The organism is Marixanthomonas spongiae, from assembly GCF_003095375.1.
Classification (GTDB): domain Bacteria; phylum Bacteroidota; class Bacteroidia; order Flavobacteriales; family Flavobacteriaceae; genus Marixanthomonas; species Marixanthomonas spongiae.
This window is the reverse complement of sequence record NZ_QEHR01000008.1, coordinates 1-57,671: the sequence shown is the minus strand read 5'-3', so window position 1 is coordinate 57,671 and position 57,671 is coordinate 1. Positions and strand designations below refer to the sequence as shown.

At 41.1% G+C, this 57,671-nt stretch carries 53 protein-coding genes (1 of these 53 running past the window's edge); 28 read left to right on the top strand and 25 right to left on the bottom strand.

Going from position 1 to position 57,671, the window contains the following annotated elements; genetic code table 11:
- Positions 1-128, bottom strand: the beginning of a protein-coding gene (locus tag DDV96_RS12730; RefSeq protein ID WP_240607722.1) for a DUF3810 domain-containing protein. The gene continues 916 nt to the left of window position 1, outside the view; the window shows 128 of its 1,044 coding nt (coding positions 1-128); its start codon is at positions 126-128; its stop codon lies off the left edge, out of view.
- Between the two features lie 244 nt (positions 129-372).
- Here DDV96_RS12730 and DDV96_RS12725 point away from each other — a divergent pair, with 244 nt between their 5' ends.
- Positions 373-1,830 carry an aminoacyl-histidine dipeptidase gene (locus DDV96_RS12725; RefSeq protein ID WP_116695155.1) on the top strand — a complete coding sequence of 486 codons (1,458 nt, stop codon included), beginning with the start codon at positions 373-375 and terminating at the stop codon, positions 1,828-1,830.
- A gap of 73 nt (positions 1,831-1,903) precedes the next feature.
- Here DDV96_RS12725 and DDV96_RS12720 read toward each other — a convergent pair whose 3' ends face one another.
- Genes DDV96_RS12720 through DDV96_RS12710 form a run of 3 tightly spaced genes read right to left on the bottom strand, consistent with a single transcriptional unit; the run spans position 1,904 to position 4,587 of the window.
- Positions 1,904-3,013 (bottom strand): peptidylprolyl isomerase, encoded by a 1,110-nt coding sequence (locus DDV96_RS12720; RefSeq protein ID WP_116695154.1) that lies wholly within the window; start codon positions 3,011-3,013, stop codon positions 1,904-1,906.
- 7 nt (positions 3,014-3,020) lie between these two features.
- Positions 3,021-3,575, bottom strand: a complete 555-nt coding sequence (gene gldI, locus DDV96_RS12715; RefSeq protein ID WP_116695153.1) for a gliding motility-associated peptidyl-prolyl isomerase GldI — start codon at positions 3,573-3,575, stop codon at positions 3,021-3,023.
- Positions 3,565-4,587 carry a DHH family phosphoesterase gene (locus DDV96_RS12710; protein ID WP_116695152.1) on the bottom strand — a complete coding sequence of 341 codons (1,023 nt, stop codon included), beginning with the start codon at positions 4,585-4,587 and terminating at the stop codon, positions 3,565-3,567. Before DDV96_RS12710 ends, gldI begins: the two co-directional genes overlap by 11 nt.
- A gap of 76 nt (positions 4,588-4,663) precedes the next feature.
- On the opposite strand from DDV96_RS12710, the gene DDV96_RS12705 reads away from it, so the two are divergent.
- On the top strand, positions 4,664-5,701 hold the full coding sequence (locus tag DDV96_RS12705; RefSeq protein ID WP_116695151.1) for an alkaline phosphatase D family protein: 1,038 nt from the start codon (positions 4,664-4,666) through the stop codon (positions 5,699-5,701).
- A 61-nt stretch (positions 5,702-5,762) separates the two neighbouring features.
- The gene (locus DDV96_RS12700; protein WP_116695150.1) at positions 5,763-6,182 is read left to right on the top strand and encodes a nucleoside-diphosphate kinase; all 420 of its coding nucleotides are present in this window, start codon (positions 5,763-5,765) and stop codon (positions 6,180-6,182) included.
- Positions 6,183-6,258: 76 nt separating this feature from the next.
- Here DDV96_RS12700 and DDV96_RS12695 read toward each other — a convergent pair whose 3' ends face one another.
- The 4 genes from DDV96_RS12695 to recF form a co-directional block, all read right to left on the bottom strand.
- Positions 6,259-7,527, bottom strand: a complete 1,269-nt coding sequence (locus tag DDV96_RS12695) for a YCF48-related protein (RefSeq protein WP_116695149.1) — start codon at positions 7,525-7,527, stop codon at positions 6,259-6,261.
- Between the two features lie 68 nt (positions 7,528-7,595).
- The gene (locus DDV96_RS12690) at positions 7,596-7,892 is read right to left on the bottom strand and encodes a DUF721 domain-containing protein (RefSeq protein WP_116695148.1); all 297 of its coding nucleotides are present in this window, start codon (positions 7,890-7,892) and stop codon (positions 7,596-7,598) included.
- A 19-nt stretch (positions 7,893-7,911) separates the two neighbouring features.
- The gene (locus DDV96_RS12685) at positions 7,912-8,334 is read right to left on the bottom strand and encodes a lipocalin-like domain-containing protein (RefSeq protein WP_116695210.1); all 423 of its coding nucleotides are present in this window, start codon (positions 8,332-8,334) and stop codon (positions 7,912-7,914) included.
- Between the two features lie 70 nt (positions 8,335-8,404).
- A complete protein-coding gene (gene recF / locus DDV96_RS12680; protein ID WP_116695209.1) occupies positions 8,405-9,484 on the bottom strand; it encodes a DNA replication/repair protein RecF in 1,080 nt (359 codons plus the stop codon).
- Between the two features lie 150 nt (positions 9,485-9,634).
- Between recF and DDV96_RS12675 the strand changes: the two genes are divergently transcribed.
- From DDV96_RS12675 to DDV96_RS12580, 20 genes are all read left to right on the top strand, one after another.
- Positions 9,635-10,399, top strand: a complete 765-nt coding sequence (locus DDV96_RS12675) for a tetratricopeptide repeat protein (protein ID WP_116695147.1) — start codon at positions 9,635-9,637, stop codon at positions 10,397-10,399.
- Positions 10,400-10,408: 9 nt separating this feature from the next.
- Positions 10,409-10,906: a 6,7-dimethyl-8-ribityllumazine synthase gene (gene ribH, locus DDV96_RS12670; protein WP_116695146.1), complete on the top strand. Its 498-nt coding sequence runs from the start codon at positions 10,409-10,411 to the stop codon at positions 10,904-10,906.
- A gap of 24 nt (positions 10,907-10,930) precedes the next feature.
- The gene (locus DDV96_RS12665; protein WP_116695145.1) at positions 10,931-11,692 is read left to right on the top strand and encodes a hypothetical protein; all 762 of its coding nucleotides are present in this window, start codon (positions 10,931-10,933) and stop codon (positions 11,690-11,692) included.
- Positions 11,693-11,829: 137 nt separating this feature from the next.
- Positions 11,830-12,111 (top strand): riboflavin synthase subunit beta, encoded by a 282-nt coding sequence (locus tag DDV96_RS12660; protein ID WP_116695144.1) that lies wholly within the window; start codon positions 11,830-11,832, stop codon positions 12,109-12,111.
- Positions 12,112-13,962: a DNA mismatch repair endonuclease MutL gene (gene mutL / locus DDV96_RS12655; RefSeq protein WP_116695143.1), complete on the top strand. Its 1,851-nt coding sequence runs from the start codon at positions 12,112-12,114 to the stop codon at positions 13,960-13,962.
- Positions 13,963-14,697 (top strand): rhomboid family intramembrane serine protease, encoded by a 735-nt coding sequence (locus DDV96_RS12650; RefSeq protein WP_116695142.1) that lies wholly within the window; start codon positions 13,963-13,965, stop codon positions 14,695-14,697.
- 2 nt (positions 14,698-14,699) lie between these two features.
- Positions 14,700-15,572 (top strand): rhomboid family intramembrane serine protease, encoded by an 873-nt coding sequence (locus DDV96_RS12645; protein WP_116695141.1) that lies wholly within the window; start codon positions 14,700-14,702, stop codon positions 15,570-15,572.
- Between the two features lie 2 nt (positions 15,573-15,574).
- Positions 15,575-16,600, top strand: coding sequence for an endonuclease/exonuclease/phosphatase family protein (locus DDV96_RS12640; RefSeq protein ID WP_116695140.1), 1,026 nt, complete (start codon positions 15,575-15,577; stop codon positions 16,598-16,600).
- Between the two features lie 75 nt (positions 16,601-16,675).
- Positions 16,676-18,205 (top strand): glutamine-hydrolyzing GMP synthase, encoded by a 1,530-nt coding sequence (guaA, locus tag DDV96_RS12635; protein WP_116695139.1) that lies wholly within the window; start codon positions 16,676-16,678, stop codon positions 18,203-18,205.
- 52 nt (positions 18,206-18,257) lie between these two features.
- Complete coding sequence (locus DDV96_RS12630; RefSeq protein WP_116695138.1) at positions 18,258-20,165, top strand: LysM peptidoglycan-binding domain-containing protein; 1,908 nt, start codon at positions 18,258-18,260, stop codon at positions 20,163-20,165.
- Positions 20,162-20,566 (top strand): OsmC family protein, encoded by a 405-nt coding sequence (locus tag DDV96_RS12625; RefSeq protein WP_116695137.1) that lies wholly within the window; start codon positions 20,162-20,164, stop codon positions 20,564-20,566. The genes DDV96_RS12630 and DDV96_RS12625 overlap by 4 nt, the downstream gene beginning before the upstream one ends.
- 53 nt (positions 20,567-20,619) lie before the next feature.
- Positions 20,620-21,156: a DUF922 domain-containing protein gene (locus tag DDV96_RS12620; RefSeq protein ID WP_116695136.1), complete on the top strand. Its 537-nt coding sequence runs from the start codon at positions 20,620-20,622 to the stop codon at positions 21,154-21,156.
- Positions 21,140-21,370 carry a DUF3820 family protein gene (locus tag DDV96_RS12615; protein WP_116695135.1) on the top strand — a complete coding sequence of 77 codons (231 nt, stop codon included), beginning with the start codon at positions 21,140-21,142 and terminating at the stop codon, positions 21,368-21,370. Before DDV96_RS12620 ends, DDV96_RS12615 begins: the two co-directional genes overlap by 17 nt.
- A gap of 163 nt (positions 21,371-21,533) precedes the next feature.
- Positions 21,534-21,875, top strand: coding sequence for a hypothetical protein (locus DDV96_RS12610; RefSeq protein WP_116695134.1), 342 nt, complete (start codon positions 21,534-21,536; stop codon positions 21,873-21,875).
- Positions 21,876-22,132: 257 nt separating this feature from the next.
- Positions 22,133-23,749 (top strand): CTP synthase, encoded by a 1,617-nt coding sequence (locus DDV96_RS12605; protein WP_116695133.1) that lies wholly within the window; start codon positions 22,133-22,135, stop codon positions 23,747-23,749.
- A gap of 156 nt (positions 23,750-23,905) precedes the next feature.
- On the top strand, positions 23,906-25,795 hold the full coding sequence (gene yidC, locus DDV96_RS12600) for a membrane protein insertase YidC (protein ID WP_116695132.1): 1,890 nt from the start codon (positions 23,906-23,908) through the stop codon (positions 25,793-25,795).
- Between the two features lie 194 nt (positions 25,796-25,989).
- The gene (locus DDV96_RS12595) at positions 25,990-26,688 is read left to right on the top strand and encodes a toxin-antitoxin system YwqK family antitoxin (protein ID WP_116695131.1); all 699 of its coding nucleotides are present in this window, start codon (positions 25,990-25,992) and stop codon (positions 26,686-26,688) included.
- 133 nt (positions 26,689-26,821) lie between these two features.
- Positions 26,822-28,018, top strand: coding sequence for a tRNA 2-thiouridine(34) synthase MnmA (gene mnmA / locus DDV96_RS12590; RefSeq protein ID WP_116695130.1), 1,197 nt, complete (start codon positions 26,822-26,824; stop codon positions 28,016-28,018).
- Positions 28,019-28,033: 15 nt separating this feature from the next.
- The gene (locus DDV96_RS12585; protein WP_240607721.1) at positions 28,034-29,659 is read left to right on the top strand and encodes a S8 family serine peptidase; all 1,626 of its coding nucleotides are present in this window, start codon (positions 28,034-28,036) and stop codon (positions 29,657-29,659) included.
- A 5-nt stretch (positions 29,660-29,664) separates the two neighbouring features.
- Positions 29,665-30,606: an NAD(P)H-dependent flavin oxidoreductase gene (locus DDV96_RS12580; RefSeq protein WP_116695128.1), complete on the top strand. Its 942-nt coding sequence runs from the start codon at positions 29,665-29,667 to the stop codon at positions 30,604-30,606.
- Here the strand turns inward: DDV96_RS12580 and DDV96_RS12575 are convergent.
- Entirely contained in the window at positions 30,603-31,130 is a 528-nt protein-coding gene (locus DDV96_RS12575) for a DUF421 domain-containing protein (RefSeq protein WP_116695127.1), read from the bottom strand. The genes DDV96_RS12580 and DDV96_RS12575 overlap by 4 nt on opposite strands.
- A 192-nt stretch (positions 31,131-31,322) precedes the next feature.
- Here DDV96_RS12575 and sucC point away from each other — a divergent pair, with 192 nt between their 5' ends.
- Positions 31,323-32,513, top strand: a complete 1,191-nt coding sequence (gene sucC / locus DDV96_RS12570; RefSeq protein WP_116695126.1) for an ADP-forming succinate--CoA ligase subunit beta — start codon at positions 31,323-31,325, stop codon at positions 32,511-32,513.
- A 63-nt stretch (positions 32,514-32,576) separates the two neighbouring features.
- Here sucC and DDV96_RS12565 read toward each other — a convergent pair whose 3' ends face one another.
- Positions 32,577-33,869, bottom strand: coding sequence for a DUF2254 domain-containing protein (locus tag DDV96_RS12565; protein ID WP_116695125.1), 1,293 nt, complete (start codon positions 33,867-33,869; stop codon positions 32,577-32,579).
- 208 nt (positions 33,870-34,077) lie between these two features.
- On the opposite strand from DDV96_RS12565, the gene DDV96_RS12560 reads away from it, so the two are divergent.
- On the top strand, positions 34,078-34,515 hold the full coding sequence (locus tag DDV96_RS12560; RefSeq protein ID WP_116695124.1) for an Hsp20/alpha crystallin family protein: 438 nt from the start codon (positions 34,078-34,080) through the stop codon (positions 34,513-34,515).
- Positions 34,516-34,599: 84 nt separating this feature from the next.
- Here the strand turns inward: DDV96_RS12560 and rluF are convergent, their stop codons facing one another.
- Positions 34,600-35,412: a 23S rRNA pseudouridine(2604) synthase RluF gene (rluF, locus tag DDV96_RS12555; RefSeq protein WP_116695123.1), complete on the bottom strand. Its 813-nt coding sequence runs from the start codon at positions 35,410-35,412 to the stop codon at positions 34,600-34,602.
- A gap of 94 nt (positions 35,413-35,506) precedes the next feature.
- Here rluF and DDV96_RS12550 point away from each other — a divergent pair, with 94 nt between their 5' ends.
- Positions 35,507-37,033: a GH3 family domain-containing protein gene (locus tag DDV96_RS12550; RefSeq protein ID WP_116695122.1), complete on the top strand. Its 1,527-nt coding sequence runs from the start codon at positions 35,507-35,509 to the stop codon at positions 37,031-37,033.
- Here the strand turns inward: DDV96_RS12550 and DDV96_RS12545 are convergent.
- From DDV96_RS12545 to DDV96_RS12480, 14 genes are all read right to left on the bottom strand, one after another.
- Positions 37,020-37,610, bottom strand: coding sequence for a hypothetical protein (locus DDV96_RS12545; RefSeq protein ID WP_116695208.1), 591 nt, complete (start codon positions 37,608-37,610; stop codon positions 37,020-37,022). The two genes, DDV96_RS12550 and DDV96_RS12545, sit on opposite strands and share 14 nt — an antisense overlap.
- Before the next feature lie 377 nt (positions 37,611-37,987).
- Positions 37,988-38,386: a GIY-YIG nuclease family protein gene (locus DDV96_RS12540; RefSeq protein WP_317045967.1), complete on the bottom strand. Its 399-nt coding sequence runs from the start codon at positions 38,384-38,386 to the stop codon at positions 37,988-37,990.
- A gap of 67 nt (positions 38,387-38,453) precedes the next feature.
- The gene (locus tag DDV96_RS12535; RefSeq protein ID WP_116695120.1) at positions 38,454-40,196 is read right to left on the bottom strand and encodes an efflux RND transporter periplasmic adaptor subunit; all 1,743 of its coding nucleotides are present in this window, start codon (positions 40,194-40,196) and stop codon (positions 38,454-38,456) included.
- 24 nt (positions 40,197-40,220) lie between these two features.
- A complete protein-coding gene (locus DDV96_RS12530) occupies positions 40,221-40,703 on the bottom strand; it encodes a DUF305 domain-containing protein (RefSeq protein ID WP_116695119.1) in 483 nt (160 codons plus the stop codon).
- An 18-nt stretch (positions 40,704-40,721) separates the two neighbouring features.
- The gene (locus tag DDV96_RS12525) at positions 40,722-43,478 is read right to left on the bottom strand and encodes a heavy metal translocating P-type ATPase (protein ID WP_116695118.1); all 2,757 of its coding nucleotides are present in this window, start codon (positions 43,476-43,478) and stop codon (positions 40,722-40,724) included.
- A 1-nt stretch (position 43,479) separates the two neighbouring features.
- Positions 43,480-44,706: a permease gene (locus DDV96_RS12520; RefSeq protein WP_116695117.1), complete on the bottom strand. Its 1,227-nt coding sequence runs from the start codon at positions 44,704-44,706 to the stop codon at positions 43,480-43,482.
- 39 nt (positions 44,707-44,745) lie between these two features.
- Positions 44,746-45,198, bottom strand: a complete 453-nt coding sequence (locus DDV96_RS12515) for a heme-binding domain-containing protein (RefSeq protein ID WP_116695116.1) — start codon at positions 45,196-45,198, stop codon at positions 44,746-44,748.
- Positions 45,199-45,280: 82 nt separating this feature from the next.
- A complete protein-coding gene (locus DDV96_RS12510) occupies positions 45,281-45,880 on the bottom strand; it encodes a DUF3347 domain-containing protein (RefSeq protein ID WP_116695115.1) in 600 nt (199 codons plus the stop codon).
- Positions 45,881-45,927: 47 nt separating this feature from the next.
- Positions 45,928-48,318 carry a multicopper oxidase domain-containing protein gene (locus DDV96_RS12505; protein ID WP_116695207.1) on the bottom strand — a complete coding sequence of 797 codons (2,391 nt, stop codon included), beginning with the start codon at positions 48,316-48,318 and terminating at the stop codon, positions 45,928-45,930.
- Between the two features lie 66 nt (positions 48,319-48,384).
- Entirely contained in the window at positions 48,385-48,954 is a 570-nt protein-coding gene (locus DDV96_RS12500) for a helix-turn-helix domain-containing protein (RefSeq protein ID WP_116695114.1), read from the bottom strand.
- A gap of 1 nt (position 48,955) precedes the next feature.
- A complete protein-coding gene (locus DDV96_RS12495) occupies positions 48,956-50,266 on the bottom strand; it encodes a TolC family protein (protein WP_116695113.1) in 1,311 nt (436 codons plus the stop codon).
- A gap of 69 nt (positions 50,267-50,335) precedes the next feature.
- Positions 50,336-50,701 carry a four helix bundle protein gene (locus tag DDV96_RS12490; RefSeq protein WP_116695206.1) on the bottom strand — a complete coding sequence of 122 codons (366 nt, stop codon included), beginning with the start codon at positions 50,699-50,701 and terminating at the stop codon, positions 50,336-50,338.
- A 160-nt stretch (positions 50,702-50,861) separates the two neighbouring features.
- A complete protein-coding gene (locus DDV96_RS12485; protein ID WP_116695112.1) occupies positions 50,862-54,758 on the bottom strand; it encodes an efflux RND transporter permease subunit in 3,897 nt (1,298 codons plus the stop codon).
- A gap of 105 nt (positions 54,759-54,863) precedes the next feature.
- Entirely contained in the window at positions 54,864-55,280 is a 417-nt protein-coding gene (locus tag DDV96_RS12480; RefSeq protein ID WP_116695111.1) for an HYC_CC_PP family protein, read from the bottom strand.
- A 161-nt stretch (positions 55,281-55,441) separates the two neighbouring features.
- On the opposite strand from DDV96_RS12480, the gene DDV96_RS12475 reads away from it, so the two are divergent.
- Positions 55,442-57,148: a PKD domain-containing protein gene (locus tag DDV96_RS12475; protein ID WP_116695110.1), complete on the top strand. Its 1,707-nt coding sequence runs from the start codon at positions 55,442-55,444 to the stop codon at positions 57,146-57,148.
- A 259-nt stretch (positions 57,149-57,407) separates the two neighbouring features.
- On the top strand, positions 57,408-57,671 hold a 264-nt coding region (locus DDV96_RS15925), incomplete at its 3' end, for an ISAon1 family transposase N-terminal region protein (RefSeq protein ID WP_116695109.1).

Genomic DNA, 57,671 nt, shown 5'->3' with positions numbered 1-57,671 from the left:
CCAAACAAATACCGAGATGTTTTTGAAATAATGGGATAGACCCCCAAACTGTAGTAGTTCTCAACAAATTGGGGGAAATATTTCAGCAACTGCAATGCGAAAATTTGACCCAATAATAAAAGTGTCAAAATAAGTTGCGTCCGTTTTTTTTGCATTCCGTAAACTTACAAAGTAAAATGATTACCGCATAATTTTTAATGCGGCCCTAAAACCTTAATTTTGCGGAAAATTGATTTAAAGTGGTTGGCTTTCAATACACAGATACTGTTTTCAGAGGTTCTTAGAACGATCGTTTGAACTTTTTCTGAAAAATCAATTTTGTTAAACTTTTGTCTAACTAAAAAGAGATTCCTGCATTTGCAGGGAATGCCTATGAATGAAGAAATAAGAAACTTAGAACCCAAAGAATTGTGGAACAAATTTGCCGATTTGAACGCGGTCCCGCGACCTTCAAAAAAAGAAGAGCGCGTTATCGCTTTTATGAAAGATTTCGGTAAAAAACTGAACTTGGAAACCATTGAAGATGAGGTGGGGAACGTCATTATCCGTAAGCCTGCAACGAAAGGGATGGAGGATAGAAAACCGATTGTCCTGCAGTCGCATTTGGATATGGTGCACCAAAAAAACAACGACACCGATTTCGATTTCGACACCGAAGGCATCAAGATGTACGTCGATGGCGATTGGGTTAGGGCGAAAGGAACTACGCTGGGAGCCGACAACGGATTGGGCGTTGCCACGATTATGGCCATCTTGGAAAGCGATACAATTGAACATCCTGCGATGGAAGCCTTGTTTACCATCGATGAAGAAACCGGCATGACCGGTGCCAAAGGGTTGAAAGGCGGAATTTTGCAAGGCGATATCCTTTTAAACCTTGATACTGAAGAAGACGACGAAATAGGCGTAGGCTGTGCCGGTGGTGTGGATATTAGCGCTACCAAAAAATATGCTGAAAAAGACACCCCGTCCAATACCGAAGCGGTTAAAATCACCGTAAAAGGCTTGCAAGGCGGTCATAGCGGAATGGACATCATTAAAGGTTTGGGCAATGCCAATAAATTTATGAACCGCGTGCTTTACGCTGTACGGGATTATGTTCATTTGGCTTCGCTTTCCGGTGGTGGGCTCCGCAATGCCATTCCAAGGGAGAGCGTTGCTGTAGTAACTGTCGCTTCAAATACTATGGATGCGTTTAAAGCTGAAGTTGAAACGATCACCAACAAAATAAAAGAGGAGTACAAGAACTTAGAGCCTGAATTGGATATTACTGTTGAAAAAGTTTCCGAAGCACCTAAAAAAGTAATGGAATGTGATGATTTCAAAAAGTTTGTTCAAGCGATTTATGCTGCGCACAACGGCGTGTATAGAATGAGTCCGGAGATTGAGGATTTGGTTGAAACCTCCAACAACATTGCCAAGATCACGGTTGAAAATGGTACGATTGAAGTGTTGTGTTTAACGCGTTCTTCGGTAGAATCGTCTAAAAATAACTTAGCCAACGCTTTACAGGCTGCTTTTGAACTGGCTGGTTTTACGGTTGAATTTTCTGGTGAATATCCCGGTTGGGCACCCAATATGGACAGCTCGATCGTGAAATTGTTGGATTCTTTATATGAAGAAATGAACGGCGAACGGGCTAATGTCGCTGCCTGTCACGCTGGATTGGAATGTGGTATTTTAGGCCAGAATTATCCTGAAATGGAGATGATATCATTCGGGCCAACCATTCGTGGAGCCCATTCCCCAGATGAGCGCGCAAGTATTTCTTCTGCTCAAAAATACTGGAAGTTTGTTTTGGAGGCGTTACAACGTATTCCGAAGAAATAAGCCTCAATTAAATGAATGTAAAAAGCCTCCTGAAGTATTTCAAGAGGCTTTTTTTAGTTATTGCACGTGTTGTTTACTCCACCACTTCCACTAATTCCAATTCAAAAATTAAATCGGCATTTGCAGGGATTAAGGGTGGGTACCCTCTTTGTCCATAACCTAAATGCGATGGGATAAACACAGTCGCTTTATCGCCCACGCTCAATTGCATCAAACCTTCCCTAAAGCCTGGTATTAAACGTGCTTCGGTACTGTATTGTGTTTCCACGGGTTTGTATTGCTGTGCAGCTTTACGCGCTTCGTCAACATTTTCGTATTGTTCTGCGACTTCTAAGATGTTCGTATCAAACAAACGGCCGTCATCAAAATAACCAGCGTAGTTCATCAACACCTTGCTGCCTTCTTTAGGTTTGTCGCCTTCTCCTTTATTGTTGTAATATATTTTAATGCCAGAAGGAAGTTCTTCGGCTTCATCGCGAAGCTTGTCAAACTCCAGGGCTTTATCTTTAGCCACTTTACCGATGCGTTCTTCTTTTTCTTTCTTTTTCTTTTCGATCTCTTCCATCTGTTCGGTAAAATGGGGCACGTTGACCTTTCCTTTGTTGATGATGTTCACTTCTTTCATCACTATGGAGTCTTTTGGCTTATCGCCGGGCTTGGTAGTTTCTACATTTCCGATGGAATCAACCACCTCCTGGCCTTTTACTACTTCGCCAAAAACCGTGTGGCGGCCGTCTAACCAAGGGGTTGGCTTCAATGTGATAAAAAACTGGCTGCCGTTGGTGGCGGGACCGGAATTTGCCATGGAAAGAATTCCTTTCTTGTCATGTTTCAAAGTGTCCACAATTTCATCTGGGAACCGGTATCCTGGGTTTCCCTGTCCAGTGCCTTCAGGGTCGCCACCTTGAATCATAAAATCCTTGATCACGCGGTGAAACGTCAAGCCGTTGTAAAACTTTTTGCCTTTATAAATGGAATCTACCATACCATTGGTGCCTTCTGCCAGCGAAACAAAATTCGCCACGGTCAACGGCGTGGCTTCGTTGTACAGCTTTGCTACAAAAGTTCCCTTATTGGTTACAAATTCGGCATAGACGCCATCGTTCAAATCTGGGTATTTACTTTTACAAGCCACTAACGTAAGGGCTGTGAGCAGTAAGAATAATAAAGTTGATTTTTTCATGGGTTGTTCAATTTTCTTGGTTTTGTTTGATTGTTTTTAAGGTTACGGTGCTTTTTACGGGGATGTTTGTGCCCAATTTGTTTTCTATTCCGTAGTATCCATACGCTTTGTATGAAGGGAATATAAAGGTTACGGTTTCGCCTTCCTGCATTAATTTTATGCCATCGCGCAGGCCAGAAATCAAATCTTGATTGGTTTGGTCTACTTTGTAGTGCTGCAGGCCTGTTTCTGTTGCGGAAAGGATGGTTTTTCCGTCTAACGCTTTAATGTTGTAGGTGAAAGTGACCTCGTCGCCCAACTCGGGTTTGGGTGCTGCAGTGCTGTCTTTGGTGTTGTAATAATACCAAAAACCACTTTCTGAAGTAAGGTAATCTGTTGTTGTGTCAGCTTCAATAATGGATTTGATGCGCTGTTGCTCTTCAGCATACAGGGCTTTGTTTCGCTGGGCAGATTCTTTTATGAACGTACCAGATGATTGCTGCACCGGCCGTCGTGCTTCTGGCCCTTTACAGGAAAAAGCAAGAAATAAAATTATGCACAAAGAAGCTAATTTATGAAGCATCTGTAAGTTCATTTTTATATTGAGGCAATATACTAATAAATTCACTAATGGTTTTGGACATGGATTGGGTGCTCCTCCCGCCGGCGGCATTGGTGTGTCCGCCACCTTGATAGTGTTCCCGTGCCAAGGTGTTTACCGAAAAATCCCCTTTACTCCGCAACGACATTTTTACGATGTTCTCCTGTTTGTTTTCTATGAAAATGACCGCAAATTTTATTCCTTTTACCGAAAGGGCATAATTTACAAAACCTTCGGTATCGCCTTTTTTAAAATTATGCTGGTCCAGTTCTTTTTGCGAAAGGGTTATGTATGCCGTATGGTATTCGGGCATAATGTTGAGGTTTTTTAAAGCGACGCCCAGCAACTTCATACGGTCGGGGCTATTAACATCGTAAACTTGCTCGTGTATTTTGGAGTTGTCGGCCCCCATTTCAATTAAATGGGCAATGACCCGGTGGGTTGTAGCCGTAGTGGACGGAAACCGAAACGAACCGGTGTCGGTCATAATCCCGGTGTACAAGTGTGTGGAAACTTCTACGCATAGCGCGGCCAGTTCGTCCATGGCATCGATAAAATGATAGACCATCTCGCAGGTAGAGCTCATAGAAGTGTCACTGTACGTGGCCACCGCATAATCATCAGGTTCTTGGTGGTGATCTATCATGACAAACTTCGCATCGCAATCTTCTAGAAACTGCTGCATGTTTCCTGTTCGGTTCAATGCGTTGAAGTCTAAGGTAAAAATCACGTGGGCATTGTTAATGGTGGCAATGCTTTTATCGATTTCGGCATCGTGTATTATAACGTCGTCGCAACCTGGGAGCCATTTTAAAAAATCGGGAAAATCATTGGGCATGATCACATTGGTCTTGTGGCCCAGCCTGTTCAGAAAAAAAGACAACCCCAAGCAGGCGCCCACAGCATCACCATCGGGGTTTTTATGGCCAACGACCACTATTTTTTGGGGGCTGGCAAGTAATTTTTTTACGTGTTCAATAAATTCAGTATTCATATACTGCGAAGATACAATTTAATAGCACGTTACTTTAATAGTTTCTTTATTTTTGAAACCGAAAAAAAATACACCGATGAACAAAATAGCTTTTTTACTGGCTTTTTTAACGCTTACAGCTTGTAAACAAACGCAGCAAGTTGCTTCTTCAGAAACTAAACCTGAACCTTTTACCATGGTTTTTGCGAGCTGTAACGACCAAGACCGCGAACAGCCGCTTTGGAAACCCATAATCAATACCCAGCCCGACGTGTTTATCTGGGGTGGCGATAATGTGTACAGCGATACCGATGATATGGAGAAAATGGCAGCCGATTACGATAAGGTGTGGGCCAATACCGGTTATCAAGAACTGGTCAAAAACACACCTATCATTGGCACTTGGGACGATCACGACTACGGAAAAAACGATGCCGGCAAGGAATGGCACAAAAAAGAAGAAGCCCAACAAGTGTTTCTCGATTTCCTGCAATTGCCCAAAAATGATCCGCGGCGCAAGCGGGAAGGCGTGTACCATGCACAAACTTTTACTACCGATGCTGGGAGTGTAAAAGTGATTTTGTTGGACACCCGATATTTTAGGGGGCCGTTAAAAGAAAACCCAAACCCGGAGAACAATTACGAACGTTATATTCCGTGGGAAGAAGGCAGGGGCGGAAGCATTTTGGGCGCCGAACAATGGAAGTGGCTTGCAAGGCAATTGCAAGATGACACGCCCAACTTTACCGTGATCGTGAGCAGTATTCAGTTTTTGAGCAACCAGCACGGGTTTGAAAAATGGGCGAACCACCCTTCCGAAGTGAAAAAGATGTACAAAACCTTACAAAATACCAAAGCAAACAATATTTTAATACTTAGCGGCGACCGGCACCATGCGGAGGTTTCTGTAAACAAAACTGCCGGGCTGGATGCTCCCTTAGTCGATTTTACCAGCAGCGGATTAACCCACACGTGGCCGGGAACACCCATGGACATCAACCCGTACAGAATAGGGGAAGGGACCAAACAGCTTAATTTTGGCGTGCTGTACTTCGATTTTGCCCAAGAACGGGTTACGTTTGAAATAAGGGGCAAAAACAATGAATTGTTGGAACAATACACCCAACAATATTAAACGGTAATTTGCTTGTATTTGTTTTTGAATTAGCTACTTTTGCCCAAAATTTGAAAACACCATGAGAACAGATAGAACGTTTACCATGTTAAAGCCCGATAGTGTTGAAAAAGGACACATTGGCGCTATACTTGAAAAAATTACCGCTTCGGGCTTTAAGATTGTAGCGATGAAACTAACGCAAATGACCACAGCAGATGCCAAGGAATTTTATGCCGTGCACAAAGAACGTCCGTTTTACGGCGAATTGGTAGAATATATGACGCGCGGGCCCATCGTTGCCGCTGTGTTGGAAAAAGACAATGCTGTGGAAGATTTCCGTACGTTGATAGGCGCAACAAACCCAGAGGAAGCAGCCGAAGGCACCATCCGTAAATTATACGCGGCTTCTATTGGCGAAAATGCCGTGCACGGAAGTGATAGCGACGAAAATGCCGAGATTGAAAGTCAGTTCCACTTTGCGGGAAGGGAGATTTTTTAAGTTGGTACACTTTATTTAACTGCAAGAGCCGCTTTTTTAGCGGCTTTTTTAATTTCTTCTTACACTATTTTCTCTATTATTTAACTATCTTTTTAACGGCAACCATGTTTCCTTCGTTTAAAAGTTTTACAAAATAAATTGCAGCTGAACTTTCTGAAATACGTATGGTATTTGTTTTCTTTAAATCATCTGTCTGGAAAATTTTCCTGCCGTTTATATCCATAATTTCTAAAGCAAACCCTTCGTGAATAGGAATATCGAAGGTAAGTTTAAATGTATCGTTAACAATTGGGTTGGGATATATAGTAAAAGCATCAATATTATAGAAATCTTCTATTCCAGCAACAGGATCGTACGGAGTTTTTAGAATATACTGTCCTAAAAGCACATAGCCAACTTCTTCAGAAGCAAAACTGATATCTGCGTAACCACTATTAGCATGACAGTTGGCACTGTTGGTTTCTTCGTCTAAGCTATATTCCCAACTATAGCCACCATCATTGGTTTTTTCAATCCAAACATAACAACAGTCACATAGTAAAGCAACTGAACTTATTGAAAAAGCATTGTAATCACTATAAAAGGTAATATCAGCGACTCCAGATTCTGGATTTTCAATATAAAAAGCTGTCCAGTCTATATTGTTATAGCTTCTATAACCGCTATATGCTTCATAGTGTATAGAATCATTATATCCATTACTTGATCCAGAAAGTAAACTCACATAGTTTTCGGTAACTGAAATTGCAAAGAAATCATCAGCAGAAGGTGTTGTAAGCTCCTCCCAATTAGCCCCACTATTTTCTGTATAGAACAAAGCGCCATTTTCTCCGGCTATATAGCCAATATTTTCGTCTTTAAATTGAATGCTGTTTAATTTTTCAGAAGTCAAAGAAGTGTTTATAATCCAAGAATTCCCACCATCTGTAGAATGTAAAACAACACCATTATCCCCAACCATCCATATACTGTTAGGAGCATTAATGGCAAGAGAAAAAATGGTTTCTGTGGTGCCTGAAGATAACAAAGACCAGGTTTCCCCAGCATTTGTGGTTTTTAAAACGTTACCATTGTCTCCAACCGCGTACCCATTATTGGAGCCGTCAAATTCTATATCAAGGAAAATTTCATCTACACCACTATCAAATTGTGTCCAGTTTTCACCACCATTTTCAGTTTTTAGAAAAATACCATTGTCTGTAACAACATGGACAACGTTTTCATCTATTGGGCAAATGGCACCATAATAATTATTGGATAACTCAATTGGTAGGTAATTCCAGTTTTCTTGTGAAAAAGCAAAACAACACTGCAAGGATATAACAAAAAGCAATAAGTTTTTCATAATAATATTTGTAATTCATTATTAAAACTACTGATATTCAAACAAAATAGCAAGAAAAATGATTTAGTTTACCTTAAAACCAATTTTTTTATCAGCTCTTTTCCTAATTCTTCATTGACCAGTTTTATTATTTTTTCTTTCCCATAACTCAATTCTTCCCGCAATACCGAAGAACTCAATTGCACATACAAAACTTCGCGCTCCAATTTTAAGGTCGTGGTGTACTTTGAAATGGCATTGCCCATGACATTGTGCCAAGCCTCTTTTACCGAAACTCTGTCCAGGCCTTGTTGCAGGCGGTTGGCCTCGATAAAATCTTTAATGACATCGCGCAAGGTGCTTTCTTCCCGATTTCTTTTTGCCAAAACTATGTTCTTTTATTGGTTATTCGTTAAAATTAAAGATACTGAACTTTTTGTATTTATAGATGTTCCCCTCTTTGTTTAACACGTGCAAGGTGCTGTCTTTGGCCAGTAAAACCGTTTCTTTCCAATCGTGGTATGGGGTTTTGTAATACAGCTGTAAACTGTCTTGCTCTATTTTTGCCGTAAAGCTTTCGGCGTCTTTGGTTACCTTAAACGTTCCGTCCAATCGTGGATGCACTTTTTTACGGATGCCTTGAGTGCCGTCCATTTCTATGTAATCGATGGTCGTGCTTATGCTGTATTCTTTTTTGGAACCATCTGGAAATTCCACAGACTCGATCTCCCAATACCCAGAAAGATGCTGCAATTGCTCTTCGGGCGACTGTTGTGAACAGGAAATGAGTACTGTAGCGATTACTGCTGTTATAACGTTTTTAAACATGTGTTTTTGAAATTTGAAAATTGCGGTTTGTAATTTGAACATTTGTAATTTGAAATGTATCCTATAAGCATCAAAGCGGAAACATTTTATACGTTTGGTGTACTTTTTTTATCACGGCCTCTGTTCGGTCTGCGTGGGTGTCGCTAATGAACAACTGCCCAAAATTTTCATCGTCCACCAATTGTATAATGTGCTGCACGCGCTGCTCGTCCAATTTGTCGAAAATATCGTCCAACAACAAAATGGGGTTAACCTTGCTTTGTGCTTTTATAAAATCGAATTGTGCCAGTTTCAAGGCAATCAAGTACGATTTTTGTTGTCCTTGCGATCCAAATTTTTTAATGGGATGGCCGTCAATTTCAAAAACAAGGTCGTCTTTATGGATGCCGAAATTGGTGTACTGCGTGATTTTGTCTTTTGAAATGTTCGCCTGTAATAAGCTGAGTAAGTCGTTGTTGTGCAATTGGCTTTTGTATTCCAGCCCAACGGTTTCGGTTCCGCTGCTTATCGATTGGTACCGTTTCAGGAAAATAGGAGTGAACTCTTTTAAAAATGCAGCCCGTTTCCCGAACAGAAGCGTCCCAAACTCATGAAGCTGTTCGTTATATATGGAAAGGGTGTCTTGGTTAAAGGTGTTGTTGGCGGCAAAATATTTCAGTAACGAATTTCGCTGCGCCAGGGTCTTGTTGTATTTTAATAAGGTGTCGAGGTATTGCGGGTCACCTTGCGAAATCACCCCGTCCATAAACTTTCGTCGCGTGCTGCTGCCCTCGATAATAAGGTCGCGGTCTGCAGGCGAAATAATCACCAACGGCAAAAACCCAATGTGTTCACTGAATTTTTCATAAGCCTTCCCATTGCGTTTAATCATTTTCTTCTGACCTTGCTTGGCACTGATGATAATTTTTTCAGGTCGGTCGTTTTTTGTGTAATCTCCTTCAATCACAAAAAAATCGGTACCGTGTTTTATGTTTTGGCTGGTAATGGGGTTAAAATAGCTTTTTCCGAAGGAAAGATGGTAAATTGCATCCAATACGTTGGTCTTTCCTACGCCGTTATGGCCTGTAAAACAGTTGATTTTGGGATCCATTTGAAACGTAACAGCATCAAAATTTTTATAATTCAGTAAGGAAAGCGATTCTAAGACCATAATTATAAGTAAGTTGCGTATTTTTGGTTTCCGTGGGCGATCTTCAGCAAAATTCTGAAAAAACCCGCACAAAATATTATAAAATACTAAATAAATTCCCTTTTAAATTCCATTAAAAATTTTATTTTTGCCCATCATTAAACCAAGACTATGGCAACGTACAAAAAACGCGGATATAAACCCAAGACCAAAGCCGAAAAGCAAGAAGCAATTGAAGAACAAAGCACAACAGCTGAAGTATTTGGCTCTCTGGACGAAGGTGCTTCCAGGACCGAGGCATGGGTAGAAAAAAACCAAAAATATATATTGAGCATCGTTGGGATCATCGCCATTGGCGTGTTGGGGTACCTTGCTTACGAGCAGTTTATCCAAAAACCCAAAGAGGCCGAAGCCATGAACGAAATGTTCCAAGCACAATCTTATTACGAAATGGCACTTACGGCTGGGCCCAAAGATTCGCTCTACAATTTGGCCTTGAACGGTGGACAGGGTAAATATGGTTTTATCGATATTATAGACAACTACGGAAGTACCGATGCCGGAAACCTTGCCAACTATTATGCAGGGATGGCCTATTTGAACACCAATAAGTACCAAGAGGCGATTGACCATCTGGACAATTTTAGCAGTGACGATGCCTTTTTGGCACCCATTGCAAAAGGAGCTATTGGTGATGCCTTTGTACAATTGGAACAAAACGAAGAAGCGTTAAAATATTACGAAGAAGCTGCCAAGATGCGCGATAATGAGTTGACTGCTCCGCGTTTTCTGCTAAAAGCCGGCATTACCGCCTTGCAATTGGGCAAGAAAGATGTGGCTATGAAGCATTTCAAAAAAATAAGTGAAGCCTACCCTAATGCCGCAGAAGCTAAAAAAGCAGACCTGTATATAGGTCAGGCTGAAGGAACAGAATAATGCAACAGTATGGCGACAGCAAATAAAAATTTATCGCACTACGATAAAGCAACAATCCCAAACGCGAAAGACTTTCGGTTTGGGATTGTTGTTTCAGAATGGAACAACAATATAACCGAAGGCCTGTTTCAAGGTGCTTTCGATACTATTTTAGATTGTGGCGGCGTAAAGGAAAATATTGTCCGGTGGAACGTTCCCGGAAGTTTTGAATTGATTTACGGCTGTAAAAAAATGCAGCAAAGTTACGATATGCTCGATGCAGTAATCGCTATAGGAAGCGTGATTCAAGGCGAAACCAAGCACTTCGATTTTGTGTGCGATGGCGTAACCCAAGGCATAAAGGATTTAAACGTGCAAAGCGATATTCCCGTTATTTTCTGTGTATTGACCGATAACACGATGCAACAATCTATAGACCGCAGCGGGGGCAAACACGGCAACAAAGGTAGTGAAGCAGCCATAGCGGCCATAAAAATGGCCCAATTGCGTAAAGATGCGAGGTTTTAAGATCACCATTTACTTGCTTTCAAAATGATTGTTACAAATTCACGTATAAAAATATTTTATATACTCAGTTTATCTTTTATTATACTTTCGTGTAGTTCTGATGATGCTCCGGTTGATTCTAATGAAGAAACTAACACGGTTTTAAGAAGCGTTAATATTGAAGAAAAACTTTACGGTGAAGCTAAAATAGAATATACGGTAACTTATAATACTGATGGGGATAATTATGTTAGAAAAATAGATTTTGGTTCAAATAAAGTTGAATTCTTTTATGACGATGAAAATAATATTGTAGAAGAAAGGTTTAAACTGAACGGTACATTAAATCAACGTACTGTCTATAAATATGATTCAAATAATAGGCGTTCTAAAAAAGAGGTTTTTTATAACGACAACACTACCCCTGATGAGATAGGGAATTATACCTTTAATTCTAAAAACCAATTAATCTCAACAGACAGGGAGACCTTTACGTATGATGAAGATGGGAATTTAGCCACTTCTCAGTTTATAGGTGGAGAGAATGTAACCCATTATAGGTACGATAATAAATTTCGACCTGATAAAAACTTAAAACCCATCAATTACTTCTTTTACCGCACCAACAATTCTCTTGGTGGAAATATTGTTGGTGAAGAAGAAAAAAATGGTCAGGGAAACGATGTGTATAAACAAACTTGGGAATACGAGTATTCAAATGAAAATCTTCCGATTAAAAGGACATTGATTATATCTGAAGGATCTAGCGAGATAGAATCAAACACTGCAGAATATATTTACAATTAATCTAACCTTTATTTCTCTATAATCCTTTTCTCTTAAACAATTTCACATAGAATGGTATGGATATTGCGAAAATCACAATTGAAGTAAACATGCTTCAAAAACTGCAGTATTTTAAGTACATTTGAAACTCAAGGATTATGGGAATATTAAAGTCACGAAAGAACAAAAAGTTTGATTACAGTCCCCGCTATTACAAGCATGATGGCGAAGGGAGCCCGTACAGCATGAAACACAAGTTTGATGAGTACAGGACGACCGTGGGTGGCAATTCGGGTTTAAAAAGCAAATTCACCACTGCTTGGGAAGAGCTTAGGCAATCAAAAGACCGCCGTGCCAATCGTACCATTTTGTTGATAGCCGCTATTTTAATCTTTATTTTCCTCTACATTATCGATTTTGACTTGTCAATTTTTTATTAAATGACCGACATCATTCAACTTTTACCAGATCACGTCGCCAATCAAATAGCCGCGGGAGAAGTGGTGCAACGCCCGGCCTCTGTGGTAAAAGAACTATTGGAAAACGCCATCGACGCACAGTCCACGTCCATTAAATTGGTGGTAAAAGATGCTGGAAAGACATTAATCCAGGTCATTGACAACGGGATTGGGATGAGCACCACCGACGCCCGTTTGAGCTTTGAACGGCACGCCACTTCAAAAATCAAGTCGGCAGACGATCTCTTTAATCTGCACACCAAAGGCTTCCGTGGCGAGGCGTTGGCTTCTATCGCCGCCATTGCCCACGTGGAGTTAAAAACAAAAACCGAAGATGCCGAAATCGGTACTAAAATCACTATTGAAGGCAGCGAAGTGACCCAACAAGAGCCTGAAGTGGTTGCCAAAGGCACGACCATTTCAGTAAAAAACCTGTTTTACAACATTCCGGCGCGGCGCAATTTCCTTAAAAGCAACAATGTGGAAACCCGCCACATTATCGATGAGTTCCATCGGGTGGCTTTGGCGCATCCGCAAGTGGAATTTATCATGATGCACAATGGCAGCGATGTATTCAACCTTCCTGCCAGCAACAAACGGCAACGTATCGTGAATATCTTCGGAAGCAAAATGAACGAAAAACTCGTTCCTGTTTCCGAAGCAACCGAAATGCTAAAAATCGATGGTTTCGTTATCAAGCCCGAATATGCCAAAAAAAGCAGGGGCGAACAGTTTTTCTTTGTTAATGACCGCTTTATAAAAAGCGCTTATTTGCACCACGCCGTCAATGCCGCCTTTGAAGGCTTGTTGAAAGACGGTGCCCATCCCGGGTACTTTCTCTTTTTGGAAGTCGATACCAAAAGCATCGATATTAACATACATCCCACCAAAACCGAAATAAAATTTGATGACGAGCACGCTATTTATGCGATGCTCCGCGCGACTATAAAGCACAGTTTGGGACAGTTTAGTATTGCCCCGGTGCTCGATTTTGAAAAAGACACCGGTTTTGATACGCCTTACGAATACAGCAAAAAATCGCCCGTGGCGCCCACCATCGATGTGGACCGGAGTTTTAACCCTTTTAAAAACGAGCCAAAACAAAAAAACATCATTTTTCCGTTTAAACGGGAGAAAAAAAATGCAGCTTCTTGGGAATCCTTATATGCAGGTTTAAAAGATGAAACAACAGTTGTAGATCAAGATGATAGCATCGAGTTTGAAAGTGAGCAAGTGTCCGGAAGTCTTTTTGAAACCGATCAAGAAGAAAACCTACGCGTTACGTTTCAGCTTCAGAACAAATACATCATTAGTCCCATTAAAAGTGGGATGTTGGTGGTGCATCAACATTTGGCACACCAACGAATTCTATATGAAGAATTGCTGAAAAACATAACCGTGCAAGAAGCCGTGAGCCAACAATTGTTATTTCCGCTTCAATTAAGCTTTTCAAATCCCGATTTAGTATTTTTGGAAGATTTAAAAGAACAGTTGGAACACACCGGTTTTGTTTTTTCGCAAATAAAAAACGGCTGTGTTGAAATTAGCGGCATCCCGGTTTCAATTGCCGAAAGCCAAGTAGAGCAGGTGTTGACGCAGCTGGTAAAAGATGTTAAAGAAGAAGTGCCCGATGCTGGTTTTAGCCAAAACGACCTGCTGGCAAAAAGCATGGCAAAAAGCATGGCGGTAAAAACCGGTACGCCGTTAAAGCAGGAAGCGCAATTGCATTTGGTGCACCAATTGTTTGCGTGCAAAGAACCCAGTGTGTCGCCCGGCAACAGGCCGGTTTTGGTAACTTTGGATGCCAACGACTTTGATAAAAAATTTATGTAAATGGGAAGAATAACCGAAACCGTTAAGGTTTTAATCATTATAAACGTAATTTGCTTTATCGGCACGTTGCTTTCGAGCGATATCTCGTACAGGCTGTTTTCACTATATTATTTTGAAAACCCTAATTTCCAGATTTGGCAGCCGCTTACGCATATGTTCATGCACGGCAATTTTATGCATATACTGTTCAATATGTATGCGTTGTGGGCCTTTGGCTCGCCTTTGGAAATGCGATGGGGACAGAAAAAGTTTTTGTTTTTCTACTTTTCCGCAGGTTTTGGTGCGGCTTTAATCCATACGCTGGTGAATTATTTTCAAATACACAGCGGCTACGATGCCTTGCTTGCCGCAGGGATGGACCAATCGCAAATAATGACCTTGGTGGAAACCGGGCAGTACAATTCGCGCATTTTGGAAAGTGTTTCAAAAGAAACCATACAGACCTTGTATAATAATTTCAATACCCCTGCCGTTGGAGCTTCTGGAGCGATCTACGGCATACTCGTCGCCTTTGGGTTAATGTTCCCAAATATCGAGTTGATGCTCATATTTTTGCCCATCCCCATCAAGGCGAAATATTTTATCCCGTTGATCATTTTGGGCGACCTGTTCTTCGGAATAACGGGCTCGCCATTTGGGATAGCCCATTGGGCACACATTGGAGGGGCTTTGTTTGGTTTTATCATGGCCTATTACTGGAAAAAAAATAGTTTCGATTCAACCCGTTGGGACTGATTATGGATACTAATAACCTCACATACCAATTTAAAACATCGAGCATCGTCATAAAACTGATCGTTATCAATGCGGTCATTTTCTTGGCCGTTCGCCTAATGGCCTTTTTTATGGGGATGGCCCCGGGACAGCTTACCCAATGGTTTGTGCTGCCCGAAGGTTTCGGCAGTGTCCTGTTGCAGCCTTGGTCGTTGTTAACTTATGCGTTCTTGCATTTTGGATTTTTTCATATACTTTTCAATATGCTGTGGCTGTATTGGTTTGGGCGTTTTGTGTTGAACCTGTTCAGTGAAAAGCGATTTCTGACCGTTTATTTGTTAGGGGCCTTTTTTGGGGGGGTGCTCTACGTGGCGACCCATAATGTTTTTCCTGCCTTAAAAGGAAGCAGTGCCGGGTTAATAGGCGCTTCGGGAGCGGTTACGGCCATAATGGTTTTTATTGCCACCTATACGCCCAATACCGAAGTGATGATCTTCAGGTTCCGTATAAAATTATGGCATATTGCATTGGTCTTGGTGTTGCTCGATTTGGTGTTATTACCCAATAGCGACAATGCCGGTGGCCGCTTAGCCCACATTGGCGGCGCCATCTTCGGGTTTGTTTATGCGCAGCAGCTTCAAAAAGGGAACGACATTGGCAAATGGTTCGAAAATATGATCGATTGGGTAGGGAATATGTTCAAGCCCAAAAAGAAAAAACCATTTACTAAAGTGCACCGAAACAGGAAAACGACCACAAAACGCACCACAGATGCCCAAAAAGATGCCAACCAAAAGAAAATAGACGCTATTTTGGATAAAATTGGTAAAAGCGGTTACGATAGTTTAACCAAAGCCGAAAAGGACTTCCTTTTTAAAGCCGGTAAAGACGATTGATAGTGAAAAAAGAGGGATGCGTTACTAAAATAGTTTTCTGGGGCAATTCGTTTGTTGCGTTTTTACTGTTGCTATCGTTTGTGCTGCCTTATTTGCCACCTTCAAAATTCCCCACCCTTTCGTTATTGAGCCTGTTGGTTTCGCCTTTAATTGTATTGAACCTTCTTTTTGCGGTATATTGGTTGGTAAGGCTAAAACGTAAATTCTTGCTTTCGGCAATAATCTTGGTCGTAGCATATATGTATTTCAATCCTTTTTTTGAAATTTCTTCTGAAGGGAACAGTTCAGCATACAAAAAAACAATCACCGTGCTTTCCTATAATGTGCGGTTGTTCAATGCATACGAAGATAACCCAGCTTCTGAAGACGTATCAAAAACCTTTTCCGAGATTCTAAAAAAAGAAAAGCCTGATGTTATTTCGGTACAAGAGTATTACATTCAAAATAAAGTAGATTTTTCTGAATATCCTTATCAGTATATAAATTTTAAAGAGAAGAATAAATTGGGCCATGCTATTTTTTCAAAGTTTCCCATTATACATAAAGGAGCATTTAATTTTTCTGAAACATCCAACAATGCCATTTACGCAGATATCGTTAAAAATGACGACACACTTCGGGTCTATAACGTGCACTTACAGTCTATGGGCATAAAGCCCAGGGTGAGTTACTTACAGGAAAATGATAAAACCAGATTGCGAAAACGGATTACCGATGCGTTTGTAAAACAGGAAGGACAAATAGCTGAAATTAAAGAACACAAAGCAAAAACCCCATATAAAACTATGGTTATGGGCGATTTCAACAATACATCTTTTTCTTATATTTATAAAAAAATGACCGCCAATATGCAAGATGCCTTTTTAAAACAGGGCAATGGTATTGGCACGACCTTTAAGTTTGACTTTTACCCCATGCGAATCGATTTTATCCTGAGCAGCAATGATTTTGAAGTATTGAGCTTCAAAACGATGGACCAATCGTTTTCAGATCATTTTCCGGTAAGTGCAACCTTGGGTTGGGAGTGAAGATGGAACCTTTAAAATTTTGTAAAAAAACAAGGATAAGGTTTTCCTAACCTTATTTTTCAATTATTTTTGCCTATGCAAAACAACGTCCTTATTTTAGATTTTGGTTCGCAGTACACACAGCTAATAGCACGACGTGTGCGAGAGTTGAACATTTACTGCGAGATCCATCCTTATCACAACATTCCAGAAAGTTTAGATGAATTTAAAGCCGTAATCCTTTCGGGCAGTCCCTTTTCTACCCGCGCCGAAGATGCGCCACATCCCGATTTATCCCGAATAAAGGGGAAATTCCCCATCTTGGCCGTATGTTATGGAGCGCAATACCTTGCCCATTTTAACGGAGGCAGTGTAGCACCTTCCAATATCAGGGAATATGGTCGCGCAAAACTTTCCATGATAAAAGCCGAAGAGCCACTTTTCAAAAACATACAAGAAGGCACACAGGTATGGATGAGCCATAGCGATACCATTGCAAAACTACCTGAAAACGGCATCCGTTTAGCCAGTACACCAGATGTGTTGAACGCTGCCTACCGAGTGGATGGACAACAAATCTATGGCATTCAGTTTCACCCAGAGGTATATCACACCACCGATGGCAAACAACTGCTGGAAAACTTTTTGGTTCATATTGCAGGTATTGAACAAAGCTGGACGCCCGCAGCGTTTGTTGACACGACAGTCGACGCCCTTAAAGAACAGTTGGGCGACGACAAAGTGGTTTTGGGCCTAAGTGGCGGTGTAGATTCAACAGTCGCGGCTATTTTATTGCATAAAGCAATTGGCAAAAACCTGTACTGTATTTTTGTGAACAATGGTTTGCTTCGGAAAAACGAATTCAGTGATGTTCTGTCGCAATATAAAGACATGGGCTTGAACGTTAAAGGTGTCGATGCTTCGGTACGCTTTTTGGAAGCTTTAAAAGATGTTAGCGACCCCGAATTGAAACGCAAAGCCATTGGCAACGCCTTTATTGAAGTGTTTGATGATGAAGCCCACCAAGTGGAAGATGTAGATTGGTTGGCGCAGGGTACTATTTATCCCGATGTTATTGAGAGTGTTTCGGTCAACGGGCCTTCGGTAACCATTAAATCGCACCACAATGTAGGTGGTTTGCCCGATTTTATGAAGCTCAAAGTAGTAGAACCCTTGCGCATGCTCTTTAAAGATGAAGTACGCCGCGTTGGGGCTGAAATGGGCATCGATAAAAAACTCTTGGGAAGGCATCCGTTCCCGGGTCCTGGGTTGGCCATTCGTATTTTGGGCGATATCACTGCCGAAAAAGTTCGTATATTACAAGAAGTAGATGCCATTTTCATCAACGGGTTGCGCAAATGGGACCTTTACGATAAAGTATGGCAAGCTGGGGCCATCTTGCTGCCGGTACAAAGTGTCGGCGTTATGGGCGATGAGCGAACGTACGAAAAGGTGGTCGCACTAAGAGCGGTGGAATCGACCGATGGCATGACCGCAGATTGGGTAAATTTACCCTATGAATTTTTACAGGAAACGAGCAATCATATAATAAACCGGGTAAAAGGCGTTAATAGAGTAGTGTACGATATTAGTTCAAAGCCGCCGGCAACCATTGAATGGGAATAACCCATCCCAAAAGGTTTTAAAAAGCCTTGTGGGTGTTTAAAAACCAAACATTTTGAAGCATTTCATTTTTTTGTTCATTATCTCCTTCCTCAACACAGGATGTGGGGTTGCTACACAGCAACAACAGCAGTATAGAAGCCATCGGGTGACCAAGGGCGAAACGGTTTACAGCATTGCCCAACAATACGACACCACCGAAAATGCCATTTACCGCTTAAACCCCGATGCCAAAAACGGCATAGGGGCCAACACCATTATTATTTTGCCACGGTCTTCAAATGTGATATCGAGTGCAGGGTTTAGTGATGTGAAGTTTAAAATGCACCGCGTAAAACGCAGGGAAACCCTTTTCAGCATTGCACAACAGTATAACGTTACGCAAGAAGCCATCAAGAAATACAATAAGGAGCTGTATTCAAGACAGCTTAAAAAGGGCGAGAAAATCCGTATTCCCGTTTCAGAAAAAGCAACGGTTGTTACTGATCCTGAAACTACAGAAAATACCGACACCAATACCCATACCGTAGCGCCTAAAGAAACCATTTACGGCATCGCCAGAAAATACAATACCACGATTGCCGAATTGAAAAAACGCAATCCCGGGCTTGACAAAAACATTGCAATAGGTACGGTTTTAACCGTTCCAGATGTTTCAACAACAGCATCTGCAACGATCGACAACGAAAAATACGATTTGTATGAAGTACAGCCCAAAGAAGGGTTTTACCGCCTAAAAGTGAAGTTGGGCCTTTCAGAAGAAGAAATCGTTGCCCTGAACCCGTTCGCCAAAGATGGTTTAAAAGATGGGATGATTTTAAAAATCCCAAAAGAAAATGCCGTTGGTGTTTCTGAAAAAGCGACTCCGGTAAACTTGGAGCATTATATTTCAAACCGATCTGTAAAAAATGTGGCCGTGCTTTTGCCGTTTCAACTCCGGGAAGCAGATTCCGATTCTACCGCTGCGAATACAGCATTATTGAAGTCCAATTCAGTATTGCGCATTGCCCTTGATTTTTACAGCGGAGTGCTTATGGCTACCGAATTTGCTAAGGACAAAGGTATTTCAGTAAATTTAAAAGTGTTTGATACCGAGCGGAGTGCACCAAAAGTGGGCAGTATCGTTTCAGGCTCTGGTTTTAATGATATAGATGCGGTTATTGGCCCCTTACTAAGTAAAAACGTTGACAAAGCCGCTGCTTTGTTGCGGGGTAAGAATGTCCCAGTTTTTTCTCCTTTAAGCAATAAAGAAATACGGATGTACCCCAACCTGTTCCAAACGTTACCTAGCGACGAGATGTTAAAAACCCGTATGATGGATTATCTGGTGGAAAAGGCCGCAGGCAGGAACCTGATTGTCATCAGCGATGCCAAACACAATGGTGAAAAACAGCGTATCCTTTCAAAAATCCCAACTGCAAAAACGGTATCGCCCCGGGAAGGTGGTTATTTGTACCAACGCGATATTGCCGCAAAAGTAGATGCCGAACGGGAAAACTGGGTAGTGCTCGCTTCCAGCGATCCGGTTTTGGTGAGCAATGTGGTGGGGCTTTTAAACGGAATGCCCGATACGTATTACCTTAGGTTGCTGGCATTGGAAAAAAACAAGGCGTATGACTATCACGACGTGTCGAACATGCACTTGGCCAACTTGCAGTTTACCTTTCCGTCGGTCAACAAGAATTACGACTTTAACGAGAAAGACCCGTTTTTAATCAGTTATAAAAATAAATATGGGGTGTTGCCCAACCGGTATGCGGTAAGAGGTTTTGATATTATGTACGATGTATTGCTGCGGTTGGCTTCGGCAGAAGATATGTACCAAGCCAGCGAAAACGATTTTGTGACCGAATACATTGAAAATAAATTTCAGTACACCAACAAATTACTTTCCGGTTACCAAAACAATGCGGTTTACATTGTGAAATACGACGAGAACCTTCATTTTAAAGAAGCCGAATGAGCACAGCTAAAGTAACATACCTTGGTAATCTGCGAACGGAATGCGAACACTTGAAATCGGGCAACACATACATTACCGATGCCCCAACCGACAACCACGGAAAGGGGGAAGCATTCTCACCCACCGATACGGTAGCCACAGGCCTTGCAAATTGCATGCTTACGGTAATGGGCATTAAAGCCAATGATTTGCAAGTTAACTTAAAAGGAAGCACGGCAACCGTGACCAAAACCATGGCCAGCAACCCGCGGCGCATTTCCAAAATTGAACTGGTTTTTCATTTACCGGCCATTTCAGAAACCAAGCATCAAAAAATCCTTGAAAAAACCGCTAACACCTGTCCTGTGCATCACAGCTTACATCCCGATATTGAAAAAGTGATAACCTTTAATTGGGGATAAGCCGTTTTTTCAATCTGTTTCAATAAAGGCAGGATATTTGCGTTTTAATTTTTATGAAACTTTTTGCTGCGCTTTTATTATTTACACTCTCTTTTCTTACCTCGGAAGAAAATAAAGAAAAAATTCCTTGGACCGAAACAAAACAGCTCACTTGGGACGATTTTAAAGGAACACCACCAGCTGGGGCTAATTTTGTGGCCAGTGCCAACAGCGGGATGGCATTTTCTTTTTCATATTCAGAAAAAAATGGCAAACAAACCATGCAACACAGCGTAACGTGTAATTTTTACCCACAGTTATCTTGGTTTAAGCCCGGTAAGGTATCAAATTATATTTTAAAACACGAGCAGACCCATTTTGATATTTCAGAACTGCACGCCCGCATCTTGCGGAAACGTCTGGCTGAAGCTGAATTTTCAAAAAATGTGAAAGAAAAAATAGAGGCATTATATCGAAAAACGGAACAGGAGCGGCAAAACCTGCAAGACCAATATGATTTGGAAACCGACCACTCGAAAAACAAAGCAGCAGAATACCGCTGGCGACAAAAAATAGCCAATCAATTGAGAGCCTATGAACGCTGGAAATAACCCCGACCCAAAACATTTGGAAGAACTCGCCAATTATAAAATGTCTTTTGGGAAATACAAAGGGCAGTACTTGGTCAACATTCCTGAATATTATTACGTGTGGTTTAAGCAGAAGGGGTTTCCCGATGGGAAGTTGGGTAAACTAATGCAAGAAATGTATGAGATTAAATTAAATGGTTTGGAAGGATTGCTTAAAAAATTGATTAGAAAGTAAAATACAACTAATAAACAGTTAGCTTTTTGTATTTTAACTTATGTTTTCCCTAAAAATTTAAACGAATTTTTACGCAACCATCCCGCCAAATCCCCATCTATTTTATGGTTATACAAGCTACATGGGGATAACGTTAAAATACATAAAGCCTTTATTCTATTGGATGCCAGAACTGTACCTTGTTTTGGCAACCTTGTTGTATTGGGTATCCACCGCTACATTATTAAACCCCGTTGCTTTTGTATTGCTAATTCTTTTAACCTCACAGCTTGTTTTCAATAAAAAAGGATTGGGTCTTTTTTTAGGGAGCGTTCTCGTGCTTTTAAACCTATATTTGTTTTTAGCCCTGTTTTCTGATATAGTTGCGAGCCCGTCATTTACCATCTCCGTACAAAAATTCTTGCTTGTGGGCGGCATTTTTCTAGTCCTTAATCTTATTATGGCCGTAAAGCTGTTGCTCAAACACATCGACTTACATCCGCAGAGCAACAAGATTTTAGGATAATCAAATTCATCATTTTATATATTTAACCAATACGGCTTGTCAATTTCCCGTTCGTGGCAGGGTTTTTAGCCAATGGCCAGCGGCAAAAGTCTATGACATCGGCCGAAGTACAAGCTTTTAAGCGTAAATGGTAATAGGGGCTCACATCTAAAATCTAATCGTGTACCGTTCTCAAATCTTTATAAAAAATCACCCCTTGCCTTCCACAATAATTCGTTACATTTGCACCCCGTATAATCATCACAGTAACGCTTACCATGAGCACTACCAAATACATCTTCGTTACGGGCGGGGTATCATCATCTCTCGGAAAAGGAATCATCGCAGCGTCGCTGGCCAAACTACTGCAGGCCAGGGGCTACCGTGTTACCATACAAAAACTGGATCCCTACATTAATGTAGATCCCGGCACCTTGAACCCCTACGAACATGGCGAATGTTACGTAACCGATGATGGCGCCGAAACCGATCTCGACCTGGGCCATTACGAGCGCTTTTTAAACGTAAATACTTCACAGGCCAATAATGTGACCACTGGTCGTATTTACCAAAGTGTGATTGAAAAAGAACGCCGGGGCGAGTTTTTGGGCAAAACCGTTCAAGTGGTGCCGCATATTACCAACGAAATCAAAGAACGCATTCAGCATTTGGGCAATACCGGCGAATACGATATCGTCATTACCGAAATTGGCGGTACTGTCGGCGATATAGAATCTTTGCCCTATATAGAATCGGTACGGCAATTACGATGGGAATTGGGCGATGACAACGCCTTGGTCATTCATTTAACGTTGGTGCCTTATCTTTCGGCCGCTGGCGAATTAAAAACCAAACCCACCCAACACTCGGTAAAAACTTTGATGGAAAGCGGTATAAAAGCCGATATTTTGGTATGCCGAACCGAGCACGATCTTTCAGACGACCTGAGAAGGAAACTGGCCTTGTTCTGTAACGTGAAACGCGAAGCCGTGATACAGTCCATCGATGCTTCTACTATTTACGATGTGCCCAATATGATGCTGGAAGAAGGGCTGGACACCGTGACCCTCCAAAAATTGGGCATGGAAAACAAAAATGAACCCGATTTAACCCGTTGGAATCAATTTTTAAAGCGTCACAAAAATCCAAAAGGAACCGTAAAAATCGGTTTGATTGGTAAATATGTCGAATTGCAGGACAGTTACAAGTCCATTTTGGAGTCTTTCATTCACGCCGGTGCCGAAAATGAGGTAAGCGTAGAAGTGAAATACATTCATTCGGAATACATCAACAAGAATAATGCAGCAGAAAAATTAGGTGATTTGGATGCCGTTTTGGTTGCGCCCGGTTTCGGTGAGCGCGGTATCGAGGGCAAGGTGGAAGCTGTTCAGTACGCCCGCGAAAACAAATTACCGTTTTTGGGTATTTGTTTGGGGATGCAAATGGCCGTAATTGAATACAGCCGAAACGTCTTGGGCATTGCAGATGCCAATTCTTCTGAAATGGATCCGCAAACCGCCAATCCAGTCATCAATTTGATGGAAGACCAAAAAAATATTACCGATATGGGAGGCACCATGCGACTGGGGTCGTGGAAGTGCGAAGTAAAGCCCAACAGTATTATAGCTCGGGTTTATAACCAGCAAACCATTGAAGAGCGCCATCGCCACCGCTATGAATACAATAACAAGTATAAAGAACAATTGGAAAAAGCCGGGATGGTAGCGACGGGGATCAATCCCGACACCCAATTGGTCGAGGTAGTTGAAGTGCCGGAACACCCTTGGTTTGTGGGCGTGCAATACCACCCCGAATATAAAAGCACCGTGGCCAGCCCGCATCCGTTGTTTGTCGATTTTGTAAGAGCGGCCCACGAACATGCCGTTACAAAATGATGCGACAATTTGGCGTGCCTTGCTTTAGGGCGGGATATTTGCGTTATGCAAGTGAATTTTAAAAAGAACAATTTTCTGAAAAAGGAACATTTCAGAAAGATTTAATTATAAAATACTCCGTTAAAACGGACGTTTTTTGAAACAAGTACAGCGTACATGGAAAAAAAGAATTTTGACATTAATTCCCTCATAGGGTTTGTATTGATTGGTGGTATATTGGTATGGATGCTTTATATGCAAGAACCTACTGAAGATGCAGTGCAGGCCGAAAAAGCCAAAACCGAAGCGGCTTCAAAATCACAAGAAGCTTCTGAAAAAGAAGGGCAGCAAGAAACCAATCTCAATGATGCCACCCAGGAAATGGCCATTGCCAATGCGCAAGACTCGCTTGCTTTTGAAAAACTGAAAAACAAATTGGGGTCGTTTGCTTATTCCGGGACGCTGCCATCGGCAAAACAAAACACTACGGTACTTGAAAATGAGGTGCTTTACTTAGAGATAAGCAACCAAGGCGGATATATTACCGAGGCCCGTTTAAAGAACCATACCACTTACGATTCGCTACCGGTAAGCCTTATAAAAGATGGCAACAGCAGCTTGAACCTGCAATTTTCTTCGGAAAACAGATTGCTGAACACCAAAGACCTCTTTTTTGAACCCACCACAAGCACCAATGGCGATAATAAAGTGCTTTCCATGAAGTTAAAAACTTCCGAAAACGCCTTTATAGAATACCGTTACGAGCTATTGCCCAATGAGTATATGCTCAATTTCAGCGTAAAATCGCAGGGCTTGGAAGGCGTGCTCAACACCACCCAGCCTATGTATCTGGATTGGCGATTAAAAGGATACCGCCACGCAAAAAGCATTACGTACGAAAATAGGTACACCCGTCTCACTTACGAATATGAGGACGAAAAACACGATAAACTTTCCCCTTCGGGAGAAGATGAAGAACTGGAAAAAGACGTCACGTGGATGAACTTCCGCCAGCACTTCTTCAGTTCGCTGCTGTTGACCGATACGCCTTTTAAAGAAGTGGCGTTCAGCTCAGTCGATTTGGTAGAAGACGAAGAAATAGACACCGTTTACACCAAGCAATACGGAGCCAAAATGCTGTTGGAGCCCAAAGGAGGAGGGATTTCCTACGATATGAACATGTATTACGGGCCTACCGATTATCAAATTTTCAATGATTATGGAAGAAACCTGGATGAAGCCATGCCTTTGGGCTGGGGCATTTTCGGGATGATCAATAAATACATTATTATTCCACTTTTCGGCTTTTTAAGTGGCTTTTTACCTGCCGGGATAGCCATTATCTGCTTGACCGTATTGATAAAATTATTGCTGTCGCCCGTGCAGTACAAGCAATATCTTTCGCAGGCGAAGATGAAGATTTTGCGGCCGGAAATTGAAGAAATCCGTGAAAAATACGGAGACAACAAAATGAAGATCCAGCAGGAAACCATGAAATTGCAAAGCGCCGCAGGGGCCAGTCCGTTGAAAGGATGTTTGCCCGCGTTACTGCAATTACCGGTGTTTTACGCCTTGTTCACCTTTTTCCCTTCGGCCTTCGATTTGCGCCAAAAAAGTTTTTTGTGGGCAGACGATCTGTCCAGTTACGATGTTGTGGCCCATTTGCCGTTTCACATCCCGTTTTATGGCGACCACGTGAGTTTGTTTCCCATTTTGGCTTCTATCGCCATCTTTATCTATATGATGATGACCACGGGACAGAACATGCAAGCCCAGCAGCAACCGGGAATGCCCAACATGAAATTTATTATGTACCTCTCTCCGCTGTTTATGTTGGTGTTCTTTAACAACTACGCCAGTGGCCTGTCGTTGTATTATTTAACTTCAAACCTTATTACCATTGGTATTATGTTGGTCATCAAGAATTTTATCATTGATGAAGATAAGGTGCACGCCAAAATTCAGAAAAAGAAAAAACAGCCCAAGAAACAAAACCGTTTTCAGCGTAAAATGGCCGAAATGATGGAACAGGCCGAAGAACAAAAGAAAGCACAGAAAAAAAAGTAGTGCGTCATAGAGGGTGTCAAAAAAGCGAATAATTTAACGCTGTTAAGTTGATCGTAGTCGAAACCTCAATTGTATATCAATCGGTTAAAAATTTCGACTGTAGTCAGTTTAAACATGTTCTTTTTGTGTCAAATAGCTTTATACTTTAGCCATCACTTATGCGTTTTGATTTATAACTTAAACGATACGTTACAATGAAGCATGTTTTTGTTTTTTTCTTCGGAATACTCGTCAGCCTGCAAATTTCAATAGCGCAAGAAAACGTTAATCAGCTTGATGAAAACGGCAAACGGCACGGGGTATGGAAAAAATACTATCCCGGCACCCAACAACTAAGGTATGAAGGCCAGTTTGACCACGGAAAAGAAATAGGAACATTCAATTTTTATTGTAAAGCCTGTAATGGGCAACCCATGGCAGTAAAGAATTTTTCTTCTGAAGGGACAAAAGCTTATGTGCGCTATTTCACCATAAAAGGAAAATTGGTGAGCGAAGGCGAAATGGAAGGTAAAAATAGAATAGGGGAATGGGTCTATTATCATGCGGGATCCAACGCTGTGATGACCCGGGAATATTATAAAAACGGAAAATTAGATGGAACAAAAACCACCTATTATCCCAATGGCACTAAAACCGAAGAAACCCACTACGAAAACGGTTTAAAACATGGCGAAAGCAAGTTTTACTCTCCCCAGGGTGTTTTGTTGAAGCAGCTCAATTACGAAGCCGACAAACTTAGCGGGAAAGCTGTGCATTACGACGACAACGGCACCCTGACCATTAAAGGCCATTACAAAAAGGGGAAAAAATACGGTCTTTGGCAATACTTTAAAAACGGCGAACTGGAACTGGAAGAAACGTATCCCAAACCGAAAAATCCAGAAAAGCAGTAAACCATAGTCTTCTAGACCGGTACGGTATAAATTTTGCTGTAATTACCATAAAGACAATAGATAGGGCAGGATAAAAAGCCGTGTTAAAATTTGTATCTTTGCACCCGCAAAGCAGTTTTAGATCAATAGCAGCATGAACACAAAAAAAAGAGTGGTGGTAGGTTTAAGCGGTGGAGTGGATTCCAGCGTGGCAGCATATTTGTTGAAAGAGCAAGGGTATGAGGTTATTGGTCTGTTTATGAAAAACTGGCATGACGATTCGGTAACCATATCAAACGAGTGCCCTTGGCTGGAAGACAGCAACGATGCTATGTTGGTAGCCCAAAAACTTAACATTCCCTTTCAAACGGTCGATTTAAGCGAACAGTACAAAGAGCGCATTGTCGATTACATGTTCAACGAATATAAAATGGGCCGCACGCCAAATCCAGATGTCCTTTGCAACCGTGAAATTAAGTTTGACGTATTTTTGAACATAGCCATGGAACTGGGGGCCGATTATGTGGCTACCGGTCATTATTGTAGAAAAGGTACCATTGAAAAAGAGGGTTCAACAATCTACCAATTGCTTTCAGGGAAAGATCCCAATAAAGACCAGTCGTATTTTCTGTGTCAATTATCGCAAGAACAGCTTTCAAAAACATTGTTTCCCATTGGGGAGCTTTTAAAACCAGAAGTGCGTAAAATCGCTTCGGAACAAGGCTTGATCACTGCCGAAAAAAGAGACTCCCAAGGGCTGTGCTTTATTGGCAAGGTAAGGCTTCCAGAGTTTTTGCAACATCAATTAGCACCAAAAGAAGGGATGATCGTGGAGGTGCCTTCAGATTATTCGGCCTATCAAAAAACCGAACCTGAATTTTCTTCCGAAGAAGAAAAACTGCAATTCCTTTCAGAAAAAAACACCTATACGGTTTCAGATGGCAAAAAAGTGGGGACGCATCCTGGCGCGCACTTTTTTACTAAAGGCCAACGTAAGGGTTTGGCCGTGGGCGGGACTAAAGAACCGCTCTTTGTCATCGATACCGATGTGAAAGAAAACATTATTTACACCGGACAAGGAAAAAAACATCCCGGTTTGTACCGCCGTGGCCTTTTCGTTAAAAATGAAGAAGTGCATTGGGTACGGAAAGACCAGCGGTTGGAAGTTGATGAATCAAAAGAAATGGTCGCAAGAATACGGTACAGGCAACCGCTTGAAAAAGCCACTTTGCACCAGACCGTTTCGGGACTTTATGTTATCTTTGAAGAACCACAATCTGCTATTACCGAAGGACAATTTGTTGCTTGGTACCAAGGGGAAGAATTGCTAGGCAGTGGCGTAATATCTTAAATTTAAAAATAAACTATGATGAAAAGAATACTATTCCTGTTAATCGCCCTAATTACAACACAACTTGTATTTTCGCAAGAAGACGCACTCGTTTTCTTTGCCGATAAAGAAGGTGTGGCAGATGCGCTTGCCAACCCCATTACCATATTAACCCAAGAAGCCATAGACCGCAAACAAATGCATGGTACGCCAATAGACGAAAGGGATGTGCCGGTGAACGAAAGTTATAAAACCCAGGTAAACAACAGCACGGGTATAACAGTGCTTGCCAAGTCTAAATGGATGAATGCAGTATATGTACGGGGTAGTATATCGAACATCAATAACTTGTTGAATCTCGATTTTGTTACCGAAGTAGAGTTCGCTGATAAGGATTTAAATTTCAGAAAACCGGCGGGCACCACTCCAGATAAATTTGAAATTGAAAATCAGCAGTCCCGGATTGAATACAACTACGGTAATGCTGCCAACCAAACCGAAATGCTCTCTGTGGATTTCCTGCACGAAAACAATTTTACAGGAGAAGGCATGGTAGTTGCATTTATGGATGGTGGTTTTCCTAACGTTATGAACAATCCCGCCTTTGAAAATCTTAGAAATGAAGGGAGGCTTTTAGGGACATATGATTTTGTGGAACGTCAAGAAAATGTTGATGGTACGTCAAGCCATGGATCACATACTCTTAGTGATGCCGCAGCATTTTTAAATGGGGAATTTGTAGGTACGGCTCCCAATGCTTCATATTATTTGTTTGTTACCGAAGATGGTGATAATGAAAGTCCGTTGGAAGAAGCCCTGTGGGTGGAAGCTTTGGAACGCGCCGACAGCCTTGGGGTTGATGTAGTTAACACCTCCTTAGGTTACCAGGATTTTGATGATCCCGACTACAACCATAGTTATGAAGATCTGGACGGGCAGACCACGATTGGGGCTCGCGGTGCCAATCATGCGTTCGATAAAGGCATGATACTGGTTACATCGGCCGGAAATGATGGTTATTATGGGTTTACATATGTAGGAACACCAGGGGATGCACCGGGAATGTTAACCATAGGGGCAGTCGATGCGTATGGAAATTTAGCCTATTTCAGTTCAATAGGCCCCACGGTTGATGGCCGCGTAAAACCCGACGTGATGGCACAAGGGGAGAGTGCCGCCATTGTAGATTTGTATGGAAGCGTTACCTATAGCAATGGTACTTCTTTTAGTTCGCCCATTATGGCTGGATCTGTTGCTTCGTTTTGGCAGGTTCGTCCAGAAACCCCAAACATCGAGATTATGCAAATGATACGCGAATCTGGTTCCTTGTATGATAATCCTACCGATGAAATGGGCTACGGAATACCAAATTTTGAAGACGCCTATAATGCATTAATCCAATTGTCTGTTGAAGATGAAATGCTTCAGAAAAACTTTGCTTTGTATCCAAACCCGGTAACGACCGATGTTAACATTTCGTTCCCCAAAGGATATGCCGAAGCAACCTTCACCATGTATAATATCTTAGGAGAACAAGTGAAAAGAGCTCGTATTTCAGCCAATAACAATCAGGTGGATGTTTCTCAATTAACCGCCGGGGTTTATATTGCCACCGTTGAAACCGGAAACAAAAAAACTTCATTTAAACTGATTAAACAGTAACATACGTGCAAAATAGGATTACCGAACTTTTCAATATACAGTATCCATTAATACAAGCCGGAATGATCTGGAACAGCGGTTGGCGTTTGGCCAGTGCTGTGAGCAACGCCGGTGGGTTGGGGATTATTGGCGCTGGCTCTATGTATCCTGAAATATTACTGGAGCATATTCAAAAATGCCAAAAAGCGACCGATAAACCCTTTGGGGTCAATGTGCCGATGTTGTACCCAGATATTGATGAAATCATCGATATTATTATAGATGAAGGGGTGAAAATTGTATTTACTTCTGCCGGAAACCCAAAAACCTATACGTCAAAATTACAAAAACACGGCATTACTGTCGTCCACGTGGTGAGCAGTGTGAAATTTGCATTAAAATCTCAAGAAGCAGGCGTAGATGCCGTAGTTGCCGAAGGGTTTGAAGCCGGTGGACATAATGGTCGGGATGAAACGACCACCTTCACTTTAATCCCGATGGTGAAAGAACAAATTGACATTCCATTGATTGCTGCTGGCGGAATTGCTACCGGCCGTGGTATGCTGGCGGCAATGGTGTTAGGCGCCGATGCCGTACAGGTGGGTAGCCGTTTTGTGGCCAGTGAAGAATCGAGTTCGCACCAAGCATTTAAAAAAATGGTGATCAATGCTAAAGAAGGCGACACCATGCTCACTTTAAAAGAGTTGGCGCCCGTGCGCATGCTGAAAAACAAATTCTTTGAAGACATTATGGAGCTTTATGCCAAAAACCCAAAAAAAGAAGACTTGATAAAGCTTTTGGGTAGGGCCCGTGCCAAAAAAGGCATGTTTGAAGGCGACTTGGAAGAAGGCGAACTGGAAATCGGTCAGATTTCCGGGCTGATACACGACATCAAACCAGCCGCCCAAATTGTGGAAGATATGATTGCAGAATTTAAAACAGCAAAAGAAGAAGTATATAACCTTTAAATTTCTATTCCCTGCAACAAATAATCATCAACATCGATATTTTCCTTATCGGTATGTAAAACGAGCACATCGCCTGTAGATTCAAGGATAACTGCCTTTACTTGGCTAAGGTTGATTACGTTAGCCTCCCGTAATTTAGATTGCAGTTCGGATTCGGTTACTTTCGATCTCTTCATATTCTCTTTTAAAATTTCACCGTTCCGCATAAGCATAATGGGTTTGTTTTCAATTAGTTTTTCAACCGATTGGCTTTTAAATCTTATATAATTAATTAAATAATTCAGCGCGTAGAGGATAAGCAGTAAAACGGCGCCCACCAAAACGGAAGGACTGCCTGTGTTCACCGTCATCGCAATAATGTTACCGATGGCAACGGTAATTACAAAATCAAAGCCTGTCATCTTACTGAAACTTTTCAATCCAAAAAGTCTGGTGTACAAGATTAAAAGAATAAAGATAACAGTGGTGCCGATAAACACTTCGGGTATTTCTGTGAGGTTTTTGAAAAAATGATCGAGTGACATAATGATTGGTTTTTATTAGTTCTGAAAAGATACTGTAAAAAAACAACCGCTTCGTTCATGTTAATAAAAAATTAGGGTGAGAAAAACCATAAAATTTTCGTAATACCCGCAGGACTGGGCAAAAAATAGTAGTAAAATCCTATTACATTTGTTACTTTTGTGCATCTTAAAACTAAGCCATAAAACGCTATTATGAATTTACACGAATATCAAGGAAAAGAAATACTGAATAGTTTTGGAGTTGAAATACAGCGCGGAATCGTTGCTGAAACTCCAGAAGAAGCAGTCGAGGCTGCAAAAAAATTGACCGAAGAAACCGGTACCGGCTGGCACGTGGTAAAAGCACAGGTGCACGCAGGTGGCCGAGGTAAGGGCGGCGGCGTAAAATTGGCCAAAAACCTAAAAGAGGTCGAAGAAATTGCAGGTGAGATCATCGGGATGAATTTGGTTACCCCACAAACCAGTGAGGAAGGAAAGAAAGTAAACCAAGTGTTGATCACCGAAGATGTGTACTATCCTGGCGATAGCGAACCTGAAGAATATTATATGAGCGTTCTGCTTAACCGTGCTACCGGAAAAAACATGATTATGTACTCCACCGAAGGAGGCATGGACATTGAAACCGTAGCCGACGAAACCCCACATTTAATCTTCAATGAAGAAGTTGATCCCGCTTTAGGGCTTATGCCGTTTCAAGCACGTCGTATCGCTTTTAATTTGGGATTGAGCGGCAAGGCATTTAAACAAATGACCAAGTTTGTAACCGCACTTTACAAAGCCTATACCGAGTCTGATTCTTCTTTGTTTGAAATAAACCCCGTCCTTAAAACAAGCGACGACAAGATTATCGCTGTAGACGCAAAAGTAACGTTGGACGACAATGCGCTCTTTCGTCATAAGGACTATGCCGCTATGCGCGACACCAGAGAAGAAAACCCTGTTGAGGTGGAAGCCCGCGAAGCCGGATTGAGCTATGTGGACTTAGATGGCAACGTTGGTTGTATGGTAAATGGTGCTGGTCTTGCTATGGCCACAATGGACCTTATTAAACAAGCCGGAGGAGAGCCTGCTAACTTCTTGGACGTTGGTGGTACCGCAGATGCCGAGCGTGTGGAAAAAGCATTCAACTTAATATTGAAAGATCCTTCGGTAAAAGCTATTTTGGTAAATATCTTTGGAGGGATCGTACGTTGCGACCGTGTGGCACAAGGTGTTGTAGATGCCTATAAAAACATGGGCAATATCGATGTTCCTATTATTGTACGTTTGCAAGGCACCAATGCCGATAAAGCAAAAGAGTTGATAGACAACAGTGGTCTTGCGGTTGAAAGTGCTGTCGAGTTTCAAGAAGCTGCCGATAAAGTACATAAAGTACTGTCGTAACAAAGCGAATTAAGATTATACAAAGCCTGAAGTGTTTCGCTTCAGGTTTTTTTGTGCTCTTGTTTAAGATTTCAAAATACTGTCGGCTAATTGTTGAACCTTTTCCATATCTTTTTCCGAATCAAATGAAATGGCTTTAAGCAATACTTTCAGCTCTTCATCAATCGCTTCCATGTACGCTTGTTCCAGCGAAGGCTGTTGTTTTAAGTAGCCCAGCATCCAGATGAGTTTTTGGGCAACGGTGGGGTCGTGGCGACAGTAGGTTCGAAGTGAGGCCATTACTTGGTACAACAGCTCATGAAAATGCACCACTGCAATTTTGATGTACGGGTTGCCTTCTTCCGAAAATACGCCCAAATCATTTTTTTTCATGCGTAAAGCGAACAGTTCGGTAAGGTAATCTATAGCGTTGATGGCCGTTCCAGGATCGTTTACACCAGGAGACATGGCCCGTACGGCAATTTCGGTAATTTGTTTAAAGGCTAAGGCATAATTATCTTGTATGTATTCGCCCCTGGCAAAGTTCAGGTTTGCGAAAATAGCTTGCACCGTGTCTTCATCCAGTTTTTTGTTGGCTTTCAGTACGCGGATGTTTTTCAATACAAAAAGTCCCTTGGGAACGGTGATGTATAGTTTCATCTCTTTCCTTTTACAGATATCGATGATATTTTGCGTGGCAATATTTTGAAAATATCCGCTCTTGGGCGAGGTGTAGCTGTACCAGTTTTCGGTTTTGGGAAACGCTTGGATAATTTGATCTTTTTTCTCGTCTTCGCGCTCAATGATACTGTTGAGCCTATGGGTGGCTTGATCGTAGATACCGTCCATGATATTGTTAATCTGTATGCTTTGCGAAATATTGTGGATAAAAAAAATAAACGCTCCCAAACAGATAATGCTGAACACCACCCCCAGCAATATGGAAAAACCTGGTAGCGTAAACTTTTCTTCACTGGTCTCTACACTGAAAAGCGTAAAAATATTATAGATAATCGTGCCCAGGTACACCCCAAGGATAATCTGGTGCCTTTTGTTCGAAATAAGCCCGGGCAACAACCGTGGCGAAAAATTGCTCGAAGCCTGGCTCAACAGCAACATCACCATAGAAAAACTGAATACCATTAAAGAAATAAGCCCACCAATACACGTGCTCAACACACTTAAAGCCGTATCGCCATCTTCAACAACCAATAGGGGAAATACTTCTATGAGATGCCTTGATATTCCTTTTTGTTCGGCAATTACCATGATCAAAGCTATAACAAAACCAAACAAGGCGATAAGCGATGGGTAAAACGCTATCTTACTTTTTAACGTACTGTAAAAAGTATGGATTCTAACAAGAAATTGTTTCATATAACAGGCTCTTGCCCTAAAGATAAATAGAAAACTTTGGTTTTGTTATATGGCCCGTATTTTTTTAACACTCCTTAAAACCGTCAAAATGGCATAATATAGAGTGATAAAAAAGACATAATGGCATAATTAACATTGTGGAACCGCTTTTGCCATATACCAAACAGAAGATAAAAAAGAACATATAACAACAATAAAATTATAGATTATGAGTTTAGTTAAAACAAACAGCAATTGGTTTCCATCGGTGTTGGATGAATTGTTTGCCGAAAACAGATTGGACGTTCCCAATTATGAAAACTTTAGCATTCCAGCTGTAAATATTCAAGAAAAAAACACGAATTTTGTAGTTGAATTAGCTGTGCCTGGTTTAAGGAAAGAAAACTTTAATATTGAACTTGAAGATGACGTTTTGAAAATTTCCGCGGAGGTTTCTTCAGAAAACAAAGAAGAAAATAGCACAGAAAATAAAACAAATTACACGCGTAAAGAGTTTGATTACAGTACATTTGAACGATCGTTTACCTTACCGGAAAACATTGATGTAGAAGCTGTAAACGCAACATATAAAAACGGGGTATTGCAAATTACATTGCCCAAAAAAGAAGAAGAAAAAGCATTAAAAAGAATGGTTGAGATTTCATAATTGAAATTTAATTTGGTTAGTTAGTTGAAATGACCGCACACTACTCAATCGGTGTGCGGTTTTTTTATGGCCTCTTTTAAAAAACTACCTTTTTCTGCGTTTGCCGCCAGTACTTTGTTTGTTGCCAACTTTTTTTGCGTTGCCGGTGCTTTGTTGTGGTCTTTTGGATTGAGGGACATTTTTAGATACTTCAACAGATTCTTTTAGGGTTTTTAATTCCTCTTTGGTGAGGTCGCGCCAAGAACCAACGGGCAAGCCGTCCAAGTCTATGTTCATGATGCGTATTCTTTTTAGAGCGGTAACCTCGTAGCCCAAATATTCGCACATCCTGCGTATTTGCCTGTTTAAGCCTTGTACCAAGATAATACGGAACACAAACCGGCTTATTTTTTCCACCTTGCATTTTTTGGTGACCGTATCCAAAATAGGGATACCATTGCCCATTCGTTTTATGAAGTCGTTGGTTATGGGCCGGTCCACTGTTACGATATATTCTTTTTCATGTTTGTTGCCGGCCCTTAAAATTTTGTTCACGATATCACCATCATTGGTCATCAACAACAGGCCTTCGCTGGGTTTGTCGAGCCTACCAATATGGAATATGCGTTCATCATGGTTTATAAAATCCACCACATTGCCTTCCACGCGCCTGTCAGTAGTACAGGTAATGCCAATAGGTTTGTTAAGGGCAATATACACCAGGTTTTCATTTTCGGTAATCAACTTGCCGTCCACCCTCACTTCGTCGTCGGGCATCACGCGGTCGCCCAAGGTAGCCAAGGTACCGTTAATGGTTACTTTTTCCTTTTCAATCAAGGTATCCGCCTGCCTTCTGGAGCAGTATCCACTATCGCTAATGGCTTTGTTAATGCGTACGGAATCTGGATGGTGTGTCATAGTTTGCAAAGATACAAATTGTACAATCGTTAAACTTGTTTTAAATAAATAGCAGAAATTCTTTAATTATTATATTTTCAGAAAAAAAGAACACATGGCGGTACTAGGCTCTATTATAAAAAGTGCAATCGACCTTCGGGATAATTTGGTTACCGAAGACTCCCCTGTTGAGGCACAACAGAACGTATTGAAGAACCTATTGGAAAAGGCACAGAATACTTCCTTTGGAAAGTATTACGGCTTTAAAAAAATCCTGAAAGCAAAAGATACCGCAACGCATTTTGCTGAAACCGTTTCCTTTCACGATTACAATAAAATGACAAATGAATGGTGGCACCGCGTTCATGAAGGTTTTGAAGATATTACCTGGCCGGGAAAACCAGATTATTTTGCTTTGAGCAGCGGCACTACCGGAAAAACCAGTAAACGCATTCCCGTCACCAAAGACATGATCGAAGCCATACGCAAGACCGGCATCAAGCAAGTGGGTGCTTTGGCAAACTTCGATCTTCCGCCCGATTTTTTTGAAAAAGAAATTATGATGTTGGGCAGCTCGACCGATTTGGAAAAAAGAGACGAGTTTCATGAAGGCGAAATAAGTGGCATTAGTGCCAGCAACATCCCGTTCTGGTTTCGTGGGTATTACAAACCGGGTGAAGAAATCGCCAAAATAGCCGATTGGGACCAACGCGTGCAAACCATTGCCGAGCGTGCCCACGAATGGGACATCGGCGCGTTGAGCGGTATTCCCTCTTGGATGGAACTGATGATGAAAAAAGTGATCGAACACAATAACCTGGAGACCATTCACGACATCTGGCCCAACCTGCAAGTATATACCAGTGGTGGCGTGGCCTTTCAACCGTACGAAAAAAGTTTCAATAAACTGTTGGCGCGGCCTATTACCGTTATCGATACCTATCTGGCTTCCGAAGGGTTTATCGCTTTTCAGCAACGCCCTGGCACCACAGCCATGAAACTGGTTACAGACAATGGTATCTATTTTGAGTTTGTTCCTTTTAAGCCTGAATATGTCAACAAAGATGGTTCCATTGCGCAAGATGCCCCGGTGCTGAACCTTTCAGAAGTAGAAAAAGATACCGATTATGTATTGGTTATGAGTTCGGTTTCTGGTGCTTGGCGTTATTTAATTGGCGACACCATTGCTTTTACCGATGTGGAAAAGGCCGAAATAATCATTACTGGACGCACTAAATTCTTTTTAAACGTGGTAGGCTCGCAGCTTTCGGTCAATAAAATGGAAACGGCCCTCCGCGAACTGGAACAGCAATTTGATATCGAATTGCCGGAATTTACCATCGCTGCGGTTAAGAAAAATGGCGAATTTTACCACCATTGGTATTTAGGAACGACGGCCACAATAGAAGAAAGCAAACTCTCAGAAGTGCTTGACACCGCTTTGCAAAAGGCCAATAAAAACTATAAAGTGGCCCGTGGCAAGGCATTGAGAGGCGTAAAGGTAACTACGGTGCCACCAAGTACTTTTCACGAATGGAATGCCAAAAACAAAAAGAAAGGCGGTCAAGTTAAAATGGAAAAGGTTATGGACGAAGAAAAGTTTAAAGAATGGGAAGATTTTGCAGCTTCTATTCAGCCGTAGCGGCTTCTTTCAATTTGCCTTTATTGATGAGTTCCATGACTTCTTCGGGCGACATATAGAACGAGCGGATGCGTTTTTTATATTTTTCTGAAATGTTCGCCTGATCTAAAATATAGTGCTTGGTCTTTAAAATGTAATCACCCATACCATGGGCTATTGCAATGGTATCGGCCGCACGTTCCACCTCTTTGATGTGCATTTTTGAAAAGAGGTATTTTATGCCAAAGATAAGCATCCCAAAATTGTTGCGGTTCCGGTAGTCCATAACATGGCCCAGTTCGTGGCCCAGCCAGCCGGTAATCACATCGGAAGGGATGTCGTTTATGGTAAACTCTTCATTTTCAATCTGTATTTTCCGGCTGATCAATATCACGTATTCCCTGTTTTCCTTGCGTTTAAAAAAACTGCCCCAGGTGGGTTGTGCTTGCATGGTCGATTTTTTAATGCGGTCTTTAAATTTAAAGGTAATGGGTGTATCCTTTAGTTCGGGAAAATAGGACAGTGCTGTTAAAGCTTCTTCCTTTATGGATTCTGGAATGATTTTGTGGGTTGGGATACTGTCTTGCAGTGGCGTCATAGTTATTGAAAAATACAAAATAGGAAAAAAGAGTTGTGTTAACAGGGTCATAAATTAAAGTTTAATGCCATCTTGAATCATAAGTCATTTCGGTTCTAAATCTTCGCAGGGTTTCAGGGGTTTTGTCTTTCCATTGCGATTTTGGTCTTTTAGGGGGGCGATTCCTCGTCGTTTCCTCCTGTGGAATGACTAATCCAGTCATTTCGACGTTAGGAGAAATCCCATCCTCTTTGTTACGGAATACTTGAAAACTTTTGTCGTTCCATTAAATTTTTCGCCTTTCACTCAGATGCGATTCCTCAGTCGTTCCTCCTTCGGAATGACTAATCCAGTCATTTCGATCTCGAACCCTCGGGAGAGAAATCACAACCTGTTTTTTAAATCACTTGATTGTTCAAGCTTTCCCATTTGGGGTTGAAATCTGTGATCAATTTATTCTTTTTCTCCCTTCGCCATTTCTTTAATTCTTTTTCTCTTGCAATCGCTTCATTTGGAGATTGAAAACCTTCATAATAGACTAAATAATAACAGTTATATTTTCCGGCAAACGATTTACCTCCGTTTTGGCTATCAAAATAATGCTGGGAAATCCTCCGTTGAATATTATTGGTAACTCCAATATAAATGGTAGTCCTGTAGGTGTTGGTAACGATATATACAAAATAGTTGAACAACATCTTGTAAATATAATATTTTCGGTCATTTCGATCCCGAAGCCTCGGGAGAGAAATCACACACTGTTTGTCACAGAAAACTTGAAAGCCTGTGTTTTCCATTAAACCTTCGGCCTTTCACTCAAATGCGATTCCTCAGTCGTTCCTGCTTCGGAATGACAGAGATGCGCTATTCAATAGAATCAATAACACTGCCGCACGTCATCATCGCGTCGCCATAATAAGGATTGCGTATTTCTTCTTCGGTACTTAACCAAGAAGCGCCTTTGTTGCTGTTTGCCATGGGACATTTTTGAATAAAAATAGTTTCTGAGTTGTTCTCCATATTTTTAAACAACGGAATAATGGTTTGGTTAAGCCCTACAAAATGGTTTCGTTGGTCTTCCAGATCATCGCTTTCTGAAATCATTTTCAATATTTCCTTGCTTTTAGCGATATGTTTTTGTTCCATAGCCCCCAAATTGGTCTCTTTTATGGTTGCCAATTTGCTGCTCATCTCTGAAGCCAATTGCGATACTTTTTTGGAATCACTTTCCACAAAGGCATTCTTCATTGCAAAATAATTAGGTAACCCCCCTTTTAATTGCTGTTGAACCGATTCTGAAAGCTCCATCTCCATTTCAACTTCATCTTCAATTTCATCTTCATTTTCACTTGGGTTCATCATCGATTTCTTGCCCTGCAACTGCGCGGCGGCATCGACGGTAAAGGTTCCGTTAGTAACAATTTCATCGCCAGGAACCAAGCCGTCGGTAATGGTGTAGTTATCTCCAGATTTAGTACCTAAAGTAACTTCGCGCATTTCAAAAACTGGCTTTTCGGCAGCTGTTTTAACATACACTAGCGATCGCTCGCCCGTCCATAACACCGCACTTGCCGGAACGGTGATTTGTGAGGAACCCGATGTATCACTTAAGCCTTCAATGGTTCCGGTAACGAACATGCCGGGTTTAAAAACTCCTTCGGTGTTCTTTAATGTAGCCCGTACCTTGACAGTCCGGGTTTGGGTGTCTAAAACAGGGTTGATAAACGAAATGGTCGCCGTAAATTCCTTATTGGGGTAGGCGTTTGTAGTGACAATAACCTCCTGTCCTTTGCTAATTTCTGAAATCTGGTTTTCATAGACATCAAAAGTAGCCCAAACGGTGTTGAGGTTGGTCATTTTTAATATGGGCTGTCCTTGCTTTACATAATCCCCTTCAGCACTTAAAACTTCTGAAACGGTACCCGAAACCGTGGCATAAATAGGAAAATTTTCGCGTACCACTCCAGAGGTTTCGATGGCATTGATTTGTTTTTCTGAAAGTTTCCACAATTTCAGTTTGTTGCGCACTGCTTTATACAAGGCAGGTTGCGATTCTTTGAGGGAAGCTGCGGTAATCAGTTCTTGTTGTGCGGCGACTAATTTTGGAGCATAAATGGTAGCCAATAATTGGCCTTTGTTAACTTCTTGGCCTTTATAATTCATATTTAAGCGCTCTATACGCCCGTCAAAATAACTGGTTTGAATAGCGTTGGCCTCTTCGTTTTCCAATATTTTTCCGGAAAGACTCATTGTCCCATTTTCTGAAATGTTAGCGCTCCCCACAACTGTTGTTTGAATATTGGCCAACGCCATGGCATTTTCGGTCATGGTAAATTCATTGGCAGCCAATCCATCGGATGTGCTCTCGGCTGGGATGAGATCCATTCCGCAAATAGGGCAATCGCCGGGTTCGGGTTGCATAATTTGTGGGTGCATCGAGCAGGTCCACATCTGTGCAACCGTTTCGCCTTCGTGGTCATGGGAATCAGATAGTTCAGAAATATCCTTTTCTGAGACGGAACCTTCAGTAGCAGTACCGAAAATTAAGTAGCCAACCAATAGACCACCTACAAGTGCCAGCAATATGTATATTATATTCTTTTTCATAATTTGTTACATTAGTTCAATACTTTATTTTTCGTTTTCCAAACGTTTTATCATTGCTTTCATTTCAGCTATTTCTTTACGTTGGGCTTTAATAATTTCGTCAGCCAATTTTCTTACTTCTGGATCTTGAATGTCTGCTCTTTCACTTGTTAAAATAGCGATGGAGTGGTGCGGAATCATCGCTCTCATATACAATATGTCACCTATAATCGGTTTTTGCGCCCTAACCAAGCCCAATGCGCTTACAAAAAGAATAAAACTGCCAGCGAGAATCGCTATGTTTTTCTTTTTGTTCTTATACATATTTCGCATAAAAAACCACATAATGACTGCCATGGCAGAAATTCCCAAACACGTCATATAAAAACGGGTGAGGCTGAAATATACGTGATCGATTGCATATGTATTTAGGTACATGGTGATGTACATAGCGATAAAAGAGAAAACGAGCATCAATATAAATGTCGTGTAATTGTTCTTTTTTGAATGGTCATTTGAATTTTTCATATATAGTTGATTTTAAAGTTAGTCAATAGAAGCAGATCGCAGCCGTAACGAGTTCGCAATAACGGAAACCGAACTGAAACTCATCGCCAACGCCGCAATCATAGGGGATAGCAATAAGCCAAATACCGGGAATAAAACCCCGGCAGCAATAGGGATTCCCAAGGTGTTGTAGATAAGGGCAAAGAATAAATTTTCTTTAATGTTTCTCATTACCTTATCACTTAGGATCCGGGCTTTAACAATACCGTGCAGATCACCTTTTACCAAAGTGATTTCTGCACTTTCAATAGCAACATCGGTTCCGGTGCCCATTGCAATGCCCACGTCACTTTTCGCTAGGGCAGGAGCATCGTTTATGCCGTCACCGGCCATGGCTACTTTTTTACCTTCGTTTTGCAAACGTTCCACCTCGTCCAATTTGTCTTTGGGAAGCATGCTGGCTTTAAAATCGGCCAGTTCCAATTCATTTGCTACGGCTTGGGCAGTATCGTGATTGTCCCCGGTAAGCATGATTACGTCGATTCCTTTTTCCCGAAGGGTATGGATCGCTTTTTTACTGGTTTCCTTTATCTTGTCACCAATTACCACATAGCCAACGGCCTCTCCATCGACGGCGAGATAGGAAACGGTTTTCCCTTTTTTCTGAAAGGATTGCGCGGTTTCTTTTAAGGCTTCGGAAAGGGTTGCTTTGGCTTCTTGCATCATCTTATCGTTCCCCAAAGCGGTCTTTTTCCCGTTTACGGTGCCTTCCACGCCTTTTCCGGTAACCGAATTGAAGTTATCAGCTTTTAAAAAGTCAACATTTTTCCCTTTTCCGAAGGTAACGGTCGCTTCGGCCAACGGATGCTCACTTAAGTTATTCAAAGAAACAATGTACTGCAACACTTCCTCTTCTGAAAAAGAGCCTCCTTGAGCTTTTCCAACTTCTGAAACCGTGGGCTTTCCTTCGGTTATGGTACCGGTCTTGTCGATAATAAGGGTATCGATCTTATCCATTTTTTCCAAGGCTTCGGCATTTTTGATGAGCACGCCGTTTTGAGCGCCTTTTCCCACTCCCACCATCACCGACATTGGTGTGGCCAGACCGAGCGCACAGGGACAGGCGATGATCAATACCGCAATGGCATTGACCAAGGCATATACGTACGCCGGCTCGGGGCCCCAAACGGCCCAAACGATAAAGGTAAGTACGGACACCACCACCACAATGGGCACAAAATAACTTGAGATGGTATCGGCCAGTTTTTGAATGGGTGCCCGGCTACGACTGGCATCGTTTACCATTTTAATGATTTGCGACAGCAGCGTATCGGATCCTACTTTTTCAGCTTTCATTAAAAAGGACTGTGTGCCGTTAATGGTTCCGCTGCTTACTTTATCTCCTTCTTGTTTATCCACAGGAATAGGCTCCCCTGTAATCATCGATTCATCCACCGAGGTATTTCCTTCGGTAATGCTCCCATCTACGGGTATTTTATCGCCTGGTTTTACCCTTAAAATATCGCCAGTTTGTATTTGTTCGATGGTTATTTCTTCTTCTTGTCCATCCACAACACGAATGGCTTTGTTGGGCGCGAGTTTCAATAATTCTTTAACAGCACTGTTGGTTTTGCTGTGGGCACGGGCCTCTAATACCTGTCCCATCAATACCAGCGTTAAGATAACCGTGGCAGCTTCAAAATAAACGTGTACCGATCCCGATTCAGATTTAAACTGCGGGGGGAAGAAATCGGGGATCAACATTCCAAAAACACTAAAAATCCAGGCTACACCAGCACCAATACCAATAAGGGTAAACATGTTGAGGTTCCAGGTTTTAATACTTCGGTAGGCGCGCTCAAAGAACATCCATGTAGCGTAAAACACTACAGGGATTGATAAGGCAAACTGAATCCAGTTCCAATATTTTTGATCCATTATGGTGTACAATGGATTATTTGGAATCATCTCGGACATGGCAATCAGAAAAATGGGGAAGGTAAAACCCAATGCCCACCAGAATTTTTTAATGAGTTTGTTGTACGTTTTTTCTTCTGCAGAAAGATCCGGTTCTTTTGGCACGAGATCCATCCCACAAATAGGGCAGGAGCCGGGTTCGTTTTTCACTACTTCTGGGTGCATGGGGCAAGTCCACTCTTCAGAAGAAGGGGTTGCACTTGCTTCAGGCACTAAATCCATGCCACATACAGGGCAATCGCCTGGCTTGTCGTAGGTTTTATCGCCTTCGCAATGCATGGGGCAGTAATAAACTCCCGTGGAGACGGGAGTCTCCTTGCTGTTATCTTTACCTTTCGTTCCAACATCTTTCGGTTTTTCTCCTTCTGGATAAATACTATAGGTTCCGCCATCATCTTCCAAGGCTTTTTGAAACCTTTCAATAGGAATATGCTTTTCCATTTCGATGGTCGCTTCTTCTTTTTCAAGATTCACCGATGCATTGCTAACACCTTCCACTTTTGAAAGGGTTTCTTCTACGTGGCTTCTACAGCCATTGCAAGTCATTCCTTGAATATGATAGGTGTGTTTCATTTCGGCCTTTGAGGTCTTGTCTAATGGTTTTTCTCCTTCCGGATGAATACTATACGTCCCGCCATCCGCTTCCAATGCCTTTTGAAATCTTTCAATAGGAATATGCTTTTCCATTTCGATGGTCGCTTCTTCTTTTTCAAGATTGACCGATGCGTTGCTAACACCTTCCACTTTTGAAAGGGTTTCTTCTACATGGCTTCTACAGCCATTGCAGGTCATTCCGTGTATGTGATAGGTATGTTTCATATTATTGAATAAAGAATTTAACAAGCAGTCCGCCAGCTAACCAAAGGTAGCAGATGAAGGCCGCATATTTTAAAATGTTCTCGAGCAGTTGGCTTTTGGGTGCCATTTCGCTCATATTGTAATCTATATCTTTCTTTTTGAAAAAGCCCAGATAAACGAGGTATCCTGAAATAAGCAGAAAAGCGATGTTTAAAAAGAAGGTATAATCTATTTTGAAATACTCACTATCCTGAATTTTCACTTGGGAAGGATCTGGCAGGGCACCGAACAAATCAAAACTATAGTGTAAGGCGAGTGATGTGCCAATTAACGCCGTAAAAAGTAAAAATAAGATGAACAATGACATTTTCCAGCCGTAGTATTTCGCATTGATACGCAATACGGGAAACACCACCAAATCACTAAATATAAAGGCCATGACTCCTGCAAAACTTACGCCTTTTCCAAACAGCAAAGCCGCCAATGGAATATTTCCCATCGAACCAATAAACGTTAAAAATGCCGCAACTGGTCCCACAATAATATGTTCCAGGATTTCCAGAAAGGTAAAATCTGTATTGCCTTGGCCGCTATTGATAAATAGGGTTTGAAAAAAAGAATCTGGAACAAAAGCTGCAACAATCCCAGCAATGGTAAAGCCAACGGTGACGTCTTTCCAGACCATTTGCCATTCCATTTTATATTTACGGGCCACTTTTGCCCAGCTGCTTTCTTTTTGAATTTGTTTTTTCCAGTCTTTGGAATCGTCTATCGAATCGTCGTCTTCATCTTCAAGGTTTTTCCGCGCTTTTTCAATTAACTTTTTGGGATTGATTACACGTATAAGAATCCAACAAATCAAAATCAACAGTACGCCACCTACATATTCGCCTACTACAAACTGCCAGCCCAAGAAAATGGAAATGATAATCCCCAGCTCGATGACCAAATTGGTCGAAGCCAATAAAAAAGCAATGGACGAGACAAAACTTGCCCCTTTTTTAAAGATTGATTTGGCAGAAGCGAGCGCGGCAAAACTGCATGAACTGCTAATAAATCCAAAAAACGTTCCCAATACCATGCTTTTGCCTTCTTCTTCGCCCATGGTTTTTTGCATGCGCTTTTCGGTTACGAAAATTTGTATCATACTGCTAATCAAATACCCTAAAACGAACGCCCAGAGCGCCATCCAGAAAAACCCGGCGGTTGTGTAGGCTGCTTCGCCCCATTGTTTTAGAAAGTTGTTCATAGCTGTTTATTTAATTTTACTGATACTTAATGGTTCGTATTATAAGCTATTTTTAAGTTGTTTTATAAATTGTAATATTTCTGCTTTTTCTTCTTCAGAAAGTTTTGCGTCTCTATGTATAAAGGTATAAGAATCCAATGGCATTTCCTCATCTTCAATCTGGCTGATTATAGAACGTAATTTGCTGTTCTTTCTTCGGTCTGAATACTCGCTCCATTCATTAAAATTCAGTTCGGCTTTTCCTTCTTTTATATGGTCTTCCAGAAACCACGCAGCCGGTTGTGTTTTATTGTACCAAGGATAGGCTGTATTGTTGCTATGACAATCATAACAGGATTCCTGCAGGGTATTCTGTACGCTGGCAGGAACATTGTTAACCAACATAAAGTCGGTTTTGGGTACGGTATCACTTTGATTGCGGTTTGTGGGAATAAACTGTATCCCCACAAACGCGACCAATAAAACCAAAGCTGTGATTTTCAGAATTTTCATATAAAGCTTGACTTACAACGTAAACTTTTAAGAATGAATCTTTTAGTCTTATATGTTACGTCAATCTGTCCTAAGTCTCTTTTTAATTGATTTCTTTTTGAATTTTTCCGCAGTTCATCATTTTACTTCCGAAATATGGATTTTTAATTTCTTTGGTGGTGCTCAACCAAGCAGCTCCTTTATTGTTATTGTACATAGGACAATAATCTTGATATAGCTTTTTATCGGTTCCTGTAATAGCAATCATATCAATTAGGTCTTTACTTAACAAGTCGAAATGCTCTCGTTGGTGCTCCAAAGGACTTTCTGAGATATGCTCAGCATGTTCTATGGCATCTGTAATAATATCGGTCAATTCTTTTTGTTCTTCTGAAGAATATGGGCTTTTGTCAAATTCTTTAAAGTTTGATTCCAACATTCCTCCAGCTGTTGCAGCTTCATCTTCATTGCTTGCAACCAAAGCATTTTTAATTTTCAGGTAATTTTCAATAATGGAAGCGGTATTTCCAGATGCTTCAGACATCATTTTATCAGAACTTGTTTGACTATGTCCATCTTCATGATGCATCTCACTGGACATTGGTTTTGCTGCTTCTTCGGTTTTTTTGTCTTTACACGATGTAAAGCCTAGCAAGGTCACGGATAAAACGAGAATACTTACGGTTGTTTTTAAATTTTTCATTGTTTCTAAATTTTAAAGGTTATTGATTAATCTGTTTATTTTTAAGTTTAAAATCGTGCTTCAAGTCCACCACCCACACCAAAGCGGTTATCGTAACTTCCCATTAATGAAAAGTTTCTTCCCAACACATATTCAAGGCCTACTTGCCAAGTGGTTTCTTCTCGAAAGTCTTCTCCAGGGGCAAAGTCGTTTACCCAGCCAAAGTCCATTTGATACTCGTATTCACCAAAAAGACCAATACGGGGGAAAATCATCGTGGATTTTGAAAAACTTATCTGGGGGCGTAATTTATTATCAATTCGTATATCGGCATCGATCAAGAGAGGCATCAAATACCGAATACCTCCTATGGCGGTGGTGTTGATTTCGTCTAAACTATCTTCAAGTTCATTCTCCACATTTAGACCGCCAAAAACCCTAAGGTAGCTGGTTAAATACCGCTCGTAAGTAAGTTCGGCTTCTAAGTTTTTGTTCCAGCCGTATTCCCCCAGTACTGAAAATTGATTCCTGATGTTCGTTGCGGTTGCAGAAAATTCGGTCATGTGGCTGGCGGCCGTTACTTCGCCCCACGTGTATATATGGTCGGCTTCGTTGGTCAAGTTGGTTAATGGGTAGCCTTTTAAACGGGTGTCCCGTGGCGTATCGTAACTGAAAACCCGGGCCATTCCACTGTTTAGGTGATACAATATGTGGCAATGGAAAAACCAATCCCCGGTTTCATTGGCATCAAACTCGATGACCACTTTTTGCATGGGCGCAACATCTACGGTGTGCTTTAAGGGTGAGTAGTCTCCATTTTTGTTCAGTACCCTAAAAAAGTGGCCATGCAGGTGCATGGGGTGGTGCATCATGGTCAAGTTGTTCATTGTAATACGAACGACTTCGCCTTTTTTAATTTTTATTTTATCGGTTTCTGAAAGGGGCACTCCATTGATGGACCAAACATACCGGTTCATATTTCCCGTTAGATTAAAGAGCATTTCTTTAACGGGTTTATCTCCCTCAAACGATGTTTTAATGGGTGATTTAAGATAATCGTAGTTAAATTTAGGATTTCCACCTGTTTTCATATTGTCACCTACCACTTTATCGGCAGGGACTACATAACCCATCTTCATATTGGTTTTTTCTTTCTTGTCATCAGGCGGGCCCATTTTAGAAGTATCCATTTTTTCTGCTGCCATTGCAGTACTATCTTTTTTCATATCCATCTTCATTGCGTCCTCCTTCATCTCGCCATCTTTCATATTCATACCGTCCATTCCGCTCATACCTGCCCGACCGGCAGGCGGGTCCATGCTGTATTTTTTCATATACTTAATCGAGTCATTTTTGGAAGGATTGAATTTTGCTGCTGGCGCACCCATTTTCATGTCCATGGCCATCATACGCTTCATGTTTTCAATAAGGTCGGGTTTGGACACCACCGGGGCTTTAAACGCTGGGCCTTGACCTACGTATGCTGTTGCAAAACCGGAACCATCTTGGGCTGTGGCGCGAACTTCAAGTTTTCCGTTTTCGGGGATGGTGACAATATAATCGTAGGTTTCTGCCACCCCAATGAGGGTTTTGTTGTGTTTTACCGGTACCACATCCTTACCATCTGAAGAAACCAATAGTGGATCTTCCCCACCAAAAGTGAGCCAGAAGTAAGTAGCTGCCGAAGCATTCACGAACCGTAACCGTACCTTTTCGCCAGGCTTAAAATTGGGATATTCTTGGTTGTTTTCTCCATTGATAAAAAAAGTGTCGTAATAATTATCTGAAATTGCCATGTCTGGCATGCGTTGCCAAATCATTTTTAATTTGGCTCCCACGGCTTTCTTTTTAATGATTTTATCCCAACTTTGAATTTGTCCTTTTTTAATGAGGTACCATTCATTGCCCCGTTTTAGGTTTTTAAGTTGAGAAGCAGGGTCTTCATCCATCCAATCTGAAAGAACCATGACCAAATCTTTATCATAATCTAGCGTTTTTTCTTTTGGGTTAATCTGTAAAGAACCATACACGCCGCGTTGTTCCTGTAACCCAGTATGGGAGTGGTACCAATACGTTCCAGATTGTTTGATAGCAAATTTGTACTGAAGCGTTTCGCCGGGACGAATGGGCGGGGTGGTTAAATAGGGCACCCCGTCATAAAAATTGGGTAATATCATACCGTGCCAATGCACCGATGTTTCCACATTCATATTGTTGGTAACGTTAATCACAGCAAACTCCCCCTCTTCAAATTCTAGATTGGGACCAGGAATACCTCCATTAATAGTCATTGCCTTCACCTCTTTTTCACCGCTTACATTTACGGTTTTGTAATCAATGGTGAGGTTGTATTCGTGCACAGGCCAATTATCTACGTTTTCTTCGCTTTTGTTAGCGGTTTGAGCAGTAGCACTGTATGAAATTAATAAAATTAGAAAATAGGTGATTTTTATTTTCATTTGTTTAGATTTTTTACAAATATAATTTTGATAATCAATGGCTTGTGACATAATTATGGTTTATATCTATACAATTTGGTCTAAAGGGTTTCTAAAGTTTTGATCCATAGCTTTGTATTTTGTCAAACTCATGCCTGTTTCATTTTTAAACTGAGAGCTCAGGTGGTTTACGTTGCTGTAATCCAATAATTGACTTATTTGTGTGAAATTCAATTCTCCAACTTGGATCAACTCTTTTACCTTTTCTATTTTTACTTTGATGAAATATTTTTCAATGGTTATTTTTTCGGTGTATGAAAAAAGCTTGCTTATTTTTGAATATTCCAAGTGCAGCTTTCTCGATAAATACTCAGATAACTTTTCTTCTAGCTGAAGTGGTAATTCTTTAAAAAGCGAAAGGATCGTTACTTTTACCTTTTCAACTACTTGCTCATTTGTTGTGGCTAGTAATGAAAAGCCGTTTTTGGTTAGGATACTGTTTAGTTTGTCGTTTATGGCTTTTTCTTTCTCTACTTGCAGGATGACTTTTCCCAATTCAACTTGCGTTACATCAAATCCTGAAGCTTCCAACTCTTCACGGACTACTTTAATGCACCGATCGCAAACCATGTTTTTTATAAAAAAATCTTTTTCCATCTTAGTTGGTTAAATAGTTTATGTTCGCAGATTGTATGTAATATTCTTTAATGGCTTCAATGCTGTTGATTCCAAATTTTAATTGCAACTCTTGAATGTCCAGGACATCGTTAAAATCAATGGTGCCGGTTTCATAATTCTTGATCAAGATTTCTTCTGCATCTTGTGCTTGCTTTAAGTTTTTTTGTTGTGTATTGAATTTAATCTTTGCTTGATTGCGTTGTGATATTGCCTTCGAAAATGCTGACTTTAAAACATTCAGTCTATTATCTTTTTGCGAGGTAATTTCACGTTTCCGAAGTTCGTTCTGCCTGCTAGTGGATTTATATTTATTGTTGAAAATAGGGATGGAAACAGAAACCATGGGCATCACAATATCTTTTCCGTTATCGCTGAAATTCATCTCAGGACGTTCTTCAACGGCCACAAAATCCAACCCAAAACCAATATTGGGCAGTTTTTCTTTTAGATTTAGTGTTTCTGATTGTATTACCGATTCATACAACTTATCATATTTAAGCAATTCTGGATTTAAAGAAAGAGCTTCAAAGCTATACACGGGGTCTGTTTCAGGAATTTCGAGATTGGTAGGCACTTCAACATCAGCATTGTAGGGACGGTTCAATAAGCTGTTTAAGGCCGCTTGAATGCCTGTTGATTGCTGTAGCAATACCTCAATTTGTTGTTGCAGTTCATTTTGACGTATCTGCAACCGCAACACATCTACTGCGCTTGCATTGTTTACTTCCAAAGACGTTAACGCTAAGCGTTCATAGGTTTCCAATAACTGAATGTTTTCCTCTAAAACAAGTTGTTTGGCCCTGATTTCATAGAGCTGGTAATAGAATTCTGAAACGGACAGGGCAAGCTTTCGTTTGGCTATCGTTATTTCTATAAATTCAGCCTCTGCCATAGCCGAAGCATAGTTTTCCCGCGCGGAAATGGTACCAAACCAAGGCAGCATCTGTTTGACCGAAAACCGTGCTCTTTGTGCTCCGGTACGGGTTTCAGGCTCGCTAACAAAATAGCCGGCACTAAATTCGGTGTTGGGTAGGCTGTTGACTTCATCAATCTTTTCTTCGGCAATATTATAACGCAACTCGAAAGCTTGAATATCGGGGTTGTTTTGCTGTGCCTCTTGAATATAGCTTTCCAATGTTTGGGCATAGCTGATTTGGCTTAGGAAACAAAAGATAACTAAGGGAAATAAGAAGCTTGAGGTTGGAAGTTGGAAGTTGGAAGGGACCAACTTTGAATACTTCGCTTTTAATGTAAAAAAACTAACGAGAAAAGAATATTTTTTTTGTTTCATAATTTGTTCGTATTTATGGGGGTTCAGTGTCTTCAAAACCCAATCTTTTATTTTCCAGCATCCAGCCTTCTACTTAAAGTCCTTCCAGTTTTGGTGCAATCGACTAATTTTCCGACCAACTATTTCATTCTTGTCTAACAACTCTTTATAACCTTGTTCATTAATGTAACCGCAATCTTTAGCGAAATCCAACCATGTTTCTGTTTCTCCATTGGAACCTAATGAAGTAATAAGTTGCTGTTTGAAAATTTGAGTGTACTTGCGTTTTGACCAACCTTCGGAAATATTTGCTGAAACAGAACGCGAAGACCTCACAACTTGTGAAGTAAGAGAGTATATTTCTTCTTTCGGAAATTTTCGGGAAAGCCAAAATATTTCCATCGCCAACGCATACGATTCATTGTAAACATCTAAATCTTTGAATGATTTAATCATAATTTCTAATTTTTGGTTAATATATTTATCATTTTTATCCAATTTCCAACATCCAACATCCAACATCCAGCTTCCAACATCTAGCCATCAGCATCCATTCTCTCGGTGCCTGAGTGTCCCGACGATAGGAGGGAAGTATCGAAGGCTTATTGTTTTCATCTTAATTCGTTTTTAGGACTTGATTCCTTTTTTGTTCTCTTTTAAGAGTAGCTTCCGCCCGCCAACTAAACAACACCGGTACCACAAATAAGGTGATCAATGCGATTAACATCCCTCCAAAGCTGGGTATGGCCATCGGGATCATGATATCGCTTCCACGCCCGGTAGAAGTTAAAATGGGTAACAGGGCAAGAATTGTTGTAGCTGTTGTCATCAAACAAGGGCGAATCCGTTTTTGTCCGGCTTCAATGACTGACTTTCGTATGTCCTCTTTTAGTGTTGGTTTGTTTTTGTCGAACGTTTGTTTCAGGTAGGTGGCCATCACAACTCCGTCATCTGTCGCAATACCGAATAAGGCAATAAACCCGACCCATACGGCGACACTTAAATTAATGGTGTGCATCTGGAAAAGGTCCCGTAGGTTTTCCCCAAATAAACTGAAATTTAAAAACCAATCTTGGCCATAGAACCAAATCATTAAAAACCCACCGGCAAATGCTACAGCAATACCACTAAACACCATAAACGAAGTGGCAACCGATTTAAACTGAAAATACAGAATAAAAAAGATGATCAATAGCGCCAATGGAACAACCACAGAAAGCGTTTTCTCTGCCCGAACTTGGTTTTCATACGTTCCGGTAAATTGATAGTTAATTCCTTTCGGAACGGTCAATTCGCCCGAATCTATTTTATCTTGAATGGCTTGTTGCGCGTTTTCCACTACATCTACTTCAGCAAAACCATCTAATTTATCAAACAGTACATAACCCACTAAAAAAGTGTCTTCACTTTTTATCATCTGTGGCCCTTGTTCGTAGCGTATTTCAACCAATTCGCCTAACGGAACGGGGCTTCCGCCTTCAACAGGGACATAGATGTTTTTTAAATCGGTTGGGTTTTCCCTGAGTTCCCGAGGATACCGAACCCTTACGGAATAACGTTCCCGACCTTCAACTGTTTGCGTTAACGGCATACCGCCAATGGCTACCTGTAGGGTTTGTTGTACCGTCTCGATGGAAATGCCGTAGCGGGCCAATCGATCCCGGTTTATATCTAGCAATAAATATGGTTTACCAACAATACGGTCGGCAAAAACAGCTTGTTCTTTTACACCTTCTACTTGTTTTAGAATAGTTTCCAGTTGCATACCAAAAGCTTCAATTTCCTTTAAATCCTGACCTTTTACCTTGATGCCCATTGGGGCGCGCATTCCAGTTTGCAACATCACCAATCGGGTTTCAATGGGTTGCAGTTTTGGGGCCGAAGTAACGCCCGGCAATTTGGTGACGTTTACAATTTCATTCCAAATATCGTCTGGCGATTGAATTTCAGGACGCCAGTTTCGGTAGTATTCACCATCTTCATCGGGGATGAGCTGCGATCTCGATACGTTGCTCGTGCCTCGCAATACTCGATCTGACGTTTCATTTCCTTGGTTTTCGAGTGATTCCATGTTACTATTTTCAACCAAACTTCCATCTTTCAAGACGAACAACCCATCTTCATTTACTTTAAAGCGTTGTGGACTCCCCGTTTCATCTATAATATATTCCGATTTGTATTGAATGATATTTTCGTACATAGAAAGTGGTGCCGGATCTAAGGCAGATTCGGTTCGACCGGCTTTTCCTACCACTGTTTCAATTTCGGGAATACTGGCCACGGCCATATCGAGTTGCTGCAATACGCGTTTGTTTTCTTCTACCCCTGCGTGCGGTAAGGAAGTAGGCATCAACAAAAAGGATCCTTCATTTAAGGAAGGCATAAATTCCTTTCCGGTGTTTCTCATAATCAGGAATCCCAAAATCAGGATTACGGTAGGAATCGACAAAAACAGCAGTTTATTTTGCAAGCACCAATTTAAAATTCGGGTGTAATACCGCATAAACACCCAGAAGACAGTCAATAACCCGAAACAGATAAAGCTTACGAACAGTAAATTCATAATCAAGCTTCGATCAAAACCTAAGGGGCGCCAATATTCTGCTAACAGAAATACAATGGCCAAGGCCGAGATAATAATATTGATGGTATTGATACGTTGTTCACGCAGCACTATTTTTTTAGAAAAACGGGCAACGAACCTGGGGTTTTTTAAGAAACCTGTTGCTCCAAAGGCAATAAGGATAAGTCCTAACCAATACCCATAGGCGATTGCTACAATCCCAACAAGAAGTAATAGCGTATGCAAAATATGACTAAAAACAGACCGTATGTTTTTCTTTCTGAAGAGATACGCGGCAAAAGGCGGAATTAAAAACAAGGCGACAATAATGGAAGCCGTAAGCGCCATGGTTTTTGTGAAAGCAAGCGGACGGAATAGTTTTCCTTCGGCACCGATCATGGTAAACACTGGAATAAAACTGATAATAGTCGTCAACACAGCCGTGAGAATCGCTCCCGAAACTTCGGAAGTAGCATTATAAACAACGGTATTGATATTTGAAGCTGGAGGTTTGAGGCTGGAGGTTTGAGGATTGTTATCTTCTAACTTCCTACTTCCAGCTTCCAACTTCGAATTTCCAGTTTCCAACTTCGAGCTTCCATTTTCCGCTTTCCACGCCTCCAAATGCCTGATAATATTTTCTGAAAGGATCACCCCAACATCGACCATCGTACCAATGGCAATGGCAATACCCGAAAGGGCTACGATGTTTGCATCGACATTGAAAACCTTCATGGCGATAAAAACCATGAGCACGGCAACGGGCAATAACCCTGAGATGAGGATGGAAGCACGAAGGTTGAACACCATAATTACGATAACTAAAATGGTGATCAGGATTTCCAAAGTCAATGCTTCATTAAGAGTACCGAGAGTTTCCTGTATCAGTTCGGTACGGTCGTAAAATGGAACGATGGTTAATTGTGAGGTTCGTCCATCTTTTAATGTTTTGGAAGGAAGGCCGGCGCTGAGTTCGTTTATTTTATCTTTTACATTGTTAATGACTTCCATGGGATTCGCGCCATACCGGGCCACGACCACACCACCAACAACCTCGGCACCTTCCTTGTCTAAAATTCCGCGTCGGGTTTCAGGCCCTAAATGTACTTTTGCCACATCTTTGATACGGATGGACGTGAAGTCTTTGGAAGTGACCACGGCATTCTCAATATCCTTAATCGATTGTATATACCCTAATCCTCTAACTAAGTATTCTGCCTTGTTGATTTCCAAAGTTTGGGCCCCAACATCTTCGTTGCTTTGTTTTATGGCAGTTACAATTTGATCCAGCCCAATATTGTATTGGCGCATCAATTCGGGGTTTACATCAACTTGGTATTCTTGTACGTACCCGCCAATGGAAGCGACTTCCGAAACGCCACTGGCTGATGAAAGCGCATATTTTACGTAATAATCCTGAATGCTCCGTAGTTCGTGCAAATCCCAACCCCCGGTAACGTTGCCGTCTTTGTCACGACCTTCTAAAGTGTACCAGAATATTTGTCCCAATCCCGTTGCATCTGGTCCCAATGTCGGGTTTATGCCCTCGGGGAGTAGGTTGGCGGGGAGGGAGTTCAGTTTTTCAAGGATGCGGCTTCGGCTCCAATAAAACTCCACATCTTCTTCAAAAATGATATAAATACTCGATATTCCGAACATGGATGAACTCCGGATAGTTTTTACACCGGGAATCCCGAGTAGGGAAGTGGTGAGCGGATACGTAATTTGATCTTCAATATCCTGTGGCGATCGGCCTTGCCATTTGGTAAAGACAATCTGTTGGTTTTCGCCAATATCCGGGATGGCGTCAACAGCAACGGGATCGGTTGGTAAAAAACCCGTATCCCAATTAAAAGGAGCGGTAACAATGCCCCAACCTACAAATAAAACCAGTAACAGGACCGCTACCAATTTATTTTCTATTAAAAATTTGATGCTCTTATTTAGCATATTCTGATAATTAAACAGTTAAACACATTTGTGAAAAAATCACAAACAAAAGGAATTGCTCTTTAGGTAGTTAACTAAAGAGTATAAATGGTTACTGTTTAAATATCAAATTAGGAAGGTCTGATGTAGGACCGAAATATCTTTTATAAGATAAGGGGGTGAATAATAGCTAAAAGAATCATTTTTTTCTTCAACTACTTGAAAAAGGTTGATGTAAGAATACACAAAACTGGCAACAAAGGTTTGCTGCTGCAAAGAAAGGTTTTCAAAAGAAAGTTTCAGGTTGTCTTCTCCTTCAACAACTAATTGTTTGTCATTACAGCAAGAATCTTTGGTAGTGCTGGAATCGCAGCTTTCCGAAGAAGTTTGAACGTCCATGCCACACGTTTTTACGTGTTGTGTAAAACTGTAATCTACTAACATTTCTCCACAATAGTGCATATTTACAGTAAATGACATAGTAGTGAAGAGCACTAAAAATGCCATGGAAACTGCACCGAATTTGTGGAATACTTGTTTCATGAATAGTGCAAAGATAATGATTTTTTAAATAAAAGCGCGTGATGAAAAATACGACCCTTTAATATTGCAGCAAAACTCAAACCGTAAAAAAAAGGGGTAACAAAATGAATGTTGTTGTATATGGAGGTATAAAACATATTTAAACCTTAATTACAATTACTATGAAACATTTAAAATTATTGACCGTATTCTTAATTTGCGCAATTGCATTGGTAAGTTGTGAAGCTGAAATTGATCCGGCAAATCAAGAAATTAACACAGAGGTTCTTTCAGGAAATTTTAGCTCGGGCCCCGTGTGCGATGACAAGCCTATTATGAAGTACAGTTCATTAACCGAAATTCAAAACGCCCATAAAGCATTGTACGATGATTATCAAAACAGCGGTGAGGATGTGGAAATTCTTCGGGCTTGGGAAGATGACCGGTCATTTTATTCGCTTCGGAAAAAAGATGAAGACATGGATTTGGGCAATATCCCTTCAGACCCCAACTTCGACTCTTGGAGCTATACCAGCGATTTAATACTGGAAACGATGCTCAATGAAGACGGTATGATCATCATTGGCGAGTATTTGTATGTATGGGATGACGGTTGTGTGATCCACCGCATTGCTTATGACAATTGCTCAGATTATAAAACCTTATTGCAATTTGCAGGTTTTGTAAAAACCTACGATGGATCTTCAGCTGCCGAAGAAGAGATGTTTAAGTATAGGAATGACGAGAACATTTCAGATGTAGATGTATGTACAGACCCAAGATATGATTTTGAGACCATAAGTGAATTAAACTACCCTATTGGGAACGACAAACCGTACGATGTGGAAAAAAGCGGTACAAAATGTGGTTTAGAAGCACATATCACACACGACATATTGACCCATGATCCCTTAAATAAAACAATTAGTATTAAAGTAGAAGCCAATTACATTGCTCCCGTGGGAAGCGAGCCCAATTTAGGGTTTTATATCTCGAATGCTGCTGACTTTGCAAGCATTGAAATTATAGACGGATCCATTCCTTCTGCTATAGGTGTTAATTGGGAATTGCAGGACGCCAATAGTTTTGTATATCCAGGAAAATGGTTCATTATAGATGTGGATTACTCAACATTTACCACCATGGTCCCTTCTCTGTTGATCGACTTGGTGGTAAACACAGGATTATTAGGAGGCGATAGCTGTAGTGATATGGACACGCTTGCGTTATTGCTGGATTGTCCTGTTTCCATATCCAAAAAGCCATTGAATGCACAATTAGGAAAATGGTTGTTTACCTTAGAAGGTTTAGAAGGAAGTACTGGAGGATATGTACTACATTGGGATTTTGGCGATGGTAGCCCGGTACAAACAACTTATAACACCAATACCATCACACATACCTTTCCTACGCCGTGTAATCCAGAGATCTTTAACGTATCCGTTACCATCGAAAAAGAAAATTTCTGTAAAAACTCAGCAGGGACCCAAGTGTCTTCTTGGGATACGTGTAAACGGCAGCAGATGTCTGAAAAACACAAAGAAAAATACGATGGTAGACGACTGAAGCTAAAAATAAAATCGAAGAAAAGGTTCGATTTGTTTGGTGGCGGTACTAAGATAAAACACTTGTTCCGATACCGTAAAAAAGGGGAGAAGTCCATCAACTCGTCTGGAGATGTTTATTTGGCAGCGGGGACATCGTGTGCACCAGAAAGCCTGTCATCTCTATTGCCCGCAGTGTCGCAATCTGGAAAGAAAAGATTAAAGCAGAAATTTAAATCCAATAACAATTACTTTATCGATTTAAATATGCCACCTAGCGTGACATTCACCCACACTAACGGATTCAGTAAAACATTGACCTATATTGGAACGTGTTCTAAATAGTTTTTGAGAGTAGCACATAACTACATAGAATATTTAAAACGCATCATTTTATGAAATGGTGCGTTTTTTTATATCGAATGTATTGTGAAAACTTTAAAGAAATATCTTTGTAATCCTGAATAAACTCCCACTTTACAATGAAAAAGTACGCATCGCAGAAAAAGCGATATACTTTTTTTGTTCGTAACTCCTTATGGATCAAGTCCAAAAGTTGGGTCTAAAGTGAAAAATAGTTTTCTTTGCGGATAAATATTTTCCAATGAATAAAGAGACTGATTTACCCCTGCTAAGCTTAATCCTTCCTGAAGGTTTGCTAACTTACTTTACCATTGTTGGGTTTGATAAAAAAACCATTAAAGACCCCTTATACGTTAATCGGCTGACCATTTATTTAGGAGAAAAAAAGGAAATCCCCGAAGCCTATAAAAATCACCAATATAAAGCTAGCGGCTTTATGGAGCCCCGAATAATTGAGGATTACCCAATCAGAGATAATTTGGTAAGCTTAAGCTTGAAGCGAAGA

Bases quoted from the DNA above. Each gene is read 5' to 3' on its own strand.
- DDV96_RS12725 (WP_116695155.1), top strand. From the start codon at position 373: ATGAATGAAGAAATAAGAAACTTAGAACCCAAAGAATTGTGGAACAAA.
- DDV96_RS12720 (WP_116695154.1), bottom strand. From the start codon at position 3,013: ATGAAAAAATCAACTTTATTATTCTTACTGCTCACAGCCCTTACGTTA.
- gldI (WP_116695153.1), bottom strand. From the start codon at position 3,575: ATGCTTCATAAATTAGCTTCTTTGTGCATAATTTTATTTCTTGCTTTT.
- DDV96_RS12710 (WP_116695152.1), bottom strand. From the start codon at position 4,587: ATGAATACTGAATTTATTGAACACGTAAAAAAATTACTTGCCAGCCCC.
- DDV96_RS12705 (WP_116695151.1), top strand. From the start codon at position 4,664: ATGAACAAAATAGCTTTTTTACTGGCTTTTTTAACGCTTACAGCTTGT.
- DDV96_RS12700 (WP_116695150.1), top strand. From the start codon at position 5,763: ATGAGAACAGATAGAACGTTTACCATGTTAAAGCCCGATAGTGTTGAA.
- DDV96_RS12695 (WP_116695149.1), bottom strand. From the start codon at position 7,527: ATGAAAAACTTATTGCTTTTTGTTATATCCTTGCAGTGTTGTTTTGCT.
- DDV96_RS12685 (WP_116695210.1), bottom strand. From the start codon at position 8,334: ATGTTTAAAAACGTTATAACAGCAGTAATCGCTACAGTACTCATTTCC.
- recF (WP_116695209.1), bottom strand. From the start codon at position 9,484: ATGGTCTTAGAATCGCTTTCCTTACTGAATTATAAAAATTTTGATGCT.
- DDV96_RS12675 (WP_116695147.1), top strand. From the start codon at position 9,635: ATGGCAACGTACAAAAAACGCGGATATAAACCCAAGACCAAAGCCGAA.
- ribH (WP_116695146.1), top strand. From the start codon at position 10,409: ATGGCGACAGCAAATAAAAATTTATCGCACTACGATAAAGCAACAATC.
- DDV96_RS12665 (WP_116695145.1), top strand. From the start codon at position 10,931: ATGATTGTTACAAATTCACGTATAAAAATATTTTATATACTCAGTTTA.
- DDV96_RS12660 (WP_116695144.1), top strand. From the start codon at position 11,830: ATGGGAATATTAAAGTCACGAAAGAACAAAAAGTTTGATTACAGTCCC.
- mutL (WP_116695143.1), top strand. From the start codon at position 12,112: ATGACCGACATCATTCAACTTTTACCAGATCACGTCGCCAATCAAATA.
- DDV96_RS12650 (WP_116695142.1), top strand. From the start codon at position 13,963: ATGGGAAGAATAACCGAAACCGTTAAGGTTTTAATCATTATAAACGTA.
- DDV96_RS12645 (WP_116695141.1), top strand. From the start codon at position 14,700: ATGGATACTAATAACCTCACATACCAATTTAAAACATCGAGCATCGTC.
- guaA (WP_116695139.1), top strand. From the start codon at position 16,676: ATGCAAAACAACGTCCTTATTTTAGATTTTGGTTCGCAGTACACACAG.
- DDV96_RS12625 (WP_116695137.1), top strand. From the start codon at position 20,162: ATGAGCACAGCTAAAGTAACATACCTTGGTAATCTGCGAACGGAATGC.
- DDV96_RS12620 (WP_116695136.1), top strand. From the start codon at position 20,620: ATGAAACTTTTTGCTGCGCTTTTATTATTTACACTCTCTTTTCTTACC.
- DDV96_RS12615 (WP_116695135.1), top strand. From the start codon at position 21,140: ATGAACGCTGGAAATAACCCCGACCCAAAACATTTGGAAGAACTCGCC.
- DDV96_RS12610 (WP_116695134.1), top strand. From the start codon at position 21,534: ATGCCAGAACTGTACCTTGTTTTGGCAACCTTGTTGTATTGGGTATCC.
- DDV96_RS12605 (WP_116695133.1), top strand. From the start codon at position 22,133: ATGAGCACTACCAAATACATCTTCGTTACGGGCGGGGTATCATCATCT.
- yidC (WP_116695132.1), top strand. From the start codon at position 23,906: ATGGAAAAAAAGAATTTTGACATTAATTCCCTCATAGGGTTTGTATTG.
- DDV96_RS12595 (WP_116695131.1), top strand. From the start codon at position 25,990: ATGAAGCATGTTTTTGTTTTTTTCTTCGGAATACTCGTCAGCCTGCAA.
- mnmA (WP_116695130.1), top strand. From the start codon at position 26,822: ATGAACACAAAAAAAAGAGTGGTGGTAGGTTTAAGCGGTGGAGTGGAT.
- DDV96_RS12585 (WP_240607721.1), top strand. From the start codon at position 28,034: ATGATGAAAAGAATACTATTCCTGTTAATCGCCCTAATTACAACACAA.
- DDV96_RS12575 (WP_116695127.1), bottom strand. From the start codon at position 31,130: ATGTCACTCGATCATTTTTTCAAAAACCTCACAGAAATACCCGAAGTG.
- sucC (WP_116695126.1), top strand. From the start codon at position 31,323: ATGAATTTACACGAATATCAAGGAAAAGAAATACTGAATAGTTTTGGA.
- DDV96_RS12565 (WP_116695125.1), bottom strand. From the start codon at position 33,869: ATGAAACAATTTCTTGTTAGAATCCATACTTTTTACAGTACGTTAAAA.
- DDV96_RS12560 (WP_116695124.1), top strand. From the start codon at position 34,078: ATGAGTTTAGTTAAAACAAACAGCAATTGGTTTCCATCGGTGTTGGAT.
- rluF (WP_116695123.1), bottom strand. From the start codon at position 35,412: ATGACACACCATCCAGATTCCGTACGCATTAACAAAGCCATTAGCGAT.
- DDV96_RS12550 (WP_116695122.1), top strand. From the start codon at position 35,507: ATGGCGGTACTAGGCTCTATTATAAAAAGTGCAATCGACCTTCGGGAT.
- DDV96_RS12545 (WP_116695208.1), bottom strand. From the start codon at position 37,610: ATGACGCCACTGCAAGACAGTATCCCAACCCACAAAATCATTCCAGAA.
- DDV96_RS12540 (WP_317045967.1), bottom strand. From the start codon at position 38,386: ATGGAAAACACAGGCTTTCAAGTTTTCTGTGACAAACAGTGTGTGATT.
- DDV96_RS12535 (WP_116695120.1), bottom strand. From the start codon at position 40,196: ATGAAAAAGAATATAATATACATATTGCTGGCACTTGTAGGTGGTCTA.
- DDV96_RS12530 (WP_116695119.1), bottom strand. From the start codon at position 40,703: ATGAAAAATTCAAATGACCATTCAAAAAAGAACAATTACACGACATTT.
- DDV96_RS12525 (WP_116695118.1), bottom strand. From the start codon at position 43,478: ATGAAACATACCTATCACATACACGGAATGACCTGCAATGGCTGTAGA.
- DDV96_RS12520 (WP_116695117.1), bottom strand. From the start codon at position 44,706: ATGAACAACTTTCTAAAACAATGGGGCGAAGCAGCCTACACAACCGCC.
- DDV96_RS12515 (WP_116695116.1), bottom strand. From the start codon at position 45,198: ATGAAAATTCTGAAAATCACAGCTTTGGTTTTATTGGTCGCGTTTGTG.
- DDV96_RS12510 (WP_116695115.1), bottom strand. From the start codon at position 45,880: ATGAAAAATTTAAAAACAACCGTAAGTATTCTCGTTTTATCCGTGACC.
- DDV96_RS12505 (WP_116695207.1), bottom strand. From the start codon at position 48,318: ATGAAAATAAAAATCACCTATTTTCTAATTTTATTAATTTCATACAGT.
- DDV96_RS12500 (WP_116695114.1), bottom strand. From the start codon at position 48,954: ATGGAAAAAGATTTTTTTATAAAAAACATGGTTTGCGATCGGTGCATT.
- DDV96_RS12495 (WP_116695113.1), bottom strand. From the start codon at position 50,266: ATGAAACAAAAAAAATATTCTTTTCTCGTTAGTTTTTTTACATTAAAA.
- DDV96_RS12490 (WP_116695206.1), bottom strand. From the start codon at position 50,701: ATGATTAAATCATTCAAAGATTTAGATGTTTACAATGAATCGTATGCG.
- DDV96_RS12485 (WP_116695112.1), bottom strand. From the start codon at position 54,758: ATGCTAAATAAGAGCATCAAATTTTTAATAGAAAATAAATTGGTAGCG.
- DDV96_RS12480 (WP_116695111.1), bottom strand. From the start codon at position 55,280: ATGAAACAAGTATTCCACAAATTCGGTGCAGTTTCCATGGCATTTTTA.
- DDV96_RS12475 (WP_116695110.1), top strand. From the start codon at position 55,442: ATGAAACATTTAAAATTATTGACCGTATTCTTAATTTGCGCAATTGCA.